The organism is Collinsella sp. LCP19S3_F2 (genome assembly GCF_052121015.1).
Classification (GTDB): domain Bacteria; phylum Actinomycetota; class Coriobacteriia; order Coriobacteriales; family Coriobacteriaceae; genus Collinsella.
On the sequence record NZ_JBQKFA010000010.1, the window covers coordinates 1 to 53,653 of the forward strand.

The 53,653-nt window shown below is 41.4% G+C and carries 77 protein-coding genes and 1 pseudogene (1 of these 78 cut by a window edge); 66 read left to right on the forward strand and 12 right to left on the reverse strand.

From position 1 onward, the window contains the following. From ACTQX9_RS07955 to ACTQX9_RS08025, 15 genes and pseudogenes are all read left to right on the forward strand, one after another. On the forward strand, positions 1–326 hold a 326-nt coding region (locus ACTQX9_RS07955), incomplete at its 5' end, for an Ig-like domain-containing protein (RefSeq protein WP_441541055.1). Positions 327–381: 55 nt separating this feature from the next. Continuing rightward, positions 382–789: a phage head-tail connector protein gene (locus ACTQX9_RS07960; RefSeq protein ID WP_441541057.1), complete on the forward strand. Its 408-nt coding sequence runs from the start codon at positions 382–384 to the stop codon at positions 787–789. Between the two features lies 1 nt (position 790). Next, complete coding sequence (locus tag ACTQX9_RS07965; RefSeq protein WP_441541059.1) at positions 791–1,165, forward strand: hypothetical protein; 375 nt, start codon at positions 791–793, stop codon at positions 1,163–1,165. After that, positions 1,147–1,512: a hypothetical protein gene (locus tag ACTQX9_RS07970; protein WP_441541061.1), complete on the forward strand. Its 366-nt coding sequence runs from the start codon at positions 1,147–1,149 to the stop codon at positions 1,510–1,512. Before ACTQX9_RS07965 ends, ACTQX9_RS07970 begins: the two co-directional genes overlap by 19 nt. Positions 1,513–1,522: 10 nt before the next feature. After that, positions 1,523–1,954: a tail completion protein gp17 gene (gene gp17, locus ACTQX9_RS07975; RefSeq protein WP_441541063.1), complete on the forward strand. Its 432-nt coding sequence runs from the start codon at positions 1,523–1,525 to the stop codon at positions 1,952–1,954. Between the two features lie 16 nt (positions 1,955–1,970). Further along, positions 1,971–2,366 (forward strand): annotated as a pseudogene (locus ACTQX9_RS07980) (phage major tail protein, TP901-1 family); the annotation flags it as partial. A gap of 6 nt (positions 2,367–2,372) precedes the next feature. Continuing rightward, the gene (locus ACTQX9_RS07985; RefSeq protein WP_441541179.1) at positions 2,373–2,663 is read left to right on the forward strand and encodes an Ig-like domain-containing protein; all 291 of its coding nucleotides are present in this window, start codon (positions 2,373–2,375) and stop codon (positions 2,661–2,663) included. A 448-nt stretch (positions 2,664–3,111) separates the two neighbouring features. Then, on the forward strand, positions 3,112–3,495 hold the full coding sequence (locus ACTQX9_RS07990; protein WP_441541065.1) for a hypothetical protein: 384 nt from the start codon (positions 3,112–3,114) through the stop codon (positions 3,493–3,495). 11 nt (positions 3,496–3,506) lie between these two features. Beyond that, the gene (locus tag ACTQX9_RS07995; RefSeq protein ID WP_441085747.1) at positions 3,507–6,407 is read left to right on the forward strand and encodes a phage tail tape measure protein; all 2,901 of its coding nucleotides are present in this window, start codon (positions 3,507–3,509) and stop codon (positions 6,405–6,407) included. Beyond that, entirely contained in the window at positions 6,404–8,515 is a 2,112-nt protein-coding gene (locus tag ACTQX9_RS08000; protein WP_441541067.1) for a distal tail protein Dit, read from the forward strand. The genes ACTQX9_RS07995 and ACTQX9_RS08000 overlap by 4 nt, the downstream gene beginning before the upstream one ends. Positions 8,516–8,533: 18 nt before the next feature. Next, positions 8,534–12,259, forward strand: a complete 3,726-nt coding sequence (locus ACTQX9_RS08005) for a phage tail spike protein (RefSeq protein ID WP_441541069.1) — start codon at positions 8,534–8,536, stop codon at positions 12,257–12,259. An 11-nt stretch (positions 12,260–12,270) separates the two neighbouring features. Then, positions 12,271–12,510, forward strand: a complete 240-nt coding sequence (locus ACTQX9_RS08010; protein ID WP_441541071.1) for a hypothetical protein — start codon at positions 12,271–12,273, stop codon at positions 12,508–12,510. A gap of 1 nt (position 12,511) precedes the next feature. Continuing rightward, positions 12,512–12,664, forward strand: coding sequence for a CD1375 family protein (locus ACTQX9_RS08015; RefSeq protein ID WP_441541073.1), 153 nt, complete (start codon positions 12,512–12,514; stop codon positions 12,662–12,664). 11 nt (positions 12,665–12,675) lie between these two features. Further along, entirely contained in the window at positions 12,676–13,770 is a 1,095-nt protein-coding gene (locus ACTQX9_RS08020; RefSeq protein ID WP_441541075.1) for a BppU family phage baseplate upper protein, read from the forward strand. Between the two features lie 40 nt (positions 13,771–13,810). Beyond that, complete coding sequence (locus ACTQX9_RS08025) at positions 13,811–14,839, forward strand: N-acetylmuramoyl-L-alanine amidase (protein ID WP_441541077.1); 1,029 nt, start codon at positions 13,811–13,813, stop codon at positions 14,837–14,839. A 42-nt stretch (positions 14,840–14,881) separates the two neighbouring features. On the opposite strand, the gene ACTQX9_RS08030 is transcribed toward ACTQX9_RS08025, so the two are convergent. Continuing rightward, positions 14,882–15,382, reverse strand: a complete 501-nt coding sequence (locus ACTQX9_RS08030) for a hypothetical protein (RefSeq protein WP_441541079.1) — start codon at positions 15,380–15,382, stop codon at positions 14,882–14,884. Between the two features lie 54 nt (positions 15,383–15,436). After that, positions 15,437–15,859, reverse strand: coding sequence for a hypothetical protein (locus tag ACTQX9_RS08035; RefSeq protein WP_441541081.1), 423 nt, complete (start codon positions 15,857–15,859; stop codon positions 15,437–15,439). A 390-nt stretch (positions 15,860–16,249) separates the two neighbouring features. On the opposite strand from ACTQX9_RS08035, the gene ACTQX9_RS08040 reads away from it, so the two are divergent. The 46 genes from ACTQX9_RS08040 to ACTQX9_RS08265 all read left to right on the forward strand — a co-directional run bounded on the left by ACTQX9_RS08040 (position 16,250) and on the right by ACTQX9_RS08265 (position 42,028). Further along, on the forward strand, positions 16,250–17,041 hold the full coding sequence (locus tag ACTQX9_RS08040; RefSeq protein WP_441541083.1) for a hypothetical protein: 792 nt from the start codon (positions 16,250–16,252) through the stop codon (positions 17,039–17,041). A 39-nt stretch (positions 17,042–17,080) separates the two neighbouring features. Next, positions 17,081–17,479 (forward strand): hypothetical protein, encoded by a 399-nt coding sequence (locus ACTQX9_RS08045; RefSeq protein ID WP_441541085.1) that lies wholly within the window; start codon positions 17,081–17,083, stop codon positions 17,477–17,479. Further along, positions 17,480–17,752, forward strand: coding sequence for a hypothetical protein (locus ACTQX9_RS08050; RefSeq protein ID WP_441541087.1), 273 nt, complete (start codon positions 17,480–17,482; stop codon positions 17,750–17,752). Continuing rightward, positions 17,739–18,140, forward strand: coding sequence for a hypothetical protein (locus ACTQX9_RS08055; protein ID WP_441541089.1), 402 nt, complete (start codon positions 17,739–17,741; stop codon positions 18,138–18,140). Before ACTQX9_RS08050 ends, ACTQX9_RS08055 begins: the two co-directional genes overlap by 14 nt. A gap of 186 nt (positions 18,141–18,326) precedes the next feature. Next, the gene (locus tag ACTQX9_RS08060; protein WP_441541091.1) at positions 18,327–18,566 is read left to right on the forward strand and encodes a hypothetical protein; all 240 of its coding nucleotides are present in this window, start codon (positions 18,327–18,329) and stop codon (positions 18,564–18,566) included. 206 nt (positions 18,567–18,772) lie between these two features. Continuing rightward, positions 18,773–19,045, forward strand: a complete 273-nt coding sequence (locus ACTQX9_RS08065) for a hypothetical protein (RefSeq protein ID WP_432490388.1) — start codon at positions 18,773–18,775, stop codon at positions 19,043–19,045. 608 nt (positions 19,046–19,653) lie between these two features. Continuing rightward, positions 19,654–19,797: a hypothetical protein gene (locus ACTQX9_RS08070; RefSeq protein WP_441541093.1), complete on the forward strand. Its 144-nt coding sequence runs from the start codon at positions 19,654–19,656 to the stop codon at positions 19,795–19,797. A 1-nt stretch (position 19,798) separates the two neighbouring features. Beyond that, positions 19,799–20,065, forward strand: a complete 267-nt coding sequence (locus tag ACTQX9_RS08075) for a hypothetical protein (RefSeq protein ID WP_441541095.1) — start codon at positions 19,799–19,801, stop codon at positions 20,063–20,065. Beyond that, entirely contained in the window at positions 20,065–20,271 is a 207-nt protein-coding gene (locus tag ACTQX9_RS08080; protein WP_441541097.1) for a hypothetical protein, read from the forward strand. Before ACTQX9_RS08075 ends, ACTQX9_RS08080 begins: the two co-directional genes overlap by 1 nt. A gap of 3 nt (positions 20,272–20,274) precedes the next feature. Beyond that, on the forward strand, positions 20,275–20,445 hold the full coding sequence (locus ACTQX9_RS08085; protein WP_431455408.1) for a hypothetical protein: 171 nt from the start codon (positions 20,275–20,277) through the stop codon (positions 20,443–20,445). Further along, on the forward strand, positions 20,446–20,754 hold the full coding sequence (locus ACTQX9_RS08090; protein WP_432490341.1) for a hypothetical protein: 309 nt from the start codon (positions 20,446–20,448) through the stop codon (positions 20,752–20,754). It abuts the gene before it with no gap. Further along, positions 20,754–21,059: a hypothetical protein gene (locus ACTQX9_RS08095; RefSeq protein ID WP_441541099.1), complete on the forward strand. Its 306-nt coding sequence runs from the start codon at positions 20,754–20,756 to the stop codon at positions 21,057–21,059. Before ACTQX9_RS08090 ends, ACTQX9_RS08095 begins: the two co-directional genes overlap by 1 nt. Next, a complete protein-coding gene (locus ACTQX9_RS08100) occupies positions 21,056–21,310 on the forward strand; it encodes a hypothetical protein (RefSeq protein ID WP_417936847.1) in 255 nt (84 codons plus the stop codon). Before ACTQX9_RS08095 ends, ACTQX9_RS08100 begins: the two co-directional genes overlap by 4 nt. Next, entirely contained in the window at positions 21,311–21,649 is a 339-nt protein-coding gene (locus ACTQX9_RS08105) for a hypothetical protein (RefSeq protein WP_441541101.1), read from the forward strand. A gap of 215 nt (positions 21,650–21,864) precedes the next feature. After that, entirely contained in the window at positions 21,865–22,812 is a 948-nt protein-coding gene (locus ACTQX9_RS08110; protein WP_441541103.1) for a toprim domain-containing protein, read from the forward strand. Positions 22,813–22,814: 2 nt separating this feature from the next. Then, positions 22,815–23,006: a hypothetical protein gene (locus ACTQX9_RS08115; protein ID WP_441541105.1), complete on the forward strand. Its 192-nt coding sequence runs from the start codon at positions 22,815–22,817 to the stop codon at positions 23,004–23,006. Between the two features lie 226 nt (positions 23,007–23,232). Beyond that, positions 23,233–23,445, forward strand: coding sequence for a hypothetical protein (locus tag ACTQX9_RS08120; protein ID WP_441541107.1), 213 nt, complete (start codon positions 23,233–23,235; stop codon positions 23,443–23,445). Between the two features lie 34 nt (positions 23,446–23,479). Further along, a complete protein-coding gene (locus ACTQX9_RS08125) occupies positions 23,480–24,313 on the forward strand; it encodes a hypothetical protein (RefSeq protein WP_441541109.1) in 834 nt (277 codons plus the stop codon). Further along, positions 24,313–24,858 (forward strand): NUMOD4 domain-containing protein, encoded by a 546-nt coding sequence (locus ACTQX9_RS08130; RefSeq protein ID WP_441541111.1) that lies wholly within the window; start codon positions 24,313–24,315, stop codon positions 24,856–24,858. The genes ACTQX9_RS08125 and ACTQX9_RS08130 overlap by 1 nt, the downstream gene beginning before the upstream one ends. Before the next feature lie 2 nt (positions 24,859–24,860). Continuing rightward, positions 24,861–26,228 (forward strand): AAA family ATPase, encoded by a 1,368-nt coding sequence (locus tag ACTQX9_RS08135; protein WP_441541113.1) that lies wholly within the window; start codon positions 24,861–24,863, stop codon positions 26,226–26,228. Positions 26,229–26,282: 54 nt separating this feature from the next. After that, complete coding sequence (locus ACTQX9_RS08140) at positions 26,283–26,486, forward strand: hypothetical protein (RefSeq protein WP_441541115.1); 204 nt, start codon at positions 26,283–26,285, stop codon at positions 26,484–26,486. Continuing rightward, positions 26,486–26,632: a hypothetical protein gene (locus ACTQX9_RS08145; protein ID WP_441541117.1), complete on the forward strand. Its 147-nt coding sequence runs from the start codon at positions 26,486–26,488 to the stop codon at positions 26,630–26,632. Before ACTQX9_RS08140 ends, ACTQX9_RS08145 begins: the two co-directional genes overlap by 1 nt. A gap of 61 nt (positions 26,633–26,693) precedes the next feature. Beyond that, entirely contained in the window at positions 26,694–27,254 is a 561-nt protein-coding gene (locus ACTQX9_RS08150) for a hypothetical protein (RefSeq protein ID WP_441541119.1), read from the forward strand. 179 nt (positions 27,255–27,433) lie between these two features. After that, on the forward strand, positions 27,434–27,949 hold the full coding sequence (locus tag ACTQX9_RS08155; RefSeq protein WP_441541121.1) for a hypothetical protein: 516 nt from the start codon (positions 27,434–27,436) through the stop codon (positions 27,947–27,949). Next, positions 27,942–28,187, forward strand: a complete 246-nt coding sequence (locus ACTQX9_RS08160) for a hypothetical protein (protein WP_441541123.1) — start codon at positions 27,942–27,944, stop codon at positions 28,185–28,187. The genes ACTQX9_RS08155 and ACTQX9_RS08160 overlap by 8 nt, the downstream gene beginning before the upstream one ends. An 89-nt stretch (positions 28,188–28,276) precedes the next feature. Beyond that, on the forward strand, positions 28,277–28,693 hold the full coding sequence (locus ACTQX9_RS08165; RefSeq protein WP_441541125.1) for a hypothetical protein: 417 nt from the start codon (positions 28,277–28,279) through the stop codon (positions 28,691–28,693). Between the two features lie 73 nt (positions 28,694–28,766). Further along, a complete protein-coding gene (locus tag ACTQX9_RS08170) occupies positions 28,767–31,157 on the forward strand; it encodes a DNA polymerase (protein ID WP_441541127.1) in 2,391 nt (796 codons plus the stop codon). Then, positions 31,147–31,683: an NUMOD4 domain-containing protein gene (locus ACTQX9_RS08175; RefSeq protein WP_441541129.1), complete on the forward strand. Its 537-nt coding sequence runs from the start codon at positions 31,147–31,149 to the stop codon at positions 31,681–31,683. The genes ACTQX9_RS08170 and ACTQX9_RS08175 overlap by 11 nt, the downstream gene beginning before the upstream one ends. Positions 31,684–31,695: 12 nt before the next feature. Then, positions 31,696–32,136 carry a hypothetical protein gene (locus tag ACTQX9_RS08180; RefSeq protein ID WP_441541131.1) on the forward strand — a complete coding sequence of 147 codons (441 nt, stop codon included), beginning with the start codon at positions 31,696–31,698 and terminating at the stop codon, positions 32,134–32,136. Then, on the forward strand, positions 32,126–32,371 hold the full coding sequence (locus ACTQX9_RS08185; RefSeq protein WP_441541133.1) for a hypothetical protein: 246 nt from the start codon (positions 32,126–32,128) through the stop codon (positions 32,369–32,371). Before ACTQX9_RS08180 ends, ACTQX9_RS08185 begins: the two co-directional genes overlap by 11 nt. Before the next feature lie 4 nt (positions 32,372–32,375). Continuing rightward, positions 32,376–32,924 (forward strand): HNH endonuclease signature motif containing protein, encoded by a 549-nt coding sequence (locus tag ACTQX9_RS08190; protein ID WP_441541135.1) that lies wholly within the window; start codon positions 32,376–32,378, stop codon positions 32,922–32,924. 19 nt (positions 32,925–32,943) lie between these two features. Continuing rightward, complete coding sequence (locus ACTQX9_RS08195) at positions 32,944–33,972, forward strand: hypothetical protein (protein WP_441541137.1); 1,029 nt, start codon at positions 32,944–32,946, stop codon at positions 33,970–33,972. Beyond that, positions 33,972–34,448, forward strand: coding sequence for an NUMOD4 domain-containing protein (locus ACTQX9_RS08200; RefSeq protein WP_441541139.1), 477 nt, complete (start codon positions 33,972–33,974; stop codon positions 34,446–34,448). Before ACTQX9_RS08195 ends, ACTQX9_RS08200 begins: the two co-directional genes overlap by 1 nt. 10 nt (positions 34,449–34,458) lie before the next feature. Then, positions 34,459–34,707 carry a hypothetical protein gene (locus tag ACTQX9_RS08205; protein WP_441541141.1) on the forward strand — a complete coding sequence of 83 codons (249 nt, stop codon included), beginning with the start codon at positions 34,459–34,461 and terminating at the stop codon, positions 34,705–34,707. After that, the gene (locus ACTQX9_RS08210; RefSeq protein ID WP_441085776.1) at positions 34,707–35,264 is read left to right on the forward strand and encodes a crossover junction endodeoxyribonuclease RuvC; all 558 of its coding nucleotides are present in this window, start codon (positions 34,707–34,709) and stop codon (positions 35,262–35,264) included. Before ACTQX9_RS08205 ends, ACTQX9_RS08210 begins: the two co-directional genes overlap by 1 nt. A gap of 213 nt (positions 35,265–35,477) precedes the next feature. Next, positions 35,478–36,053, forward strand: a complete 576-nt coding sequence (locus tag ACTQX9_RS08215; RefSeq protein ID WP_441541143.1) for a hypothetical protein — start codon at positions 35,478–35,480, stop codon at positions 36,051–36,053. Further along, positions 36,054–36,677 (forward strand): hypothetical protein, encoded by a 624-nt coding sequence (locus ACTQX9_RS08220; protein WP_441541145.1) that lies wholly within the window; start codon positions 36,054–36,056, stop codon positions 36,675–36,677. Positions 36,678–36,934: 257 nt separating this feature from the next. Beyond that, the gene (locus ACTQX9_RS08225; protein ID WP_441541147.1) at positions 36,935–37,189 is read left to right on the forward strand and encodes a hypothetical protein; all 255 of its coding nucleotides are present in this window, start codon (positions 36,935–36,937) and stop codon (positions 37,187–37,189) included. 4 nt (positions 37,190–37,193) lie between these two features. Continuing rightward, entirely contained in the window at positions 37,194–37,598 is a 405-nt protein-coding gene (locus tag ACTQX9_RS08230; RefSeq protein WP_441541149.1) for a hypothetical protein, read from the forward strand. Positions 37,599–37,803: 205 nt separating this feature from the next. Further along, a complete protein-coding gene (locus ACTQX9_RS08235) occupies positions 37,804–38,487 on the forward strand; it encodes a hypothetical protein (protein ID WP_441541151.1) in 684 nt (227 codons plus the stop codon). Positions 38,488–39,599: 1,112 nt separating this feature from the next. After that, entirely contained in the window at positions 39,600–39,845 is a 246-nt protein-coding gene (locus ACTQX9_RS08240) for a hypothetical protein (RefSeq protein WP_441541153.1), read from the forward strand. A gap of 33 nt (positions 39,846–39,878) precedes the next feature. Then, entirely contained in the window at positions 39,879–40,601 is a 723-nt protein-coding gene (locus tag ACTQX9_RS08245) for a hypothetical protein (protein WP_441541155.1), read from the forward strand. Then, positions 40,601–40,894, forward strand: a complete 294-nt coding sequence (locus ACTQX9_RS08250) for a hypothetical protein (protein WP_441541157.1) — start codon at positions 40,601–40,603, stop codon at positions 40,892–40,894. Before ACTQX9_RS08245 ends, ACTQX9_RS08250 begins: the two co-directional genes overlap by 1 nt. After that, positions 40,887–41,297, forward strand: coding sequence for a hypothetical protein (locus ACTQX9_RS08255; protein ID WP_441541159.1), 411 nt, complete (start codon positions 40,887–40,889; stop codon positions 41,295–41,297). Before ACTQX9_RS08250 ends, ACTQX9_RS08255 begins: the two co-directional genes overlap by 8 nt. Positions 41,298–41,312: 15 nt before the next feature. Then, positions 41,313–41,480: a hypothetical protein gene (locus ACTQX9_RS08260; RefSeq protein ID WP_441541161.1), complete on the forward strand. Its 168-nt coding sequence runs from the start codon at positions 41,313–41,315 to the stop codon at positions 41,478–41,480. Between the two features lie 200 nt (positions 41,481–41,680). Further along, positions 41,681–42,028: a hypothetical protein gene (locus tag ACTQX9_RS08265; protein ID WP_441541163.1), complete on the forward strand. Its 348-nt coding sequence runs from the start codon at positions 41,681–41,683 to the stop codon at positions 42,026–42,028. Between the two features lie 1,359 nt (positions 42,029–43,387). Here ACTQX9_RS08265 and ACTQX9_RS08270 read toward each other — a convergent pair. The 10 genes from ACTQX9_RS08270 to ACTQX9_RS08315 all read right to left on the reverse strand — a co-directional run bounded on the left by ACTQX9_RS08270 (position 43,388) and on the right by ACTQX9_RS08315 (position 49,267). Further along, the gene (locus ACTQX9_RS08270) at positions 43,388–44,242 is read right to left on the reverse strand and encodes an HNH endonuclease (RefSeq protein ID WP_441085670.1); all 855 of its coding nucleotides are present in this window, start codon (positions 44,240–44,242) and stop codon (positions 43,388–43,390) included. Between the two features lie 64 nt (positions 44,243–44,306). After that, positions 44,307–45,125, reverse strand: coding sequence for a hypothetical protein (locus ACTQX9_RS08275; RefSeq protein ID WP_441085671.1), 819 nt, complete (start codon positions 45,123–45,125; stop codon positions 44,307–44,309). Beyond that, a complete protein-coding gene (locus ACTQX9_RS08280) occupies positions 45,119–45,457 on the reverse strand; it encodes a hypothetical protein (protein WP_432490328.1) in 339 nt (112 codons plus the stop codon). The genes ACTQX9_RS08275 and ACTQX9_RS08280 overlap by 7 nt, the downstream gene beginning before the upstream one ends. Continuing rightward, positions 45,451–45,786, reverse strand: coding sequence for a hypothetical protein (locus ACTQX9_RS08285; RefSeq protein ID WP_441085672.1), 336 nt, complete (start codon positions 45,784–45,786; stop codon positions 45,451–45,453). The genes ACTQX9_RS08280 and ACTQX9_RS08285 overlap by 7 nt, the downstream gene beginning before the upstream one ends. Positions 45,787–46,175: 389 nt before the next feature. Next, a complete protein-coding gene (locus ACTQX9_RS08290; protein WP_441541166.1) occupies positions 46,176–46,613 on the reverse strand; it encodes a hypothetical protein in 438 nt (145 codons plus the stop codon). Beyond that, positions 46,613–46,837: a glutaredoxin domain-containing protein gene (locus ACTQX9_RS08295; RefSeq protein ID WP_441085676.1), complete on the reverse strand. Its 225-nt coding sequence runs from the start codon at positions 46,835–46,837 to the stop codon at positions 46,613–46,615. The genes ACTQX9_RS08290 and ACTQX9_RS08295 overlap by 1 nt, the downstream gene beginning before the upstream one ends. A gap of 291 nt (positions 46,838–47,128) precedes the next feature. Beyond that, entirely contained in the window at positions 47,129–47,818 is a 690-nt protein-coding gene (locus ACTQX9_RS08300) for a DNA-methyltransferase (RefSeq protein WP_441085677.1), read from the reverse strand. Positions 47,819–47,999: 181 nt separating this feature from the next. Beyond that, positions 48,000–48,209, reverse strand: coding sequence for a hypothetical protein (locus ACTQX9_RS08305; RefSeq protein WP_441085678.1), 210 nt, complete (start codon positions 48,207–48,209; stop codon positions 48,000–48,002). Further along, positions 48,210–48,686 (reverse strand): hypothetical protein, encoded by a 477-nt coding sequence (locus ACTQX9_RS08310; protein ID WP_441541168.1) that lies wholly within the window; start codon positions 48,684–48,686, stop codon positions 48,210–48,212. It abuts the gene before it with no gap. Then, positions 48,683–49,267 carry a hypothetical protein gene (locus tag ACTQX9_RS08315; protein ID WP_441085680.1) on the reverse strand — a complete coding sequence of 195 codons (585 nt, stop codon included), beginning with the start codon at positions 49,265–49,267 and terminating at the stop codon, positions 48,683–48,685. The genes ACTQX9_RS08310 and ACTQX9_RS08315 overlap by 4 nt, the downstream gene beginning before the upstream one ends. A 456-nt stretch (positions 49,268–49,723) precedes the next feature. Here ACTQX9_RS08315 and ACTQX9_RS08320 point away from each other — a divergent pair, with 456 nt between their 5' ends. From ACTQX9_RS08320 to ACTQX9_RS08340, 5 genes are all read left to right on the forward strand, one after another. Further along, on the forward strand, positions 49,724–50,326 hold the full coding sequence (locus ACTQX9_RS08320; RefSeq protein ID WP_441541170.1) for a terminase small subunit: 603 nt from the start codon (positions 49,724–49,726) through the stop codon (positions 50,324–50,326). A 404-nt stretch (positions 50,327–50,730) separates the two neighbouring features. Then, positions 50,731–51,141 carry a hypothetical protein gene (locus ACTQX9_RS08325; RefSeq protein ID WP_441085682.1) on the forward strand — a complete coding sequence of 137 codons (411 nt, stop codon included), beginning with the start codon at positions 50,731–50,733 and terminating at the stop codon, positions 51,139–51,141. Further along, positions 51,128–51,400 carry a hypothetical protein gene (locus ACTQX9_RS08330; RefSeq protein ID WP_432490425.1) on the forward strand — a complete coding sequence of 91 codons (273 nt, stop codon included), beginning with the start codon at positions 51,128–51,130 and terminating at the stop codon, positions 51,398–51,400. Before ACTQX9_RS08325 ends, ACTQX9_RS08330 begins: the two co-directional genes overlap by 14 nt. 56 nt (positions 51,401–51,456) lie before the next feature. Next, positions 51,457–52,743: a PBSX family phage terminase large subunit gene (locus ACTQX9_RS08335; RefSeq protein WP_441085683.1), complete on the forward strand. Its 1,287-nt coding sequence runs from the start codon at positions 51,457–51,459 to the stop codon at positions 52,741–52,743. A gap of 58 nt (positions 52,744–52,801) precedes the next feature. After that, a protein-coding gene (locus ACTQX9_RS08340; protein WP_441541173.1) for a phage portal protein crosses the window boundary here: on the forward strand, positions 52,802–53,653 show its 5' portion. It continues 678 nt past the right edge of the window; the window shows 852 of its 1,530 coding nt (coding positions 1–852); its start codon is at positions 52,802–52,804; the stop codon falls past the right edge of the window.

Genomic DNA, 53,653 nt, shown 5'->3' on the forward strand with positions numbered 1-53,653 from the left:
CTAGAGTAGAGAACGGTACAGAGTCTGATAAGGCTACTTTTAAAGTCACTACAGCAGCTCAGAAAGTAACTGGTATCACACCTTCTCAGCAAACTATGTCAATTAAAGTAGGAGATGCTGACCGAGCAGTGTCATTCGCTGTTGCACCAGCTAATGCTACGAATAAAGAGTTGACTATTGAATCAACTAACCCAGCAGCTGCAACATATGTTGGGGGAAAAGTTCATCCAGTAGCTGAGGGTACAACTGACATTACCGCAACTGCTAAAGACGGTTCTGGAGTAACTGCTAAAATTGCTGTAACAGTATCTCCAGCAGCGGAGTAAGACTAACAAGGGGTTAGGGAAAGAATCCCTAGCCTCTTTTTTATAGGAGGTCATTATGGAAGAGCAAAAAGCTTTATTAGATGCTTTCAACGCCTATCAACAAGCCGACCTTCCTCCAGATGTAGAAGCTATTGATATATCCGAAATCAAGCTTATGCTAGGCTACTTCAACTCGTCTATTCGAGACAACTTGCTGAAAGTCCTTAAGAAACGTGCCAGACAGCATATCTGCCAAGTTATCAACGTCGAGGTAACCAAATTCCCAATGGAGCTTGATTACATAGCCGATGAACTAACTGCCGCAAGGTTGTCCAGTCTGAACTCGGAAGGACTTAAAACAGAGTCTACTGACATCACTCGTTACGACTACAAAGACGACATCTATTTAAACTGGATGTCAACTCTCCACGCATGGGCTGATAACAACGGCACATACAAGGGTAGAAAGTTTAGGATGATGTGATATGAAGATTAATGAAATCATTGACCTCATCCAGTACAATGACTTTACTGATACTGACGACGACTTCGGAACGCTTATCCCAACGCCTACCATAGTTGCTAGAGGGATTCCTGCCGCTGTCGGAAGCATGGCCACAGACCAGAAGCTACTTATGAACCAAGATGTCCAATGGCTTCCAAGGTATCGGGTACAGCATAAGATATACGAGTTGAAAGACTTAGTAATTGATGCGGTAAGATTCCACTCCACTGGCAAGGTGTATAACATCTATGAGAATAATACCACTGGAGTTAACCAAACAGTCTCTTACCTAGTTGAGTACCGAGACTATAGACGTACTAAGGAGGATGGTACTATATGGGAAGGGTACGAATAGACATCATAAAGAAGATTAACTTCGACAAACTTATCGACGACTGGTTGGATGAGACTGAGAGAGCTATGGACACAAATACCCACCAGATGAGACAAGCTGTTAAGTATAACATCCACGCTCATGACAACATTGATACGTCTACTTTGATTAGCAATTTAGAGGCTGAGACAAAAGTCTCTAGAGGAGGGCGTATCTCATATGGAATAGTTAAATCAAACGTCTCTGGAAACCCTAAAGGACACAGAGGCTATGCTCCAATCGTTGAACGTAACTACCCAAACTTTATACCGGCTTTGGAAGAGTATACGGACAGGATGTTGGATAAGCTTATGAAAATTAACATCTAGGAGGATTCTTATGAGTAGACCATTATTCCGTGCAAGAAGTTCCTCCGTAAGTCTTCAACGAGCTATCGTAAAAGCTCTCAGAGCAGAAGGTATAAACGTCTGGGATGGAACTAAAACAATGCCCGAACTACCCTTTGTAAAGATTGGCGAAGAGTTGACATCTGGTAAAGTCACCTCAAAAGATACTTACGGAAAGATGCACAACTTAACGCTTCACTTATGGAGTGACTACTCAAGCTCTATAGAGACTAAAGCTCTGGGAGACTTTTTGGTAGATAGGCTTGTTAACTCTCCATTAGAACTGGAAGATGGCTTTTGCGTAGTCAATGCAAATCTTGACCACGTGCGTTATACCGAAGCTTCTAATGGAACATTTAAAAACAATCGAGGATACTTGTTCTTAGACTTTGAAGTCGCAGACTCTTTAGTAAATCCACGATAAGAAAAGGAGAATACACATGGCAGAAGTATGTAAATCACGCTTCGTACGAGGCACAGCCGTTCTGATTGAAGTTCAAGATGAAGCTGGCGAATGGACTAAAGTAGCAGCCCAACGAGGCGGAACATTAAACCGCTCCGCAGATACTTTGGACACCACTAACAAAGAAGGTTTCGGATGGGCTGACAACGAGCAAGGTCAGAAGTCTTGATCAATCGATTGTGACGGATTGTTCGTAGAGGACAATGCAGGTTTCCAAGCGTTGAATGCAGCTTGGGTAAATGGAGACTGTGTTCGTGTACGAGTTCATTTCCCATCGGGCTTGACATATGTTGGACAAGCTATTCTGACAGACTTCCCGATCGACTTACCATATGACGATGCTGTAACTTACAGCTTGACATTCAATGGTAAAGGTGCTTTGGAAGAGCAGCAAGTAGCTCCAACAGTCTTGCCAACAGGCTTGACAGTAAATGGGGTACCACCCGAAGGTATTACAGTTGGAGGAACAGCTACACTGACTCCGGTATTCACTCCGGAAAATACTTCCGATAAGTCTGTTACGTACACTTCATTAGTACCATCTATCGCAACTGTAGATCAGAGTGGTAAAGTAACTGGTGTAAAAGCTGGTACAGCATCTATCAACGTTCGTTCGACAGTCAACACAGCAATCTCTACAACAGTAGATGTTGTGGTAAAGGAAGCATAGCAGTAACGCCACCAAGCAACCTAATGTCAAGCGACGTTACTGCGACATCTGTTAAATTAGCTTGGCAATAACAATCAAGGGGTTGGGGAATTAATCCCTAGCCCCTTTTATCATGGAGGACTAGACATGCTAATAAAATTTCAAGGCAAGAATATAGACTTGCGAATGACTTATAAATCAATCCACTTTCTTGAGTTAGCCTTCGGGAAAGCTTACATAGACTTCGTAGCAGAGCAAACGCCCTTTAACCAGTCTCTCTACTTATTCTGGGCGATGCTACAAAACATTCCCGAATATGAGGGTAAAGATGTACTGGAAGTATCTGATCTTCTACAGAAGTCTCTGGATGAGTATGAATTTACTTTAACAGAATACTTCGAAAAAGTCAATCAGAGTTATCAATCTAGTATTATAATTAAACAACTCTTTGAGAAAGAGCCTAACCCAGATGAAGAAAAGTCTCCCAGAAACATCGGAGGACGTCGATTCTCCGCTTTTAGACGTAAGATACTTCATGATATTATGTTCAGACTTAGAAATTTCAGTCAACGATTTCTGGACAAGCACTCCTAATGAGTTTAATGGATTGATGAGAGGAGCTTACCAACGTCATGCAAGAGAGGCTGGACTGTTCTTTACCTTGTTCAAACAGCCTGCTAAAGGTAAGCCAATAAGCTACGACGAATATGTTGGTTTTAAACTTTACAGAGACCTAGACTATATTCCAGAATCCGAGATAACTACGGAAGACTTACTGAGAGATATGGACGAGGAAGACCGTAGAGCTTTTGCCAAACAAGAATTAGACAATGTATTTAATATGTTTGATTAGGAGGAACTATAATGGCAGATAAGGAAATGCGAATAAAGGTTTCCGTAGATAATAACCAATACGTCAAAGCCATGCAGTCTATGGGAAAGGTTCAAGATGGAGTTACTAGCAAGCTTTCTCAGTCTGCTAAAGTCTTATCTGGAACTACTGGTACTGTTGAGAAGTCTCAGAAAGGTATTCTAGGGATGGGTAAAGCTTGGGTATCGGCTAACACAGGCTTAGGTACCTTTACTGCTGGACTAACTCCAATGACTGCTGCTATCTCGCTTGGGTCACAGGCTGTTAAGATAGCTGGTAAGTATGCTATTGATGCAGTTAAAAGCTATGCTACCTTTGAAGGAACTCTGAAACAGGTTCAGATAGTTGCTGGAGGTACTCAAGCAGATATGGACATGCTTGGGGACAAGGCTATCGAAATTGGAGGTAAGACTTCCAAAGGTGCTCAAGAAGTTGTAGAGGCCATGGTAGACTTTGCCAAGTTAGGTTTTACAGCTACTGAGACAGCCGATGCGATGGAGGGTATCGTATACGCAGCCGAAGCTTCTGGGTCAGCTGTTGATACAACTGCTCAAATCGTTGCCGCAGCTTTGAATACATGGAACCTAGCAGCTGGCGACTCGGAACACATTGCCGATGTTTTGGCAGAGACTGCTAACAAGACCGCAGCTGATATGACAGACTTAGGATATACCTTCCAATATGCTGGAGCTTCTGCTCAGCTAGGTGGAGCTTCTATGGAGCAGTTAGCAGCGTATACCGGTATCATGGCTGACCAAGGCATCCGAGGTTCAAAAGCTGGTACAGCTCTCCGGACAGCCTTCACTAACTTAACTTCCCCAACTGATAAGGCAGCGGCTGCTTTAGATGAATTAGGAATCAAGTTAGAAGATGCCGAAGGTAAGGCACGGCCGATCCCAGACGTTATCGCAGATTTACAGAACGCAGCTCAGAACATGTCCAAAGCTGAAATCCTAGATCTATCAACAATCTTATTTGGTAAGACTGGTGCAGCTGGTATGTCAATGGTCTTGCAAAAGACTAATCAAGAGACAGACGACCTAGTTCAATCACTGGTTAACTCCACAGGTACAGCAGCTAAACAAGCTGGGGAGATGCGTAAGACTATGGAAGGACAGCTCGATCAGTTAGGAGATAGCTGGGATGCCCTTAAGCTAAAGATTGGTAAAGGCATTACTGGTACTATTGGGCTTAAAGGTGTAGAACTTGCTAACAAGGGTTTGGACTTAGTTAATGATGCCATTGATGGAGTTACTAAACAATTTGACAGAATCAAAGACTATGAGAAATGGTTTGGAACAGTTAAAATGCCGTGGGATGAGTGGGCAGAAGCTTTGCGCCCAACTTCGACAGAGGCTAGTAGATTTACAGAAGCTTTGGTAAATATGAAAGACAACCTCATGGAAGTCCAAACTCAAGACCCTATTTCAGCCATGTTTGGAAGCAAGGCGCAGGAGCAGATTGAATTAGTTAACCAAGTGTTTAAAGACCTAGACGCTCAAGCAGCTTCTTTCAGCTTTATCTCCGCAGATAAGTTAGATGAGCTTACGGTAGCTACTGGTACAGTTGTATCAACCCTACAATCTACTAGTGCACAGGTTGCTGTAGAGACTGCTAAATGGCAGGCTGACCCTAACTACAATCCATCGAAGGCTATAGCAGCAGCCGTTCAAACTGGATTACCTGACTTACAGACAGCTCTCGGAACACAGTTGGCTACCATTCAAGAAAGCAATACGAACAAGTTAAATGCCTTGACAACGTTCATCAACAACAGTGATACGATTGATAATGAGCATAAAGCAGCTGCTCTAGCAGCTCAAGCTACCCACAATGCCAACCAAGAGCAATCTATCTCTGACAACAATGCTAAGATTCTGGAGCTGTATTCTAACCTTGGAAGCATGTCTGTCTCAGAACGTGAATCAGCCTTGGCACAGATTGACAGCTTGACCCGCCAAAATGCTCAACAAGTAGTTGATACTACAACGGCTCAAAAAGCTGCAGTTATCCTAGCTCTCAAAGCCCAAGCATACTCATCAGGAAGAATCACACAAGAACAGAAGGATAAGGCTATTAAAGATGCCGATGCTCAGAGAGACTCTACTGTACAAGCAGCTCAGCAACAGTATGTCCAATCTGTTGCTGCCATCAAAAGCATGTCGAGTGAAGCTATTAGAGCTACAGGGAAGACTAAAGTGAAACTTATCCAAGATGCACGTAACCAGATGACAGAGACAGTCACGAATGCTCAAACGATGAGGGACGACACGGTTGAGGCTATCGAAGGTATCGAGACTAAAGCTAACTCGGTAGATGGTAAAGAGATTACTGTAAAGGCTAAAAAGTCTGGGTTCGACACTGTTATGACAGCTATCCAAAATCTAATTAGTATAATTCCTGCTGGAGGAGTTATCAACCTAGCTGTAAACGCCACTAGGACTATTGTTGAAAAGGTTTCTAAGTGGGGTAAAGCACGTGGAGGTCTAGTCTCTGGAGCAGGCACTCGCAAAGCTTCCGGTGGACTTGTCAGTGGAGCTGGAGGATATGGAATAGGTTCTGGTTCAGCTACCTATAACCCTAACATGACAGCCTTTGGAACAGGCAACCAATTGGGACAAAGAGGCATTTCACAGGGGGTTACACACAATGAAAGAGGTCGAGAAGCCATCATCCCAATCCAGAATGGGACTTACATGAGACCATTCGCAAGAGCTATTGCAGACGAGCTGAAAGCTTCTGGAGCAGCAGGTGGGGGAGATATTCCAGAGATCATCGTACCTGTTTACCTAGACACTACGGAAATCGTCCGAGCAACCTCTAAAAAGATGACTGAGCAACAGCAGTTCGATGCCAAGCTTACGAATCGACCGAAAGGAAAGATGAATCGATGAACTCAACATACGTTCCTGTATATACTCCTCATACGACTTATCCCTTAGCCCCTTCGTTGGGCTGGGGGGGCGGCGATGCTCTAGGATGGATTCCCTATAACGTAGACTCCATGACAGAGATTACCCCAGCTTCTGGAACAACTTATGTACAGTCTCAGCAGATTCCTGAGAATGGTATTCAGATCACTCTTGGATTCGACGTGATGGGAGCTATTGCAAGAGAGTTTCCGGAGTTCTTCCAAGACTGTTACATCGAGGCAGACAAGATTGCCAAAGTCCGTGAAAGGACTCGTGAGTATCTCTTCTCAGTAACTGCCAATCATAATGTGGAAGTATACTTAGAAAGTGAAGATACACAGCTTGCTAGAAAGTCTACTGGAAGCCAAGGAACTTTCACTTGGACAATATCTTCTGAGAAACCTTTGGACGACTATACGTTTGACAATGGATGGGTTTATCTGTCAGTGGTCGTGCCAGCAGCTACTTCACTAGCTGACCTAAACCTGTCGGCAACAGTCACACCTAAGTTTCTCTTTGACCCAGTCTATGACACGAAGCCTCGAACATTCCGTTATAATGGATTGAAACAACCTTACTACCTATTTGTAAGAGACATCAACCGCTCTGTGCTACCAGCTGTTAACAACCTTCTGACAGCCTATGACAGAGGCAAACGTAACTTCAACTATGGTAAAACTTATGGAGACCGTGTTATCTCTATGAACTGCTTTATCAAAGCTAACCAAGAAGATGATATTCCATATCTAATCGAAGACTTGGCAAACTTCTTGGACATTGGAGAAACAACTATCCGATTTGCTGACTCGAAAGACCGTTCTTGGAAAGTCGTATTTGAAGGAGCTTCTGAGATAAACCAAAGCCTTAATGTTGGAGACTTCACATTGAACTTCCGGTGTATCGAAGTAACTTCTTATGGCGAGGAAGTAACTGGTAAAGTAACTATGGACACCGACGAAGGAACCTTCTTTCAAATCTTCAATGAGGGGACAGCAGAGACTCATCCAGTTATGAAAATAACCTTTGAAGAAGATTCTCCAATGGTTAACATTGTAGGTATGGGAGAGTCAGAGAACGTAACTCTTGGTTATGACTCGTCGGAAGGAACTGGAACTGGTACAAATTTCGACCCAATGCCTTGGCAATTCTCAGAGTTCTATGATAACATGAACTCCTTGAAACAGATGGATAATAATACGACTCCTAGTTTCTTATTATATCAAGACTTTATCAGAAACACAACCCTTGAAACTACGGTTGGTACATTGAAACTCAAGAATAATAAGTTCCCTAAAGTAGATCGAAAAACTGTCGGGTACAAATGGTATGGTGGAGGCATTACAAGAGTTAACCCGAAAGCTTTGAATGACTTCGCCTTGGAGATAGCTTTTTCAACTCAAGGAAATCCTCAATACTGGACTGACCATCATATGTATATAATCCTGTACGACGACCAGATGATACCTTTTGCCAACGTAGCTTTCGGCTATGTAGCTAAGCAGAAGAAGATTCGATTCCACATTGCAACTATGGGCTCATCTACTCAAGATGAAGTCCGTATCAGCCCTGGATGGGGAGGTAAAGAGTGGTACAACTTTACTGGTAAGATTACTATCGAACGTAAGGATAACCGTTGGAGACTTCAAGCAGGCCAGTTCAAGTCTAAGAAACGTTCTCCAATGATTGGCTCTGACTTACAGTATGGCACTTCGATGCTGAGGAACGTCCGCTCGACAGGCTTCCGTTCACTTCCTCAAGAGACTTGGAATAGGAAGTTTGCAGCTTATGGAGTCTTGTATGCAAACATTGACAACAGACCTCAGATTAACCGATGGGCAGTCCATCACACTAAGTGCTGGGAAATCTTGCAAAAGCCTGCCAACAGCCCTCAGATAACTCGCTCATTCAAGAAGGACGATGAGCTTATCGTAGACTTTACCAAAGGCCAAGTATGGCTTAATGGAACAATCGCCCCATCTTATGTACAGCCTTCCACAGACTGGTTCTCGTTGAAGCCTGGCAAGAATACTTTGGGAATATCTGGAGTAAAGGGTAAGGTGGAGTATGAGTACACCAATCGCTACAAATAAACTTTAGGAGGAAACTCAATGATTACAGTCTTAAGTCCACAGGGAGTATATCGTGGAAACTACGTAAATAATATTCCAAATGCTACTCCTTATTTTGATGACAAATTTACCGACAACTTAGAAACAATGCAGACTACTCTTGAGTTTGCAGTACCCCTCCAAAGCGAAGATAGTGAATGGTTGGAAGGATTCGGAACAGTCTTGTACCCAGATAAAGATAACGTTCTTAGAGAGCTTACTATCATCAACGTATGGGAGGACTGGTCACAAGAGCAGCCTCTCAAACGAGTGGTGTGTGAAGACTCCTCTGTGGATGCTTTGTTAAAGTCTCACGTGGTACCTTTCACAGCAGGTAACTTACGAGATGCTATTGCAGGAGCTTTACGAACAACTCCTTGGGAGTATATTATCGGGTCTGATACAATCAACATCGGCTACGAGTTAGTTGACGTAAAAGAGTACACAGATGTCCGAAGCACTCTGGAAAAAATCCGAGAGCTGTACGACATCGAGTATCGCTTTAGTGTTAAGTTTGATGGACAACGTATCACAAGAGTGCTCCATGTCTATAAACGCTTTGGAAGTAACACTGGTAAATACTTTGTATATGACCGTGATCTAATCAACATTGAGCGTACAGTAGACTTCGACAATATCCATACAGCCATCCTTCCTTACTGGATGGAACAAGACGTTGTTAGAACGCTTGCAGGATACTCTCCTATTAACAAAATTAATGGATTCCGGAAAGACAATCCAATGGATATTATCATTCATGAAGCAGCTCACAACGACTATGACCAAGGAGACTATGCAAAAGTCCTTATCATGAAGTCGTCTTCAACAGACCCCGAACTAACTTATCTTGAAGCTTGTAATAAGCTGTTGGACTACATTGCTCCCACGTATACGTACACAGTTAACGTACTACTCCTTGAGAATGCTTTGGGCTTTGAAGGGACTGAACAAATCCATCTAGGAGACACTGTATGGCTTAAGGAAAAAGTTGGGGATATGGAGTTAGGTTTGGAAGCTCGGGTAGTCGAGTTGGTAACTTCTCACAACAATCCAGAAGACGACCAAGTAACCTTTACTAACTTCAAAGAGATTTCCACGGCTGACTCGGAAGATGTCTTAGCTCTTCGGGATATGATTAATCAGATTCAAAATCAGCAAGACCAAATCAATCAAGTAGTTGTCCAAGTAACTGAGGACATCACAGTATTGCAACAAGGCCAAGAAGGAATCATTGAACAGCTTGGAGACGTGCCTTCTGTAAGCGTTGGGGATACGCCTAACCCAAATCCTAAAGAAGGAGATATCTGGTTCCTTGATGCAGTTGACCCAGAGACTGGTAAGACGTATTCAACAATTAGAATATGGAATGAAACTACAGGAGAATGGCAAGACCGCTACTCTGCAAAGGATGCCGAAGAAGCGCAAGCTGCTGCTAACGAAGCTGCTCAAGCAGGTAAAGATGCTCAAGCTGCTGCCGATGATGCTAAAGAAGCTGCCCAAGATGCCGCAGCAGCTGGTCAAGCAGCGCTGGACAAAGCTAATCAAGCAGTTACTGATGCAGCCAATGCAAAAGCTCAAGCAGATGCTATTCAAGTAGATGTTGAAGGACTCCAGACAGACGTTACAAATGCACAGGCTGATGCTACCAAAGCTCTGACAGACTCTGCTACAGCGATCTCTAAAGTTGGTCAAGTTGATAGCAAAGTAACGACTGTCACGAATGATGTTAACGGTATGAAAACTACCATCTCAGACATTGAGACAGTTCAAGGAGAGACTACTCAGAAGCTTACAGAAGTTGAAACGAATGTTAATGGACTTACCGTAACCGTAGGACAGGTTAAAACAACTGCCGACTCAGCTCTTTCAAAAGCTACTACTGTTGAAACGACTGTGGATGGTTTGAAAGCAACTGTTGGAGAAGTCAAGAAAACCGCTGACGGAGCTATGTCCAAAGCTACTCAAGTAGAAGCTACAGCAGATGGTTTGAAAGTAACTGTTGGAGAAGTCAAGACAACTGCTGATGGAGCGATGCAAAAAGCTACTCAAGTAGAAGCTACTGTGGATGGACTTAAGACAACTGTATCGGAAGTTAAAACTACTGCCAATAATGCTTTTACTAAAGCTACACAAGTTGAACAGACTGCTAATGGATTGACTAGTACGGTTAGTCAAGTGGAGTCAGATTTAAATGGGTTAGAGATTGGCGGACGGAATTATTACAGACAAGACAATTCTGTTACAGTAACAGATCCGGACGTTAAATTTGAAAGAACAGCAGCAGCGCCTAACGGTTTTAAATTAACAGGAGCACAAGACAGAAACGGTACTGTTAGGATTAATAACGTGATTACGTCAAACGGATACTGGACAGTTTCTTTTGATTTAAGAGGGTCACAAAGCGTAACATCGTATTTCATTCTTGATATTTGTGATTTGAATCCTACTATGTTTGCAGTTACTGCTGATAATAATTGGCGAAGAGTATCCCTGACTGTCAACGTTACTAATTACACTGCGGAAGTTTATAACTTTGTGGAGTTTCAAAATATTGCTTGGGCATATTTCTTCATCAAAGATTTTAAAGTGGAAAAAGGAAATAAAGCAACTGACTGGACACTAGCACCAGAGGACATGGCCACCGCTTCCCAGATTACCCAATTAGCTGACCAAATCAATTTAAAAGTTAATAAGAATGGAGTCATTGCACAGATCAGTGTTTCTTCGGAAGGAGTTCTGATAGACGGTAAATACGTCCACATTACTGGTACAACGACCATCGACAACGCTGTTATCAAGACTGCCAACATAGCTGACCTAGCTGTGTCAAACGCTAAGATAGCCAACCTAGCAGTCAACGGTGCCAAGATTGCTGATGCATCTATTACAACAGCTAAGATAGGAGACCTCCAAGTATCCACTGCCAAGATTGCTAACCTAGCTGTCACAGATGCTAAGATAGGCTCTCTGTCAGCCAGCAAGATTACAACTGGTACATTGGATGCTGGAAAGATTAATGTAATCAACTTGAGTGCCTCTAGCATAACTTCTGGAACACTCTCTGGATTGACAATTCAATCTCCGTATGATCGACCTATAACAGATGGTTCCACAACTTGGCAACGAGGAACTCTTACTCTAAGTAACGGTTTATATACCAATGAGTGGGAAACCTATGTTAAGTCTACAGGAGTCAAAAACATTTCAGGTAAGCTAATTATTGACCACCAAGCCCTTTCCTCTTATCAATTGGATAGTTCTGGACAATTAGAATACAACATGCAGTTGTCTCCTTACGCACTAACACTTCAAACCAAAGATGGCAAAGGCGGTTCGTTTTCTTACAACGACTTATATAGTATGCCTCGAGCAGGAATACCAGCAGCAGCTGGATTTGAGCCTTATAGCAGCGACCCTAGTTCGGGTAACTACCCTTCTGCAACTAGGAAGGGCCGGTTAGTTCAGTTAGCCGGTTCATTTAGAAATACAGTAGTTATCCCAGCAAGCGGAGATATAAGGAAAATGGGTACAGCACCAATATGGGCAAGGCCTATTCAGGATGTCAATACAATTGTTCAGGGTTCTCAAATGAATAGATACTTATTATCTGTCCTAACAGATGGAACCATCGGAGTAGCTAGATATGGTACAAGTTCAAACTATGAACAAATAAATACAGGTCATTGGTTAAATATTGCAACAGTATATGCAGGACGAGATGTATAGGAGGAATATGAATGACTGATAAACAGAAACGCTTTGCCAATCTTTTCAAGGAATCTGGACATGAATTAACTCCAGAACTTAGCAAGCTTTTTGACGAGATTCTAATGGAAGAATTTAATGATAACCCTGAGCTTATGACAGCTTTTATGGACAACCTCCAAGGCATTCCTGAGTCTCCACTAGATCAGCAAGTTGTTATGCTTCAAGAAACTGTTCTACAACTTTCAGAACTACTTATGGGAGGAATGTAAAATGGATAAATACTCTCCACTAGCACGTCTCTACGCCCTAGCTATTGTAAAAGGCTTGGGCGGACGGACTATCAACAGTGTTCCATCTAGCTTACGTGAAGACGTTCAAGCAATCTTGGACAATCATATGGACGAACTAAAAGCGATGTTATAGGAGGAAGCCTTATGCAAAGAATAAATTTAGATACTTCTCGAAAGGCTACCAACCAAGACGTAAAGGTTTATATACGAACTGGGGAAAAGGAGTTTACAACTATCGGAGTCAGTCTTACAACGTATGGTATCCCGAACGACTTGACTGGCTTCACGGTAAACTTTGAAGGAGCCAATGCTGAGGGAAGATTTAGTGGTGGAGGTGCAAAGATTGTCAACGCCGCTAACGGACAGATTGAATACACCTTCACGCCTACCGATGCAGCTGTTGAAGGCTGGTTCGAAACAGCTTACTTCGTCATTAAGAAGGGCGATGAAATCGAGGGCACCACAGAGGCTTTCAGAGTCCATGTAAGCCGTCGGGTAGACATTGACGATACACAGGCAGCAGCTGGGGTAAATACTCTACAAGAGACTATTAATGCCTTGGAAGCTACTTTCAATGAGTGGAAAGCTTCTCGGGAAGCTGATTATGCAGGGCTACAGACACAGGCTGATGCACTAGCCACTCAAATAACTTCTGCAAAGGCTGACTTGGATGCTAAGGTAGCAGCAGCTCAAACAGCCGTCGGAACAGCTAAGGCAGATGCTCTGGCAGCAGTTGACGATGCTGTTGCAAAACTGAATACAGCCATTGAAGATTTTAATGCAGCTGACTTCTATACTAAGGCAGAAGCCGATGCACTGCTGTTGCAAAAGGTTGATCGATCGTCTTACGATGGACTGTACACAACGTCTAAAGCAGCTATCACTCCAATGAGTGGATTTGTGGAATATAATACCAATAGCGCTTCGGCAAACTTCCCACAGGCTATCAGAAGATTTGGGGTGGTAACTACTAAAGGAGCTTTCAAAAACAATTCAGAGGTAGTATTGTCGGGTAATGATGCCATATTTACCATGGGTCAACTCCCAGTAGGGTATCGCCCGGCAGAGGATTTGAACTTTATCGCCCAAGGTTCATGGATGAACAAGTATCTTGTTACTGTTACTAAAGGTGGTCTGATAACTGGTGCAAGGTATGGTACTAACTCTACAGTAAACATTCCAGCAGGCTCTTGGCTAAATATTGGAATGACCTTCGTAGCATTAGAACAGGACACCTAAGTCATTTTGTGGGTATATCCCACAGAGGAGGAATTAACATATGAAATACATTAATAAGAGCGTTTGTCGAGGCGTAGCAGGACGACGTGCCAGAGGATGGAAGCCTTTGGGTATCGTTATCCACAATGATGGTGGCTCAATGACTCCGGAAGCTTATGTAGAATGGCTTGCCAATAAGTCTACTACACAGCTTCAAGCAGGCTTTGCTCACTACTATGGTAACCGTAACACAATGGCTCGTGTAGAAGATACTTACAATGGAGCTTGGCACGTAGCTAACTACAACGGTAACATGGACTATGTCGGATACGAAGTTTGTGAGTCTCTGAAAGTTTCTGACAAAGACTTCATCGCAAACGAAGAAGCAGTATTCCAACAAGCTGCTAAAGACATGAAAGACTGGGGATTAACTCCATCTCGAACAACTGTTAAGCTTCACAGAGCCTTTGTACCGACTGATTGCCCACACCGTTCATGGGCGTTGCATGTAGGTAGAGGAGCAGCTGATACAACAGCTAACCGCAACAAGTTGGTAGACTACTTCGTAGCTCGTATCAAACACTACATGGGCGGAGGAAACAACAACAGCAACTCCGGAAGCAAGCCAAATACTGGTGGAAACAGTGGAGGTAACAAGATTACAAATACTACTAAGTTTAATAATGGAGACAAAGTAAAAGTCTTGGCAAAGGCTACTAAATATCAGACTGGTCAGTCTATCCCAAGCTTTGTCAAAGGTCAGACTTACACCGTTAAAGACTCTAAAGTAGTTAACCAATCAGTCTCCAAATACGCCTTCCTATTGGATGGAGTTAACAGCTGGTTCTTGGCACAAGACTTGCAGAAAGTCTCTGGGGGATCCACTGGATATGCTGCTAAGAAAGTCGGGGACACAGTTACTGTCCAAAGCTTTGCCTCTCGCTATCAAACAGGAGAACCTATTGCCAGCTTTGTAAAGGGTAAGAAGTATAAGATCAAGCAGGTTAAATCCGTCAAACAGTCTAAGTCAAAACGTGCTTACCTGTTAGATGGAATCCAGTCATGGGTTCTTGAACAAGACGTTAAATAGCATAGTAAAAGACCTCTCACAAAACTGTGGGAGGCCTTTTTGTTACTCTTCGGAAGCAGCGGTATTCATCTTTTCAAAAGCTTCGTCAAAGCTATCAAACAGCTCGTCGAAGTTTTCAAGGAACGTGTCAAAGACTTCTGCCTCAGCTCCGGAAAGAGGTTCTTGATAGTTATAGGAGATGTTTGCAATGGCGTTTACCAAGTCTTGGGTAGATAGCTCTCCGAAGGTTATCTCTTCTTTCTGGAGCTCTTTCAAGGCTTCGGTATACTCGTCTTGCACAGCTTTTGGAATGTTCCAAGAAGTTCCACCAGACTCGTTGACATTCTTAATTAGATTGCCCTCATCATCTCGTTCTCCAAACTCTTCGATAAGCTCCATCTGCTCTTCTGCATAAGCTTCCTGCTGCTTGTTAAGCCATTTTATAAAGCGTGTACGCTTACGGCTCTCTTGACGAGTTAGGTTAGGCATGTTGTAAAAGATTCGTGCCAAGATTGTAATATGAGCGTTTGGAATCTTAGCTGTTAAAAGTTCTGGTAAAGTCATTTAATCATCCTCCATAAAGTTATATCAATAGTATATCATACAATCACTAAAATGTCAAGCGAATAGATCTTCCAACTCTTCGGCAGAGAGCTCATTAGGGTCATGGAAGTCTTTTCGACCAACCTCTGAAACAGCCTTCTCAATAAACCTATTCCACTTGAATTGCCGAAGCTGCATATAAGAAGCTGTCGGAAACCTTGCAGAGCCTCCCCAATCTTTAATAGCTAACTCCATCCACTTCTTAAGAACCTCGTTTCCGTAAGCCTCCATATCAGACTTTATGCGAATTCTAGTGAGTTTCACATTAAGAGTTGATGGATTCTGCTTGAAATGAATCATATTAAGGTATTCGAGATAAGTCATGAAAGTAGTTGTATTCCACAGCTCTATTGGAAGAGACTCATAGTCGTCTGTCCTAACTTTGTTACCTTCTGAATCCTTATATAACTTGTCGTCTAATGTTCTTGCCCAAGCCATTTAATATACCTCCATTCATCTAATGGAATAATCTTATCATACATAATGGAGTCTGTCAATAGGTTAGGCGAAGCCTAGCTGAGGGTTTCCCGAAGCTGATGTTTTAGCTTTAAAGAGCTTTGAACAGACTCGTCCTTAAATCCAAGGACTTCTGTCGAAGCCCTGTTCACTTCGTTCACTAACTTCTTAACGTTCCGTTTCACTTCACTAAGGTCAAACCCCTTAAAACCATTATACAAATTTACAATAAATCTGTCAAGCTATAAATGGAGTAAATCTATTAATCTTAAACAATTCTTAATAAACTAACAAAAATAACTCCAATCGCTTGACTTACTTCATATATTATGGTATACTTATAAATGTAATAAAGATTAGGAGGAATAAATTATGTCAAAAGGATTAGATGCTATTCAGCGAGTTGTTGAACAGGAAACAAAAGTAGATCGTGAACCAAGTCGATTGACTTATTTGAAAAAAGGACAGAGCATCCGTGTGCGTATTCCAGAGGACATTGTAGACAACCTGCACGTCTATAAAGTTGTTAGTGTGTTCCAAAAAATCTTACCAACGCTTTCTTACGCAGCAGAGGGACGTTCAGAACGTGACCTTTACAATGAAGCGTTCGAGATCATGCGAGAAGACTTTGCAGCAGCTAAAGCTAACGGAACTGTAGCGGCTGACGACAAAGAAGCTTATCGAAACTCCATGATTCTACAACCTAAACCAACTATCCTATTTGGAGTAATTCCATTAGCGGACTTTGTACAAGGCAAGAAAGAGAACCTTTACGAAGCCGGACAACCGTTGTTGTTGGAGACTAACTTAGGTAAGAATAATGCTAACATTGATGCCTTAACAGCAGCTTTGACAAAGCCTACGAACGCTAAGAAATTTGGTAGTCGTGCTTTTGAAATTACTTGCATCGCTTCTAACCAATACTCTTTTGCAGCTTTGGATGAGGATGAGTTAGAGCCTAACGAGAAGAAAGTATTCGAAGAAACTGCTGGAGTATCTATTCCAGATGAAGTATTCGACGGCTCTCTATTCGAAAGCAATACTGAAAAACAATTGAACGACTTACGTTTAATCGGCTTTGACACTACTCGTTTGAAAGGCTTCGAAAACGGTCAGCAAGAAACTGGCACAATCGACATTTCTGACGAGGATATTCCATTCTAAGAGGGGCGCAAGCCTCTCCTAGTCTTATTAGGAGGAACTATGGATACTATTAAAATGACTACAGAAGAGCAACTAGCATTAGTTGATTTCATGGCTATCTACAATCTACTAGGGCAACTAGCACAGGGAGACTTCGTTAACTATGACGACACTGCGACGGCTATCCGAATCCACGACAACATGCGTGTGATTGAGTCTGTATTGGAACATGCCGAAGACTCGGTAGAGTTCAAAGACGTTCGCAAGCATTTGCTAAACCTTTCAGATGTCTTGGTAACACGCTGGAAACACTTCTTACCAGAAGCTGACCTAGCAGCTATCGAAGAGTCTACCGATAAGTTCCGTGAAAAAGCTATTGAACGTCTTGTAGAGAATGGACTTTCAGAAGAAGAAGCTCAAGTAGCTGTAGGTAAAATTGGTCTGAACGGAGGAAACTAGATGGCAGTTGTTGGAGTGATCTTACTAATCATCTTAGTAGCCTTTCTGGCAGCTTTGGCAGGGGCTCTGTGGGTGCTATGGACAATCGTCCATTTGGCTTCCGTTACTATTGACGAAGCTGACGATGAGCCTTTCCAAAAGGTGCTAGATTTATTTGAGGATGCTATTGAAAAATATTATCGAGCAAAATTTGGCAATGACCTTGACTCAGTAGAGTTAGTCATGGACGTAACCTACAATCATGGAGAGGATGAAGACTATGAGCAAGTTTAGTTATATAGCCGGCTACCTCCATGGAAATAATGTTTACCAGACGTTGTCCGAGTTCTACTTAGATGACGTGCACATAGAATCGACAAAGTATATTGGAGGCCTCCCTACAAAAGAGTTGTTTACCGCAGCTCTTACGGAGGCTGCCAGAGAAGCTGCTTACGATGTTGTGGCAGAGGCTGCTGACAACTTCCACAAAGACATTGTAGTGTATGCACACATAGTATATCAAGGGCTCTGCGTAGAGTTCCATAAAGAGTATAACTTACACGACTTCATTGACTTCGAAGACATGAGCGAAACAGTTGAGAACGACCTTGCTAACTGGGCTGTGATGAAGTTTGGAACAGTTATTGCACAGCTTCCGGAGATGATTATCAATGGATTATAGCAGACTGTACGTGGGCGACAAAGTTTTGTACCAAGGAACTACCTGTGCTAACACAGTGACTAAGGGAAAGACTTACGAAGTAGTCCGCTTGACAACTAAGCCAAAGCATGGTATCATTATAGATGATTCAGGAAACGATAAGCTCATTCAGATGGGCTATCTGTTTGCAAAGATTGGAGGAAGCTAATGAAGTACGATACTAACAAAGAGATCAATGAAACAGCCGATGCTGCTAAACCTATTCTAGAAGAGCTAGAAATTGATCTTAAAGAGGACGAGTACGTTATCGTACAGCCTTATGGAGATGGCAATGCTATTATCATTCGAGTTGTTGAGGAAGAGGATGGTAGAACTATTAAAGTAGAAGTATCTGACTCAGTTGTTGTACTACCTGCTAAAGATGGTGTACTGGATGTATTCGCCTAAGATTGGAGGAATCTGAATGAAGCGATCATTAATCATTTGGGTAGATGACGTTGGCACATTAAAGTTTGAGAATGTCAGAGACTTTTCCGACGACAAAGAAGTAATCAATTTCACTTATGATGGAGTATCTACTAATGAGACTCGGGCAGCAACCTTCCACAAGTCTAAATTAGTTGGATACGCCTTTACAAAGGAGGGAAATAAACATGTTAGAAACTGTTGAAAAACGTATCGCTGAGCTTCTTGCGGATACTGGCAAAGAGGTTACAGACTTGCAAGTAACTGTTGAACATGGAGTTGAGAAGCCTGACTTCAAAGGCGACATGTACGTAGCCCAAGCAAAGCTTGATGGAGAAGCTACTCCATTAGCTAAGTGGACAGTTGGCGACAACTTCAAAGACGACCCCGATATGGTAGAGCCTTTGGCAAGAAACCTAGTTGACCGTATGTTGGAAGACTATGGGGTGGAAGAAGAGTAACTAGCAATTAGCCCACTGGAAGCTCCTGACGAGGTTCTTCAAAAAGAGCAAGCCCAACAGCTCACAGAGGTTGAACGGCTGCTCCAGTCATCTTTTTGGGCTTTGGGATGGACGAGTCTACGAGATGGATCAAGTGCACGAACCATACAGTAGCATGTAAGTAGAAGCTGTTGGTAGGGCGGCTTGCCTCAGTTATTTTGGAAGGCTGAGGAACAAGCTTCTGCAAGGGTTTATGGGAGATACGCTTCGGAGAAATCTTCCAGAATATTGGCTTAGACTTAGAGAGTAGCTTTCCGAAGAGTGAATGAGTCGAAAAAGAACGGACTAGGAAACCCTGCCGAAGTCCTTCGAAACCTGTCACTAGCCGTGAATAGTTTGTTGACTGTCTTGTCACAGTCCGTGTTTCTAGAGGCTGAGGATACTCCCCTATCCAAGGCCTTTGGACTCACAGAAATACCTTTCCCATTTAATTTAACCAACTCCTTACGAAAACAAATCCAAGAAGAGAAGGACAGTCTTGCCAGAGGCTGTCTTTTTGTTTATATAAAAGCTTGACAAGAGGCTGACTACGTGGTATGATAGGTTTATCAAAGTTATGGAGGTTAGCTATGTATAAAGTATACTATATCACTTGGAAAGGCGCCCATGACGTTTTCTGGCTCTGTGCAAACAGCCAAGAAGAAGCTGCTTGGATAGCCTCCACTATACAAGGTGTCGAAGAGATTGTTGAAATTATTAAGGAGGAGAATTAATATGAAACTTTTGGAAAACTTGAAACATGAATGTGTAGAGGCTCAGGCAGTGCTTCCTAATTACTACGAATACGAGCCAATGCTTACTTGGGAATCCGTTGAAGAAGCTAACCGAAAGATTGACTTCACGTTAGGAGAAGCTGTTAGAAACTGGGCTAACACGTTTGCTGACCAATTCCCAGAGCAGTGGGCAGAGCATGATGAATATGCTTATCGCATGCTTTTTGGAGAGTCTTTAATGGCTTTACCAGATGAGGAGGAAGAGTGATGAAAGTCAAAGAGCTTGCAGAAGTTATCTACCCAAATACTTCACTGTACATTGACGGTGTTTCTAATGTAGCTGGGTCTACCTTTATGAAGCTGTACTCCATCGAGTATCTTGTGGAGTATTATGGGGAACGGCTCGTTGAAGAGATTGAAACAGAACACGACTACGATGCCAGCTTCTTATATATTACATTGAAGGAGGAATAATAGATGTTAGAAAATGTTGAAAAAGAGTATGGCGTTTATGTTATTGGAGGAGACCCTCTGGATATCTTAGACCACGTTTTCCCAAGCTATGAAGAAGCTTTAGAGCATGCTAAGACGTTCCATGAATGTGATACTGTAATAGTTGGAGTAGTTCGTGAACAGGAGGAAGAATAGATGTTAGATATGCGTGTAGAAGATTATCGAATTAGCTCAGATGGCAACCAAGTAATCGTGGAAAAGGCTCGTCGAACAGACTCTGGAGAGATTTCCGTGCTAACTGATAAGAAGACTGGCGAAAAATTTGAGTCACGGTCTCTTGTGGGCTATTACCAAAACTTGTCGAAGGCTCTGGTAGGTATCCAAAGAGACTGGGTACTATCTAATAACGGACATTCCATCAAAACTATCCAAGACTATAAGAAGGCTATCGACGACATTACAAAAGCTTTCGAAGAGTCAATCGGCTTAGGGGAGGAATTTTAATGGATGCCAAGTTAAGAGAGTTCCATGCAGCCTATTGTGCAGCTTACGATAAGCTTTCCACAGCTGATGAAAAGCTTTCAGATGCTAGAAGGTACTCAGAGCTTTATGTAAGTAGTGTAGGTAACTTTCCAGAAGCTTCACTAACCCTGTCAGGAGATTACTCTGATGATAGAGTATTAAAAATACCTCGCAACTTACTCTCAGAAACTGTTGCAGAGTATATCTCACTTTTATCAGATGAAGTGAACGAAGCCGAAGGAGAGTTACAGGACTTAATTAATAGTATGAAGGAGGATGATCGATGAGCTATAAAGTAGAAGCTTGGGTATGCTTTAATGGAGGCGCTGATGTAGAGATGAAGGTAACTGTTCCAGAAGATGCTACAGAAGAGCAGATTGACGAAGCTGTCAAACAGGCTGCTATGGCACATCTCGACTGGGGTTGGGAAGACCCTTATGAAGAGCCTTATGAGGACACCTATCCATGTGGCTGTTGCATGTGCTGTGGATGCGACTGTGATTGGGACTATGATGAAGAAGATTGGGAGGACGAGTAAATGCTATTTAAAGCTAAACCAAAAGCTTCTGCACTGGAATCGACAGCCTATTCCTACCATTATGGAGAGTGGAATTTCCCTATAGATGCTGACGGATATATTCATGGATGGTATGTTGATGGGTATATTTTAGGAGCTATCGAAGAGTCTACCGAAGAGTATATTGCGCCAGAATTCTGGTGCCCTATTGAGAAAGACACTTTGGAAATTGATTTAGAGGCTATCTCAAAAATTGCTAGAGGAGAGGTTGAAGGGACTGAGCACATAGACAAGCTGTTAGCCCTTGAGGAACTTATTCCACGTGTGCTTTATTCAGATAGTTATAAGGAGGACAAGTAAATGTGGACATGGTTTTGGAAGAACTCTAATACAGAGACTTACAGTAAATACGGACTCCATGGTTCATTCATTGGAGACCCTCCTCGAGTAGCTGTGGGAGATGTTTATACAAGAGTTGATGGATACGCTCCATTAAATTATATTGTCACAGCTATTGACAAAGAGCGACAATTAGTTAAAATGGAATTAAACGCAAGATAATGGAGGGCTTCTGAATGGCTTTGGACAAGATTCATTTAACTAAAGACATCCTTGTGATGATTGATATACCAGAGTACCTAAGCCGTTATGATGTTTGGGAAAATGCTAAGTGGACTGACGAGCGACTAGTCTGCTCCAGTCCTTTTCGACCGGACTATTCGCCAAGCTTCTTTGTAAACTTTAACAATGAGTTTGCAGGGACTTGGGGAGACTCTGGTAGTGGAGATTCCGGAAACTTTATAAAGCTTGTATCACTACTCGACGAAACAGGCTACGAAGAAGCTTTGGACAAGCTTCGGGACGAGTTTATGTTAGGGGCTTATGACACTCCACAGATAAGCGTTGGGGTAACTGCTACCCAGAGTCGTGATAGCTTCCGGAAAGTCCCTTGGAATAAGTCTTTGTATCTACTTTCCAGAGGTATTTCAGAAGCTACTCAAGAAGCCTATGAGACATCTGAGGGAGACGACTTTATAAGACTTCCATATGTTGATGGAGTAGGAGAGTGGAGAGCTATTAAGTATCGTAAAACATTCTCTAAAGACTTCTTCTATGAAGCTGGTAACAATCATATCAAAGACTTGGTATTCGGCCATCGAGTTATTTACAAAGAGAATCCAACAACTCTTGCAATTTGCGAAGCTGAGATCGATGCTATGACAGCTTATGAAATGGGATATGTCGGAATCAGTCTTGGTTCAGCTAACTTGAGCGACTCTCAGATAAAGCTTATTCATAAGTTCGGAGTAGATAATATTCTGATAGCTACGGACAATGACTCCAAAGGTAACATGGCTGCTGAGGATATTCGCAAGGCCTTTGCAAAGACTCACAACGTTTATCGGGCAAATCTTCCGAATGGAGAAGACTTGAACGGATACTGGCAGAAGAACCACTCCAAAGTAAAATGGATAAAGCTGTCAGAAAGCAACTTACTAAACTTTCGAAAGGTGTGGTTTTAGTTATGGTAAAATATTTTTACTTAGAATGTGTAGACATTCCAGAGGATGCTTTGATTGCATGGCGGCATGAAGATGAAGTATTAATAAGCGTTCGGGAGGCTGACGAGGAAAACATTTCAGTGTTAAATTTAGAAGGAGTGAAGCAGCTGTTAAAGTTCCTTACAGAGCAAGCTTCTATATTGGAGGACGAATAATGTTAAAACGAATATATAGTAGGCTTGACCCAGATGAGTTTATAGAATTAGAAACCATATTAGGAACCTACCTTACTGTTGAATCAATGTATCATCCAAACCACGACTACTCTGGAAGGACAGGAGAGGCACATACTTTGAACAACTTTGTATCACTAGACAAGCATGAGGTCAGAACACTCATTGGAAGTCTGCAAGAAATGCTTAAAGAGATGGAGGAATCAGAATGGATGTAAAAGTAACTGTCTATTTAAAATCTGGTGGAGATACTAGCATGATAATTTATGATACTACATTAGAAGAGCAGGATAAGCAATATTCAAAATTCTTTGAGAAAGGTATTGAAAATAATATTATATGCCACCAAACCAATTCTGAGGTTATGTTCATTCCAGTTTCTAATATTGCAGGTCTAAGCTTAAAAGAGCTGCCTAAATAAACTTTCTGAGAGGCCTTGACAAGGCTTCTTTTTTATGCTATTCTTAATGAGTAGAAAAGCCACTAAAGGAGTTGCTAAATTGAAGAAATCAACCTTACTTAAAAAACTGATATTAGAGACTGGCAAAACTGAGGAACAAGTTAAGCAAACGCTATCTCACATCCATCTCCAGTTATTCGGGCTGTCTGGAGAGAGTGGCAAGTTTGGCTCTGCTAAGATACCTCTGGAATATAATGACTTATTCTTATTCAATAGCCCTGCCAAGGATGCTCAGCCAGCTACTTACGAGCTTTTGGAAAGCTATGTCAAGAGTTTCCGGAGATACTTTTCCAATCCAGAAGAGGAATCTATCAAGAATCTTTACTTGTGGAGTCCAGAGAAAGGTAACGGAAAGACTTCCACAGCTGCGGCACTGCTTAACGAATATATGTTCACAGCATGGAAAGCTTCGGTAAAGCTTAAGGCAACTATTCCACAGCCTCCTGCATACTTCCTAGATGTTAACAGCCTACAGACTTTGTATAACCGTTTCACTAGACAAGGAGTTTCCTATGACGTTACAGAAGAAGCCTCCAGAAAATACTATGCTGAGATGGATGTTGCAAAGGCTGCTCCAATGCTTGTAGCAGACGACATAGGAGTTCGATCAGCTACAGAGGCGTTTCGGGCAGACTTGCATGAAATTATCAATTACAGAATGGTTAAAGGACTTCCGACAATCTACACAAGCAACCTCCCACTAGTTGATATGGAGCAAGTCTTTGATGAACGTCTGTATGATAGGATGCGTGATAAGACTGTTATGATTAGGTTTGAGGGAGACTCTAAACGTGGGGTCAAGAATAAGTCCATTAAGGAGGCTAAATAATGGAAGAATCATGGAAGCCTATCACTAATTTTGAAGGTAAGTATGAAGTAAGTAATTTAGGTAATGTAAGAAGTTTAAAATACAGAAACAGCTCAGCAATTAAACTACTAGTTCTGACTACTAATGCTGATGGAAGAAAATATGTAGACTTGTATCAGAATGGAAACCGAACGAGAAAGCAAGTACACACATTGGTTGCTATTGAATTTGTTCCTAACCCAGACAGCTTAAAGGAGATTAATCATATAGACGAAAATCCCCTTAATAATCGAGCAGATAATCTCGAGTGGTGTACCAGAAAATATAATGTAAACTACGGCTCACGGAATATTAGACATTCAAAAGCAATGAAAAACGGTAAGTTATCAAAAGCAGTTGAAGCTTATTCTTGTGAAGGTAACTTAGTATACACATTCCCAAGTGCCTCTGAGGCAGGTAGAAATGGCTTCCATGCAAGTCATGTCTCTGCTTGTTGTAGAGGGGAATTGAAATCACACAAAGGCTTAGTATGGAAGTATATTAATAAGTCTAAGGGAGGCATTTAACTATGCGGAATGTTATTGGGGAGTTGCTACTTTCAAAGGTTATTAACGAGAATGATGTTGCAGCACTCAACCGCCATGGAATATCCAGAGAGATGTTTCCGGTAGCTTCCGAAAGGGATGCTTACGATTTTATTATACACTATTCAAGAACTAACGAAGGTAACGCCCCTAGCTTTGCCACAGTTATTGACAACGTTCCGGAATTCGACTACATTCCAAATACGGAAGACTCTTTTACTTATCTGTCGAAAGAGCTTAAGAAGAAGAAGTTCCAAGTAGAGCAAGCTAACTTCATTAATAATAAGCTATCAGACTTGTGGAATGAAGCTGATAAAGCTAACGATCCCGAAGGCTTTGCCAACGACATTATTAAAGCTTTCGAGGAGATGAAACACTCCAACAGAATATCTGGAAAAGCTGGCCATCTTTTAGAACACGCTGGGGACTGGTACTTGGAAGAGTTCTACAAGCGTAAGGAAGGCAAGTCTATCCGCTTTTGGAAGAGTCATTTTGAAGGACTTAATGACATCATCGGAGGAGGTTACCAAGAGTCTAATATGATTACTTGGTATGGCCGTTCTGGTAGAGGTAAGTCCACTATCACACTTATGGAAGGCCTTGAGGCAGCTTATCAAGGAGCTAATGTATTATTCTGGGTACTGGAGATGCCTAAATATGAGTTTGCCAGTCGTGCCCTAAGCTTTATCTCAGCTAAGGAAAAGCTTAAGAATTCAGTTATTGACGGAGTTGACTACTTAGCAGGGTTTAGCGTATACGACTTGACAAAAGCTTCTTTCAAAACTGTTGACGAGGAACAGTCGTTCGTAGACTTTGTAATGAAGTTGAACACAGTCTTAGAAGGCTCAATTACAATTCGTGCCATTGATGATGAAGACTTTATAGATCGATCAGTAAGAGCATTGGAAAGAGACATTGTAGAGAGTGAAGCAGATGTTGTAATCGTTGACCCAGCTTACTACATGGACTACGAGAAGAATACCTCAAAAACTAACGGAGGAGATGCCGCAGCTACTTCCAAAGCTCTTCGAAAGCTTGCCGGACGTACAAAAGTTGTTATGCACGTTATTACACAGGCTGAGGAAGACGACTCCGAGAAGCGTGGCGATGAGCGTGAGCTAAACATTCCAAAGCGTAGCCAAGTTAAGAAGACGAAAGCCTTGCTGGAGGATGCAGCTATTGTGTTAGCTTTCGACAGCTGTGATGGAATCTTTGGGCTAGAAGTTTCCAAAGGCCGTTCCGGAGGCGAGGGAGAAGGCATAGAAGGAATATTCTTACCTTCCATTGGGTATATTGAGGAGAACAGTCAGCAAGTCGTAGAAGAGTTGTTTGCAGACGATATTGAATTTTAAAGGAGAATGTTAAATGAAGTATAGAGTAGACTTTTTCAAAGAAGGGGTACAAATATGAAAGCAGTTAAGAATCCACTTTTTGTAACAACCTTTTCCAACAACTGGTCAGTAAGCGTGGCAAGAGTTGATGATGGAGAATATCGCTGGAGCGTATGCTATACAAATCCAGAAGGCTACTCTGTTTATAGTATGTATGAAACAGCTTCGGAAGTCTTTTCAGAGCTGGCTAAAGTACAGAAATATGAGGAGGACGAATAATGGTAGAATTTATGTTAAAGCTCTGGGCTTGGAGCAAGTTTTTTGAATGGGCTTTTGGAGCAGTCGTGGTAGTAGTTTTCGTAGTAGCTTTGTTAGTATACTGGGCAATCCCTTCGTACAAGCTTCGAAAAATAAATAAGAAATAGTATTGACAATTCCTCTAATTGATGTTATGATTAATTCATAAGTTGATTGGAGGAATTTTAAATGACATATGCACAACGTATGAAAACATTCTACAAGGCTCATGAAAACGACTTGGCCTTGATTGGTAATAAAATTGAATCACATAACTTCCAAGTAGTCTATGACAAAGACTCCGGAGAGTTTCTGAAAGTCCCTACGAAAGTCTCTTTCGCAGCTTGCAAAAATAAGGCATGCAAACTGTGTAAGGAGATTACTGAGCTAGGTAAGATAGCTGATGAAGTAGCTCATGCCAGAATCATTAGCAGAGGCTGGGAGAAGGCTTCTTTATACTACATTGCACGACTGGCAGATACTGGGATGAATTTAGAGGACATTGCAGAGGCTTTGGAAACGACTCCAGAAGTTATCCGAGGGCTGATTAAGGACGATATCGAATCTGAGGGATGGTCGATGGAGGATGTTGTACGGCTATTCAGAACGACTTTCCAAGTCTCTACAACAGTTATGTATGAGCTAATTCCATATACTGCGGAAGACGTTCGGAAAGCTATTTTAATAAACGGTAAAAAGCTTACTACACTGACTGGTAAGCCACTACATTTAGAGGAGGAAGAAAGATGAATAAATACCATATATACTACCGTTTAATTGGGTCACAATTCACTGATTACTGTGTAGTAGTAACTAATTCTATACAGTCTGCAATTGACAATGCACTAGAAGATATAGAAATTAATGAGCACGTTTTTTTTATCAGAGATTGATATTTGTCACGTTGAGAAAGTGGAGGAGGAAGAGTAATGAGAGAATATAGTTCAAGAAGATTATGGAGCACTGTAGGAGGAAAGGTAGTTATCCCAGAAGCTATTGCAGACTATTTGGAGAGCTTCCAAAGGGGAGGCATCTGGACTATGAATGATAAAGAGGATGCTGCACGACGTATTTGTAATGTTGGTTGGGGGCATTGGGTAGAAGGATCTACTGGAGAAAAATATGACTTCGGGGAAGATCCTAAGAAGTATCATAATATGTTTGGAGGAGAGACTCGTTTTCATATCCTTCGAGCACTTATGGACGGCTACGTAGTACATGCTCCAAAGGTTGCTGTAAGGTTTGGCACGAAGTTTGCAAAATCATTCGAAGTAGATTCAGAACGTACTTCAATGACTTATCGGTGGATGCCTGATCGGGAAGATGAGTACGGCTATATGAGAAGCTATGTACTAACACTTTCAGACTACCTTGAGCCATGGAATTACAGAGATGCTTTAATGCTACAAGAAGATTTTGGAGGGGAGATTGTTAAGTATGGTTAAGAAACTGTTTGAAGTATATGTGACGTATGGTAAGGGCGATGGTGAAGAGCTTCGGGAGAGCTGGGTAGCAGAAGATACTCCAGAGAACCGAGCAGCGTATTTGGACGACCTTTGTTACAGTGATGAGTTTGCTGACTCTGAGAGTAACTTCATAGACGGAAAAAGCAATATCATGAACTACTACTGTTATGGTGGCGATTGGGATGATCCTACTGGGGGGATGGTTGCAGGTAAGTAGTTATGAGGAAAAGCGAGAAGACCTTGCCAACGAGTATGACAAGGAAGTTTAACGACCCAATAAACAATTCGGACGTGGAGAGTGATTATATGAATAAAGCATTATCTTTAGTAGACATTGTTGAACAGCTGCCTGACACGCCTGTGGGAACACGCTTCGAAACAGACTATGGAAGCGAGCTTTATGTAAGTACTCAAACAGAGCCTCAAGCAGACAGTCAAAAGGTTCTTAAATGGAAGTCCAATGACAGGTTAGTAGGTATTACCGAAGTAACTGTTGGAACTACCTACTACCTGATTCCAGACTACATTGAGATTAGCTGGCAGGAAGCTTTTGAAATGATTAAGGAAGCTGTTGAATCATTCCACCATCGAACAACAGGAGTTTTCATTGAAGGTGACGGTGGATTCCAAGCGATCACTACTATAGATGACTTTGAGGAAGACCTTGACATCGGAGACTTCATCGACCTATTCCGTATGACATTTTATAAATCTAATAAATAATCTTTGGAAGAGCTCTTGACAGGGCTCTTTTTATGTGCTATTATAAGAAGGTAAACGAAAGGGGACAAACTGTATGAAGATCTCAGTGAATGTGACATCAGTTACCGAAGATAATAAAGCTAAGGAAAAGATTAAGAAAGCCTCTAAGGCAAAGGAAATACCAACTATGGAAGAGTCGTGGGAGCTTATCTACAGCCGTAAGAACTCTCCTACAGACTTGGCAAGACTCCAAAAGGTGGAGGAATGGTTTAAGGAAGGAAAGATTGGCCGAGAAGCTGGCAAAGAGTCCAAAGCCTTTACCAAAGCTGAGGCACTACGCCTTTACAAAGCTATCCAAGAGGCTGAACGTAAGGAAAAGATTGAGGAAATGGCTACTAAAGAGTGGGAAAAGTATCCACTGATCTCTCAAGAAGATGCCGAACAGTGGGTTGATAACTGTCTGAATGCTGACGACGACTACTTTGCAATGGACTTTGAAACAGTCGGAGATAACGGTGGTAAATACAAGTATCGAGAGCAGATAGCAGGCTTCTCACTAACCTACCGATTCAATGGAAAGCTTGTCAATGGATACTTACCAATCCTCCATTACAAGGAGACGGCTACTGGAGAGTTTGTCGAAGATCCTCGGAACGTCAGCAAAGGGCTGTCCTACCATCTCATCGAAAAGCTGTTCCACAGCCCTAAGAACTCCATCTGGCATAACGCCACTTTTGACTTAGGCTTGGTAAAGGCTGCCTTAGACATCGAAGCAACTCATATGCCACACGATACAATGGTTATTATGAAGCTATTGAATGAGAACTTAAGCGACGTTCGGACACCTGCATTTCCCAGCGGAGTCGGATATCAGTTGAAGAACCTTGCAGAATACTTCTTGAAGATTCCGTCTGATACCTTCGGGGAGCTGTTCGGAAAAGATGCAAAGTTTGGCTACGTTCCATTGGATGCCGCTAGATGGTATGGTGCAAAGGATACTTACGTAGGCTTCTTGCTCTTTGAATGGCAGATGAACATTCTTAATAAGTCTAGCTTTGCAAAAATTAAGAAGTATTATGAGCGTATTGAACATCCATGTATCAAAGCTACTTTCATCATGGAGTCAGAAGGCTTTGTAATTGATGAGAGAGAAGTAGCCAAACAGCGTGAGGAAGGCTACAAGCACTTGGACGAACTCCAAGAGGCTATTCAGGAGACTTTCGGGGACGTTAACATTGGCTCTCCACAGCAGTTGTCTAAGATGTTGTACTTTGACAATGATTGGAGCAAGTATGTGACACGTGATAAGAAGTCTATCCTCAGTGGTCATGTAGGCTTTGACGACCATTACATTAGCAACAACCGTAAGTTTGCTTTAGTTGAAGGCAAGAAGCTTTTAATCAATCCTCGGGTAGTTAATGGAGAAACTGTCGGAGACTCTCTGCCAGCCGACTCAGATGCTCTGAAAGCCATTGCCAAGCATCACGAAGAAGTCCAGTTGATTCTTGATTGGAAGGATGAGAGCAAGCATTTATCAGCCTTTGTAGATAAGATTAAAGACTTCATAGAGCCCGACGGAAAGCTGCACGGAGACTTCAAACAGGTTGGTACAGTAACTCTACGCTATGCCGCAGCTAACCCAAACCTCCAACAGCAACCTTACAAGGCTCGTAACATGTTCGGTATTGGAGAAGATTCGTTAATCATGTCGGCAGACTTCTCACAGCAGGAGCCAAGGCTCATGACTCATATGTCTAAGTGTAAGGCTCTTATTGAAGTCTATCAACAGGCTCGTGATCTATACTCTGAAATGGCTTCGGCAATCTTTAATAAACCTATCGAAGAGTGTGGAGATGGCTCCATCTGGCGTAAACGTACCAAAGTCGTTGTATTAGCTATCATGTATGGAATGTCGGCATGGTCTTTGGCAGAGTCTTTGGGAGTATCCAAGGATGAAGGACAGAAGATGATTGACGACTTCTTCAAAGCCTATCCGGAGGTTGATCGATGGATAAAAGATAACCAAGAAGAGGTTAAGAAGAACCGCTATGTAGAAACTCTTTGGGGGACTCGCAGACGGTTTGTGCAAGAGGATTTCAGCGTCCTTAAGAAGGCTTGGAATGACTTAACTCCAGAAGATAAGAAGACTCGTTCAATGGTTAACAGAGCACTCCGCCAGACAACTAATTTCAAAGTCCAAGGAGGAGCTGCTTGCCAAACTAAGCAAGTAATCGTTGCAATGGTTCCGAAGTTGCAGGAGCTGTCCGAAAGACGTGGCAAGAAGCGTTGCTTTAATCTGCTTGCCCAAATCCACGATGAGGTCTTATTCAAAGTTCCAAAAGACGTTACTCCCGAGGAAGTAGCAGCCATTGAGGATGTCATGATTAACACTGTTAAATTAATTGTTCCGAGCAAGACTGACATTGCTATCGGAAAAGTCTGGGGCAAGTTGGTAGACAGAGAGGAGTTTTTTAATGGTCGTTAAATGGAGGCCAATTAAAGGATTTGAAGGTATGTATGAGGTAAGTAATACAGGGATTGTTAGGAGTTTGAATCGTAAAGTATTTAATGGAAAAGTTTGGTATCTTAAAAAGGGTAATATAATTAAGTCGTCGTTAAATCATCCTAAAGGATATCTAAAAGTAGGTTTATGGAAAGATGGTAAGCAATATATTCACTATATCCACCATCTTGTATATGAGGCGTTCCTTGGAGAAAGAGATTTAACTAAGGAGCTCAACCATATTGACGAGGATTCACAGAATAATTGTTTAGAGAATCTCGAAGAGGTAACTCCATTAGCTAATAAACATCATGGAACACGCATTGAGAGGTGTGCTAAGGGGCATCTAAAACCTATTGAAGTTACCTTCGAAGATGGTTCAACTATGAATTTCAGTGGCCAGAGACCTTTCATGCAGGAGCACCCTCAATATAAACAGTCGGGGATTTCTAAGGCGCTAAAATATGGCATCAAATATAAAGGTACATCCTTTAGATATATTAAATAGGAGGAAGATTAAATGAACGAAGAGATTAAGCAAGAGATCGCCAAGAACTTTACGAAGGTTAACGACTACATCATGGAAGCAACTAAGCGAGAGCTATCTAAGACGTGTAAAGACGGTCGTTTCTTAGACCACTCCCTTTATGCTCTAGTAGCTAAACACGATGTCGAGCAGGAATTCGAAAAGCTTATCAAAACTTTCGAACTTATCGACGAGGAGCGCAAGCTAATGGGTAAGCACGACTCGATGATGAGGGACTTTCGAGATGCTGGTAAGCCTTCTGGATATGCTTTGAAAGACTTCAAGAAGCTATCGAAAGACCAGTTGGCAAGGGTAGCCAAACTCCAATCCAGTATGATTTATGTAATGGCTGATTGGGGATACTACAACGACGGTAAGGAAGAGAGACTTAACGAGATTCGCAAAGAGTTGGAGGACATCTACAATGAAGCCTAATTTGAAAGACTATCTGATAGCTACTGGACAGTTTTTAGGGGCACTAACCATAGCAATTTGCATCATTTTGCTACTATTACTAACCATCTTCGTTCTAGCAAATTACCAAGTAGTGGCAATAGGTCTTGGCTTTGTTATAGGAATAGCTGCATTAATCTGGTTTTTTGGAGGATGTATTCATACCCTAGCGATCTCCCATGCAAGAGACAGACTTGACAAAGACGATGAAATGTGATATAATGGGACAGGTAGAGGAGGTCGCTTTATTGACTAATGTAGAAACGATTCATGAGGCTCCATTAATATACAATGGAATCCAGTCAGACAAGTATTTCATAAGCACCCGAGGAGTCATTCGAAATATTAAAACGAATAAGTGTTTGACTCCTCAAGATACTGGCTACTTACATGTACGAATCCCTCACGGAGATCAGACGATTAATGTTAGGATTCACAGAGCTGTGGCAGAGACTTTCTTACCCCGACCGGAAGGCTGTGATGTAGTCAATCACAAAGATGGCAACAAGCAGAATAACGACGTTTCCAACTTAGAGTGGGTAAGTCAATCAGAAAACGTTTTGCACAGCCTTGAACAGCGTTCGGGAGAGATTATTCTAGACGACTTCATTGTAACAGTCCCTGTAAGTGGATTCCGAACATATCATATTAAAGCTGTGTCCAAAGAGGCTGCTAAGGAAGTTATCAAAAGCGGTGGCACAACCCCACGCTCACAGCATTTTGAAGAGCTGATTGGGAAAGCAACTATCATAGAATTTGGACAATTTTAATCATGGAGGTTTACATTTAATGGCAAAAGGTTTAGCAGCAGTTAACAAGGCTTCCGGACAGACTTTGGCACAGAAGATGGCAATAGACTTTGCACAGGAGCTTGATCGCTTTTGTGCCACCGGATTTAACACAGACTTACAAATAACTAAGCAACTCTATTCCCAGTATATCAACGTTCTTGACAACAACCCCTTTGAAGACTTTCCGAAAGGCGTTCCATTCTTCCGTTCAAGTGGCACTGGAAAATGTCTTCGTGAGCAGACTCTCCGAGCGATTGATGCCTTAGAGTTTACCAATAATGCAGACAAGCGTTTGGTAAGCCCGTGGCAGAATCGTTGGCAAAACATCGGTACAGCTATCGGAGACATGGTGCAGTTGTATGTCTTAATGATGGAGAAGCATTATGAACGACTTGTTGGAGAGCCTTGCCACTTCCGATTTGAAAGGACTCCAGAAGGTTACCCGATGTTTGAAGAGTTTTCCACGACGTTCCAAGAGTTCAAGAGTGGTAAGATAAACTTCATTACCGGAGGCTCTTTGGACGGCATTATGATTTACACTGACCCAGAGACTGGAAAAGAGTATCGGGTAGGACTTGAGGTTAAGTCTAAGCAAACAACTTATGCAGCGACTGGTCATTGGTCTATGAAGGAAGCTAACTCCAAACACGTATGGCAGGTTACTAACTATGCTATGCTAAAAGACCTTGACCAGTATCTCATCGTCTATGTAAACGCCTCTCACAAAGGCTGGAACATGACTGAGGAAGACTATGCCAAGTACCCAGATTTCCGAGTATTTGGGGTGGAGACTCCAGAAGAGAAGAAGAAAGAGGTTCGGAATCGTTTCTTCACAGCTGTTGAAATGGCTCACGAAGGAGTATTTCCAAAGCTTTCATTGGCTGATTTCCAATTCAACGACTACAAGACAGCTTGCGCTTTAAGCCTTACCTATAGGGAATTAGAGGAACTTAAGTTAGAAGCTTCCACTAAGTTTGAAAAAGAGGCTATCAAAGAGATTGAACGGATTCGAAAGGATATTGTGTAATGGAACAATGGAAAGAGATTCAAGGATTCCCAGACTACTCCATAAGCGATCATGGAAATGTATATAGTAAACTTTCTAAGAAGTTGCTAAAGCCTAATAAATTAGCTAGGGGATATTATCAGGTATGTATTTCGGGCAAGAGAAAGCTGGTTCATCGATTAGTGGCAGAAGCTTTTATTCCTAACCCCGAAAATAATCCCCAAGTAAATCACATTGACGAGGATAAATTTAATAATCATGTCAGTAACCTTGAATGGGTAACCGCCAAGCAGAACTCTAATTATGGGACTCGGGAGCTTAGAAGAATAGCTTCCGTTTCCAAAAAGGTTATCGCTACACCTATTAAAGAAGGAACTCCAATCTTATTTAACAGTATAATTGATGCAAAAGATTGGGGATTTAACCCAAGTCATATAACCTCTTGTGCTAAAGGTAAGCGAAAAAGCCATGGAGGGTACACTTGGGAGTATTTCTAGGAGGAAGATTATGAAGATCACATATTACACAACTTTCACAATTACCTATCTAACCCCTATCTCCAATGAGTCTGGGGACGACATTTTCTATGAAACATATAGCTTCGAAGCCTCAGAAGGTTTTCCGGAGACGAAGGTTGAGGAGATGTTAACTGACCTTCATACAAATGGAGCAGTAATCATTGGAACAACCGAGGGGCTACTGTATTTAAACAACCACAACATCGCTTCTATCATGGTTCATAAGGAGGAAGATTGATGCGTTTCATGGCTTTTGACATCTCATCTGTTTCAACAGGTGTAGCAGTATTAGACCAAGAGGCTAACGGTAACCTTACGTTAGTCTTTACCACAAACATTATTACAAACTCCAAGGATAAGACTGGCAAACGCCTCCGAATATTTGCCGAAGAGATGACAGGACTTCTCAATGAGTTTAAGCCAGACTTTGTAATTAAGGAGACGACAATCTGTCGGATGGCTACTCAATTTATTAATATGAAGTTCTTCGCAGCCTTCGAGCTAGTCTTGGAATTAGAAGGGTACCCACGCTACTATGAGTATGGCCCGACGACTGTTAAGAAGGTTGTCGCAGGCTCTGGGAAGTCCTCTAAAGCAGACGTAGCAGAGGCTATCCAAATCTACACAGACGTTGATGTATCAGATATGACCACAGATGAAACCGATGCTATTGGAATTGCTCTTACTCATATTGGAAAGACTTCTATGCTCATTCCAAAAGCTGAGATCAATGCTGCTAAAGAGTTTGATGAGAAGCAGCAGGAAGCTATGGAGGCTGTCGGAGATGATGTTTAGAGTCCAAGTAACAATAGCTTTTATCTTTAAAGTTGTTATGGAGCTTGTGCAGTATCTATTCTATATCCTAGTAGCACCTGTTGCAACATTCGTGCAGGAGCTGATTGATAGCCTACTAGCATTTCCTTTTAGAGCTATCCGATTTGCTTGGAAAACCTATTGCACAGCTATGAAGACAGGAGAATTTCCATCACAAGCAAGGAGGAAGATTAATTGATTAAAATAGCATTAGCAGGAACTGCCCGGGCTGGCAAAGACACTTTTGCAAACGTCTTGGAGCAAGAATTATCCAAACAGGGTTATGAAGTTATTCGAGTAGCGTTTGCAGACTACTTAAAAGAAATCTATCAGCAATTCTTCGGTCATTTAGTCAACAACGAGAGGCCTCGGGATGCTTACGTAACCCTTGGAAATGCTTTTCGTGAGATTGATATAAACTTTTGGATTCGTCCAGTAGAGGCCATTAGAGATTATTTTGAAAATACAGAAGGCTTCGGAAAGCCAGTAGCAATGATTATCACTGACACACGTTACTTTAACGAAGCTCTCTGGGCTAGTCAAGAAGGCTTCTTAGTAGTCAAGGTAGATGCTGACCCACTGATCCGCCAAGCTCGTGCAGAAGCTTTGGGAGAGACTTTGAAATTAGATAATGAAGGGGATTCTGAGGTTGATCTCATTCAGCCGGACGTGACTATTCTAAATAATGGAGAAGCTGATTTCCAAGCTATGCCAGCAGTTGCCAGAGCAGCTATTGAAGAGTATAAAGCGAGGTTTGGGAAGGTTGATTAGATGCCATTGTATAATGAGATAGGTTTTTACAGAGCTATTACAGAAGCTGAGACAGCAGGGCAGTGTGCCTTGCATCTCAAACGCTTTGTGACAGTTGTCCTAAGACGTAGTAAACTTCCAGCAGAAGTCAGAGGGCTGTTTGTAGAAGAGGCCTACGAGCTGTTTCATAAGCTTTGGGGGGAAGATGTTCCAGATACCTTAGCTCACGCCTTAAGCACCTTCTACATGCAGGACGACACCACTGGGGGTCTTTCTGGAGACAATAAGTATGCTAAGTGTAGCAGCTTTGAGTATAGTTTCTACTCTTATCGAAAAGAGAAGCGGATAGCCACCGAAGACTATTTCCTAGAATCGGAATTTAGTCCTATGATAGAGAACTCCAAAGTCTATGGAGACTACATGGTTGACCAAGACTACTGGATTTGGCTTGAAGAAGTTATTGACAGAAGCAACCTTCGATCTGATGAAGAATACGTCTTCCGGAAGAATGTTTTGGAAGGCATATCCCTCAGAAAGTTGGAAGGATATAACGGACTTTCTAAAAGCACTCTAGGCAGACGACTGAAAGATGCACGTAAGAAGTTTACCAAAGCAGTTAAAAAGTATGGCAAAGAGGCAGGGTAACTCCTGTCTTTTTATTTTGCAAAAACTGTTGACAGATTCCAAAAGTCATGATATGATTAATTCATAAGTTAGTAGAGAGGATGTTGAATATGATGAAGCGGTATGAAGTAATCTATTACCTAGACTTTGAAAGCACTCCACGAAGTTATGTAGTGATAGCCCACAGCCCTGAGGAAGCTGTTGGAAAGACTTGTTGGAGAGAACGTGGGAAAGCTGTCCGAGTAGATATTGTTAATGAGGTTTAAGGAGGAATTGGAATGAATCCAGAAACATACGCAATGGTTAAATTAGCTCCAAAAAGAGTTAAGCCACTTATCACTTCTTTGTACATGGCTAACGCATCTTTGAATGAACGGATTGAGCAGCTTAATGACCGAATTGAATTTGAAGAAAATCGTACTCAGAGAGAAAGTTATAGGGTACGTGTGGCACGATACAATGACCAGATTCAAATTAATTACAATGTCATTGACCAACTGAACAGCTATTTAGAAACTATGGGGATGGAGTGAAGACATGACTAAAGACACCTATGTAGAAAACATTACAAGAACCTTTTGGAAGAACGTGGATGCTCTTCGACAGCTCCATCAGATGTCTTGGGTAGAAGTCTGTGGAGACGGAACCTCTTCAACAGGCTTTCGGAATAATACTCCACCAACCCTTGCAAAGATGGCTAGGATCGCTGAACGGCTCCATACAACTGTTCCAGAGCTTTTAGATGACAGTAGGTTGCCAGAGCCTACCGAAGAACTCTTCATTGTAACCCTCGGGGGATGGACTCTTACGAAGCTAAATAACAATCAGGCAGCCTTTACAAAGAACTGGGCTAACGAATCTTTAATGTTTTTCCGAGACATTCATGTAGCCTGTGATGCTGCTAAAGAATTTCCAGATGCTATAGTAGAGCTATGGAGCTAAGAATTTTTGAAACAGACGAGCTACAGCTTCTCGGAGAGCTTGTGGACTCGCATATTGAAATAGCTCATTCAGCACGTATTCCTTTGGAAGGATCGGCGCTGTCACAGGAGCTGGTCGGAGAGCTTTTAGAAAATAATTCACGAAAGCTGTTGACATTGTACAAGATACGTGGTAAGATTGGTTTATTGAAAGAGGAGGAGATATTATGCAAAGATATGTACGTTTGTTGAATAATGGAGGGTACCCAGATATTGACCAGTATGTCGGAAAAGTTTTCCCAGTTCCTTGGGATAGTTACAACCTAGTTGAGGTAAAACTTCCGGATGAGGTGTCACGATTTTTTAGCATATCTGATGGAGAGGCCGAGTACGTAGAACATCCAGAAGCTTCCCTAGATGTTGCTTTGAGTAATTTTATGAAGCAGTCGGATGAAATGATTAAAGCCCTAGAAGAGACTCAAGCAGCGTTAAAGGCCGCTCAGCAGGGGACAAAGGAGCCTAAAGTAGGAGATTTTGTAAAGATTAAGTCCAAGGATAATTTGGAGGTATCTACCAAGCTATATACAAGTCGTTGTGGTTACGTTGGAAAGATTGTAAAGGTAAGTAACAGACTAGCAGAAAGTCGTAAAGTATTTACTGTAAAATTTCCACAAGCTTCTTTCTCTTTTCTGGAGTTCGACCTCGATCACTATGAGGCAAAATTTTACGAAAGTGAGTTTACAGTTGTGCCAGAAGGTACGGAAGGCTTACAAGGAGTCCAGCCATCTATTGGAGTATTTGGGATAAAGTCGGATCTAAAAACTCTAACAAATATTCCCGAAGAATGTATTAGTATGACAGGAGAATTTTACACAGAATTTTTGGATGGAAATGTAACAATTACAGAATAATTTTTTGACAGTTGCCGAAGGGTAGCTGTCTTTTATTTTTGCCAAGAAATTTGGAGGCAGATTTTTCAAAATATTTTTCTAAGTTAAGGGATATTTTTAAAATTATTTTTCTAGGAATGGAGTAAATTTTTAAAAATTTTTCCTTTAATTTTTCAAATTATTTCAACAAACTATTAAAATAGCACTATAACAGCTTTTTAACGTCGTCAGAGGAGCATTCTAAGCACGTTTCAGATCAAAGATTGGACAATCATCCGTTAAAAATCATCTGACAGCCTTTCAATCAGCCTCCATAATAAAAACTTACCACGTCTTGGCCAAGCTTTTGCCACAGCTGCCAATAAGACTACATCAAGTAGCACAAAACTATTCAAATAACTCATATCCATCCTAAAATAACATTTAACTAATGGATTTCCCCAGAATTTTATAACAGTCCCCCGGGATTTTTAAGAAAAATCACTTAAAACATCATGACAGGCGTACGAGGTTTCCAGCAGCTGTCCACAGGATGCACCCCGGGATTTTTTAACAGTTTTCACTTAAAACGTCATAGCCTATACACAACATTATCAAGGCTTTTCCACAGCTTTTAAGCTTCTTTTAGACGACTTTTGAACAAGATCAGGAAGAAGTCTCGCTGAAAGTTTTCTACTATATAAGGCGACTTTTTGGACAGCTTTCGAAAAATAAAATAAAAAACTTTTAGCAAAGCTATTGCAATTTAAAAAACGTCATGGTATATTGGTATCAAGTTAAGAGAAAGGAAGTTGAAAAACATGACTTATAACATTTATACAAACGACAATTTTTACGCCACTTGTGGAAGCCTAACTGCTGTTTATAGTCTTGTAGCTAGTCTTGAAAAGTATATTTCAAAAGATAAGATAAAAGTGTTGACAGTCGCTTGATATTTTGATAAGCTTATGACGAGATCAGGAAAGGAGGTTTTATAATGGTTGTTTCATGGCTGATTTTAGCGCCTGTATGTGTCGTGGCAAGCGCCCTTGCTTTTGTTGCTTGGTTAGATGATTAAAATAAAATTGTTGACAGCTGTTTAAAGAGCTGTTACACTGTACCTACAAAATAAAAAATTGAAAGAGGTTATAAAAATGAATAAAAATATGATTAAAGAATTTTTGAGCGAGTATGAAGAAAATGGCACACTGTTAAATATAGAAATTAATATCGGCAATAATGATATTACTATTGTGGCAGATAATGAAATGAATGATATGGAAGACGGTTTTCTAACTGTTTTTATAGATACAAACTCAATAGAACTAACAAATGAATTATATGAATATTTGAAAGGTATTAAAAAGGAAAATACAAAATTGCAAATTACTACAAACTAGATAAAAAATAAAAAATTGAAAGAGGTTATAAAAATGAACGAACAAAAACATTATATCACAGTCGGAGAAATTCTTGAAACTATAGAAGAAAGCTTTGGGCTGAGCGATTGGGAAACTGTTAAAAAGGAACTTGAAGCAATGCAAAGCCCAATCAACTTTACAGGAAAAACAGCACCAACTTTAAGCAAAGATCACTTTGGGCGAATCTCTTTACTAAGCTTTTTTGAAGAGATGGAATATGCAGGCGAATGGTTAACCGTTGACGAATTTAAAGACTATTTCAACGAATTAGACAACGATTGGGGAGGCGTTTCATGGTATGAATATGGTGCCGACAATACTTACAATTATTGTGGCTACCTTGAAAGAGATTTAAACTTTATTATCTATGAGAATGATTGCACAGAAGAAACTCTGGTTTTCTTTGCTGTCCATATTGGCATAGACGTGCGAGCAGGTTATACAAAATACTTTTCGATGAAATTCGACAACCTTTACAAATTTCAAGAAAAACTGTCTGAACGCTTCGAGCTTGCTTTCCTAGAATATAAGGACAGTGACGGAGATATTCAAGGAATATCTTTATATGGTTCAGCAACAAGCGAATATATCGAAGGCTATTTCAGATTTGACGATAGAGACTTCGAAGAATGTATTGACGTATACGACAAAGAAACGGCTATCGAAAGCCTAACCGAGTTTATGAAAGATAATGAAATTGACTTTGTCGAAGGCTCTTTGGAGGTTGTCGACTAATGGTTAAAAACGAATATAAAAGCATGTATGAAGCAGAAAAAGAGAAGAAAGAAAATAGCCTCGTAAATAAGTCTTTCAAACGAGGCTTCACAACTATCAACAGCTTAAAACGTTCCCTAGTCCTAGCAAAGACTTCTCAAGAGGCATTACAAGGCTTGCCAAACGATTCAAAAAGCTATCATGAAACTATGCAAATGCTAGAGGATAATCTTTTGAAAGCTTCTGCTCTTATGTTAAGTGTAGAACTAGATTTTAGAAACATACACCACAGTTTTAAGAAAGGAAGTGAGTGACTTGCTACCTATCTTATGGGCAGTTTTTGGTATAGCTGTCTGGACTACTCTTAAAAAAGCTTGCCAAAAACTTTCCGACTACTTAGAAAGACGAAAGGACAAACAATTTCAAAAAAGACTTGAAAAACAGTTTGAGAAAGCTTATAATAAAGTCACAGGCAAAGGCTTGCTGAAAACGTATCGAAGAGGAAAGCTATCCATAAATAACCTAGCGTTACTTTTGGAGGCTGTCAAAGAAGTTGACCCGCTTCTCTATGAAGACGTGGTAAGAAAGCTTTCTGATATGATTAGAAAAGAAGAAATAAGGAAAGGACTGGCAAAGCCTAGTGAGCTGATAGAAACACCGAGCTTTTTTGGAGATGATTCAGATGATGACTTGATAACACTTGATAAAGATTTATAGAAAGGGCTAGTGACTATGAAAAATAAACAAAAAATAATTGCCATCATTAACGATCTGAAAGCTGATAACTTTTTTAACATCGACGATGAAAGTAGAAAAAATATTCAAGTAAGCATTGAACTATTGCAGTCAGAATTAGGTATCACTGAAATCGAGTTGCAAAAAGACTTAGAAAGTAGATAAGAGAGGAGGTCATGAAATGTTAGAATCGTTTATTTTCATAGCTGTTGCATTAATTGGTGGAAGCTTTTGCACAAGTCGATCAATGAAACAATTAGACGAAATTATAAAAGAAGCAGAAATTTTTAAATAAACTATTGAAATTGTAAAAAAGCTATGCTACACTTTTTCACACCTATAGATAAACATGGGAGGCATACAAAATGAAACTAAAAAACTTTACAATTACAATGCTAACAATTATTACAGTTTTGAATATAACTTTTCTCATAGGTACAAAAGCTTATGAGAAAGGCTATCAAGAAGCTTCGGAAGCTAACAAAGTCAACAATGAGCTTCTCGCAGAAGCAGAAGATACTATCGAAAGCAACCGTAACATGATTGCAGACCTTAATAAAAAGCTAGACTCGTACGCAACTATCAAGGCAGACTTTGTTATAGTTGAAAGTGACACGAAAAAGCTATACGTCTACCCTATCGACAACGATAAGAAAACTATTCAGACATTCAAAGTTGACGAGGGAATCGGTTTGGAGGCTGTCAACAAATAATCAAATAGGCTTAGAAAGGCTACTCCGATTGTGGAGTGGCTTTTTTAATTATTAAGAAAAGATTAAGAAGTGATCTGTTATTGTTCGTTAAATTAAATGCTTTCAAAGCCGGCAGATAGGCTTTTATTCCACTTGTTTATACGTGTTGGATGTTATTCTTAAGAGGGCGTGGGACTTAACTTTTTTAAAAGGGTATCTGTTATGAGAGTAACAGATTATAATAAGCTATTATAAAAGCTATTCCATTATCTATTACCAAGCATGCTTTCAACAGCCTTTGCAAAAGCTTCCCAAGGCTTCCCAAAGCTTAGGTAAGTAACTGTCAACAGCTTATCCAGAAGCTATTAGAAAGCCTGTCAACAGCTTATCCTAACGTATAACTAAATAGTCAGAAGAGAAGTTGCACCATTGATTGGAGTAGCTTCTTTTTATATCCTCTTAAATAGCTCACGAGAAGCCCTCTCAGACGTTTAACTATAGCAAGGTAAGCTACTATTATCCTATCATTTGGAGGGCGTATATGAGAATATACAAGGCATATATTCAAAGGCTATTATAACAACTATTATAGGCGTTACTCAAACGGTTATTCTGGAACGTGGTGCACAACTATCCGAGTAGCTGTTCCGGTAACTGTTCGAGAGTCTTTCTGATCGTCTGATAATAGCTTATAATGGAGTATGTTGCATGGTGTTCGATAGGCTGCCAGGCACCTTGCCGCAGCTGTCAGAGTACAGTCAATAAGTCAAACATAAACGTAAAACCTATATAGAGCCGACAACCAACTGCCGACCAGCTGTTACTGTCCTTATGGAGTGGCTTCTGTAGGCTATCGAACAGCTGTTCGCGTATCTATTGACCTAGTTTACATAATGTGTATTATACAAAGTTGACATGACACATTGACTCAACTGTTCGACAGTCTCGACACACGTTGACCGACGACCGACCGACGAGACACACGACAGACTCACGAACAGCTGACACGATAAGCTATCTGACAGGCTTCCCAAGGCGTACCATACACCGTTGACCCCACCAAGGGAGGGGGTCTTGCCACAGCTGACCGAAGGCGCGCGCACTATCAGCCTCTTAGAAATTCTGCAAGTTTCCGTGTGAGGCTGTCCGATTTATTTTTTCTGGATCTTCTATATAGGGCTGTCCGATAGCTTTCCGACAGACTCCGAAAACGGCTGGCCAATTTTATTTTTGCAGTTTTCCTAATAAGACTTCCGACAACTGTTACGATCACACGCACGATAAGCTGTTTGGTTAGTTTATTTATAACTCCATACATAACAAAATAAGCCGCCCTTCGACAAGCTGTCAAAAGGTGGCTCAATCAATTATTATGGAGGCTTAGGCAAAGCTCCAGTAGAGACCTTTGTGAGTCTTTTGGCGGCCGTTACAGCAGCTACTGATATGCCCCGGATGGAACCCCATACGAATAGCCTCTGCGGCACTTTTGAAGGTGTACACTATGTTTCCTTCTGAGTCCTTTGCAACAACTGGCTTGGAAAGTTTTTCTGTAGCTAGTTGTCTAGCCGTTCCATGGAGGACATTATGCTGATAGGTACACCATTCGAGGTTGCTGGCACAGTTGTTAAGTTTATTCTCGTCTATGTGATTTACTATTGGAAAGTTGTTGGGGTTTGGACAAAAAGTCTCTGCAATAAGCCTATGCGTGTAATACGACTTACCATTTACCCTCACTCGACGGTACCCAGTGGCTTGCACATAGCCCAAACGTTCCCTTAACTTGCCCTGCGCATCTAAAGAAGCAACTCTTCCAGATGGATGTGCCATAGCTGTAGGGATGCTGGGGATAGGCTTCCATTCTGACAGGTATTCAATAGCTTTACCAAGGTTCTTCCGAGGCTTTCGGGAGGCTAATGAGTGACGTGCATTATGGCTTGCTGTGCAGATTTCTAAATTCATTACATTGGCGTTTGTTTTAACTTCGTCAATATGATTAACAACCCAGACTTCTGGAATATCTCCAATAAAAGCTTTGGCTACAGCCCTGTGAATACGCAGAGAGCTTTTTCCTCTACCCACAGAAACTGAGGGATAACTTCCTGCAAGAAAACCTTTCAAGACTCTCCCACGTCTCCCCTTAATCTTTCCCTCCATATTGACAAAATATCCCTCAGCCCCTTCAACAGGCTTCCAAATAGTTGGGTCATAAACTCCTTCAAATCTAATCGGCTTCAAATAACTTTCCTCCTATACTTATCAAAGCCGCCTTCCCACAGCTTTGGAAAGCGACTCTATTAGCTTATTTATATTTAGTGTCCAGCAGGTTTATGATAGCTCTTACTAAACTCTTCCGCTGCTTTTTAGCTGGGCTCTCCTGCATCAATGCCCCTACTCTCCATGTTGGAGTGCCATGTTCTTCACGAGCTTCTTCAAAGCGTTTAGCAGTTGATTCCAAATCCTTTCCAGCAAACCTCTTCATAAGCTCAGCTTCCTGCTGATGTAACTCCTTCCAGTAGCTATCGTCAACGACTTCCGACTGAGGCTTTCCCAGAGTCTCATTGCTGAACAGCTCAGTGGAGTCTTTGGCAGACTTCTTGGCAGCTTCGGAAACCTTTTGAATTCCTTCCAATAGCTCCGGAATCTCCTCACGAGACTTCTCAAGTAGTAGACTGTCTAAAGCATCCTTAGCCAATATGTCCGCAGCCTTTTGGACAGCTTCCAGAGCAGATGCCTGCCACTGCTCCTCCATCCGCTCTCTGGTAGCCTCTAGGCAGTCTTCAAAGGTTACCTTCTTAGTAAGTAAATAACGGCTATCACGAGCCTCAGATAAATCGAACTCCACTTCCTCAGCCTCTTGTAAAGTCTCCAAGCGGTCGGCCAATTCATTTAGGGTGGAAGCATGCTTCGTAAAACTTTGAGTAAAGTATGCCTCAACGTCTCCTTTCATGACTAGTATGGAGTCATCTTTAACATACTCAGCCACAGCCCTCAGAAGCCTTGGCAACAGCTTCTCTGAAATCACTAGGCGACTATTGCAGTGGTCTACCCGAAGGTCTGGCTGATATTCTGTTGGAGTGCTTGGGTTATACTTTTTGATGTCAATGGAATAGTCTAGCATAAGATAATTCCTCCAGTATCTTCATAGTCTATCTCAATGTCGTTGATGGAGTCTAGGTAAAGGTCTGCTGAGCCAGATGCCCGATAGATGCTGATAGGAGTGTCCATAGGATAATCCAGTAGCTTGTGGACAAGCTCTCCAATAGTTCCGGCAGGAAGCTTTGTGAATGACTGTTCCAAGACGTCTGCATCTAATCTATCACTCCATGGGTCGAGTAAACCTCCAATGTCGTAGCAATTAGTTTCCGAATCTACTGATAGGACTTTGTAAAGGTCTCCTTCATAATCTAACAGTAAGTCTCCTTTGGAGTATTTCATTGGTCTATTTACCATAGAGTCACTTCCCCTTCCTCAAATTTACTAATTATTTCTACATCTTTTACGTCAACTTTCCATCCATTAGTGTTCCATTGGCAAATACTAACACTGTCAGTAGGATCATGCTTGGACAGCTCATGGATAAGCCATGCCACAGTTCCTATAGGAGCTTTTCGCCATATCCACTCAGCACTTGCGCTAGGGTAATTGAATACTTTACCATTAGCTACTCTAATAGTATATTGCTTAAATTCCTCTGAGGCTTTAATTACCTCGGCGCTCATCCGTGGTTCTTCTGGATCTCTCCCAGCATCTACTAAAACATCTCCTACTTCAAACTTCATTTAATCTCCTCCAATAGTTTTTTACGAGCTTTCCAATGCTTTTCCCCAGCCCTCATGTCTCTTGTCACATAGTAGTGGAACTTTTTCATAAGCTGGTGGTACAGTATTTTAAGCTTTTTCATAAAAATCCCCTCCAATCACATTAAACAAAGTACAATAAAAGCTACGAAAGAAGCTCCTATCAATAGCAGCATTCCAAAGACTAAGCCAAGGAATTGCCAGAATTCTTTAAACTTGCCAAGATAGCATAAAACTGCTATGAATGGAGCCAGAAAGATGATCCAACAGATAAGTAGTAGTAGTAAATTCATCATACAGCCTCCTAAAAACTTTTATAGAGTTATCATAACACAAAAAAAGAGCCCTGTCAAGAGCTCTTCGCAAGTTTGTTAGTTGATTTTAAAGGCATTTTCAAATTCTGCGTCTGCCATCCACTCGCAGCATTTAGATTTTTCCCAGAATACATTAACAGGAAGTGTGTCATTCGGGCTATCTTCTACTTCAAAGATAATTGCCACATCCCCTCTATCAGGGAATACCATAGCATCTCGAACGGCATAGGTACGGCCTGATTCGCAGGTCAATGACTTAGCTGGGTAAGCAACACTTCCAGTCTCTTTCAGTGGTTCTGGATGCTCCAGCGCCTCGATTCTAGCAGCTAATTCAGTCGTACTATTAAGTGCTCGGTCAGCGGTGTACTGAGCGTATAAAGCGTGGGATTTAGCAGCATCTGCCTCCTCTTGTAAATTAGCCTGTACCAAAGCCTCCCCAAGCCGCTCAATACGTCGTTCAATTAGGTATTTAATAAGTTCTCCTACATTAAACATTATACAACCTCCTTCAATAAGTCAGGTCGAAAGCCTGTCCAAGTTACTTTTCCATTAATCACTACAGGAAATTGACTAAAACCACTGTCACGAAGGTGTTGCAACAACTCTTCGTCAGTTTCGTCAACAACAATCTCCTCAAACTTCGTTCCTTGCTTGTTCAAAAACAGTTTCGTCTGGCGGCAAGCGGCGCAGAAAGTACGCTTAGTATAGATTTTTAACAAGTTACCAGTCCTCCATATTGTAAAAATAGTTTCTTAATAGCTTTTCGGAATTCTTTCATTTTGGCACCTCCCTATCTAACAACACATTTCTAGAATAGCCCACAAGATCATCCATAGAATTAGGAATGTCCACAAACCTAGAAATAAAGCCGTTGCTGAAACGCCTACCACGAATAGTAGGAATAACCCTATTAGGAATAGTAGAAAAGCTACTAAGAGGCTTATCCAACAATTAAATTTGTCACTCAAAACTCATCCCACCCTTCCACGTAGGCGTATTCCTCTTCTGATTCAGGCTCCTTCTGATAGTAGTCTCCCTTTGCTAATTTCAAAGTACTCCGGATCTAGTTCAGATCCTATGAATCCTCTCCCTAAATTAGCACAGGCTACTCCTGTAGAGCCGCTCCCCATAAAAGGATCTAGTACAACGTCTCCCTCATTAGTTAAATGTTCCACTATCCACTGCATTACAGCTACTGGCTTCTGTGTAGGGTGACCCTTGCCTACCTTTTCGCTACTTGGAGTTAAGCCTGATTTAATCAGAGGTCGATCATAGGTATCACTGATCCGGTTGAATGTCCACTTTGCCCCCTTCTTAACTGCCCATACGGCTACCTCATAATCTACAATAAACCTCCGATCTCTATTACGAGGCATCGGGTTAGATTTTTCCCAGCGAATCATATCTTTAACCTCAAACCCTAGTGACTCCAAAGTAGCAGCGATCTCTCCTAGGTTTTTCCAAGCATTAAATATTAGGATATTTCCTCCCTTTTTAAGTTTTGGAGTAGCCAGTTCGATCCATGAGCTTAAGTCAAACTCCTTGTCCCACTCGCCAAAGTCAATCCCTCCTCTGCCCATGGACTGGAAGTTGTTATCTCTACTGATGTTGTATGGGGGATCTGTAATAATTGCGTCAATGCTGTTATCCTCCAGTGTATTAATGAACTCCAAGCTGTCTCCAAAGTTTAATGTAATCATTATAAATCACTCCTCATAATATTCATAATAAATCCAGTAGTTGTGCCAAACATTTGTGATCGCCAGTGGAACTCCCTCGTATGAGTACTACGAAGCATGGCAATGCTTAAGTCGATGAGATTCTCCTATAATGCCACTTCGAAGTCCTTTGGTCGCCGTTGAACATCGTGCGCAAAGATTGTCATTTGGAATCCTCCCTCAGCTCTACCAGAGCCGTTGTATCGCCGCCACTCATAACATTCCAATCAGATGAACTAAACGCTCCATAGAACACTCTTAGAATTTCATAGGATTTAGCAAGCTCTGTAAGTTGTTCGTCGATACCTGTATACTTGAGATGACCGTCTTCATCATACTTAGTGAACCCTTTCAGCTCTCTCCACTCAGTCATCTACTCCACCTCCAGTATCTTGGACATCCGTTTGATAGCTTCCTCAGCCTGTTTGCCAGACTCTTGAATCTTATTATCCAATCGTTCCTCCAAAGCATCTCGCACAGCTTCCGGAAGGTATCTGTCCAATGACAAATCCGCCATCTGCTTACGAGCTGTGGTCATGTTTGATAAAGCAGCTAGGTACACATCCAAGTTAATGTCTAGTGAAGTATCTAGGACAGTTTTGTGAGTAAATTGTGGAACGAATGGTAGATCAGTCTCTTCGTCAACTAATTGCAGTTCGTCTGCATAAAACCAGATAACTTCTCCCTGCTCCAATCCAACCATGACATTGGGGTCTTCTACCCTTCTGTTTGGATTCACTGTTCTAACCTCGCCGATAGTTCCTATAGGAACTGTTGGAGATGAAATTACATACCTTCCCGATAAGTCCTGGAAATACCTTACTTTGTCGCCTACTTTAAATTCTGTCATAAATACCCTCCTAATGTTTTACTAAGTTGTTTGTCTAGCCTAGAAATCTTTCTAGCTACTGTTGATTTAGGTACTCCTAAAGACTTCTCAATTTCTCTAACACTAGACTCTCGAATGTACCTTTCAACGAATAGTGACAATCTTTCTTTATCATACCATGGAAGTATCTCAGTTGTCAAGTAAATGGCATCAATCCATCCATCTTCTAAGGAAACTTCCACAGCTAGATGGTCAAGAAGCCCCATCGGAAACTCATGGGCATACTTCTCAGAGGGTGTCTTCATTCTACGGTGCTTACGAAAGCTATAAAAGCTATACTCAAAACTACTGCACTTAGCGTATTTGTTATCTCCTCCAATAGAGCCTACCGTATCGTTTGCCAAAGCTAATAGAGATACCCACTCGGAGAGGGATTCTGGAGGCTCCCCAAATCGCAGTTTATAGGATGATATAATTTGCTCAGCCCATAAAAAGTTTTCTTTATCAGTTCCTTTATTTCTCAATAGGTACTTTATGAGCCGAATACCCTCTTGGACGGCTTTACCTTTATTTGCAGCTCTCTGAAAATTCTCATACAGCATAATAAGCCTCCTAAAATAGTCTGAGAGCTGTTCTACGTCACTTACGCCTAATCATCCCAGAAGATAATAAAAGTCTCCTCAGACGGTTGTCAACGACTCATAGGCGTATTGTAGCTTCCTTAGCTCTATGAATCTATCTTACCACGTCTTTAGAGACTTGTCAATAGCTTTTTGTAATTAATTTAAACTCCATTGCAAAGCCTTCCTTTCCTTTTCCAAGTTTCGGATAAGCTTTCTAAAGGCTTTTGCAAGGCAGCTTCTTGGAGTACCGTCGGTATCAGCGACCGACAGCGCTAAAACCTTTTCTCTAAAAGCATTATACCATTATTTAAAAAGCTTGTCAAGTGATTGACTCCATTATATTAAAATATTCTAATAATTCTTACATGGGACGTCCCAAGCTTCTAAAGGGGCTATCGAATGAGGACTTATTAATCTGTTGGAAGGAGGAGACAGATGGCTCTTAAAATTCAAGGAAAAGAAGTCGGAGAGCGACAGCAGCAGTACATGACTTCCTCACAGACTCCAGACTACTATGATGGAGTAGATTTAACAACCCTTAAGCCAAAGATGAAACGCTTTGCGCAGCATTATGTATCTACGGTAAACATTGCTGAAAGCTGTAGATCAGTTGGTTACAATGAATCTTCTGGACACCGCTTATTAAAACGAGACGATGTAAAAGCCTACATTCAATGGCTTATTACAGAGCAGTCCAACGCTGACATCATGACTGCTACAGAAGTCTTGGAGCATCTTACAAAGATTGCTAAGCGAGATGGCTATGATGAAATCGTAACAGCTAAAGGGGATAAGATTCAAGCAAGGATTTCTACAAAAGACCAGCTGACCGCCTTACAACAACTAGCTAAATTCCATGACTTGCTAACTCCAGACGTACAAGTCAATAATGAATTAAACATCATAGTTGATATATCTGAGCCGGAAGACGACGAAGAAGAAATTAAGCAGGCCGAAGCAGTTGAGGACGATGCTTTGGAAGCAGACTTCGAAGAAACCGACGAAGAACTAGACTATGGTTTTCTGGAAAACTACTAAAGGAAGGGAGAAATCCTTATGGAAAAGCTTCCGACTCCCCTTCGGAAAGTCATTTCAATACTCTATTTGAAATGGCACGGCATAGGACTATCTGTAGTCAGCATTCTGTATGGCGTAAGGCTATACTTAAATATAGACACACTTAATCACGAGGCTTTATACGACCGCATCTCCAGTATTTTTGATCTACGACTTATATCAGCTTTCTTTGTAACAGCTGGATTTATCAAACTTCTTGGTATCATCCTTAACAGAAACAGACTTCGTATAGCAGGAGTAACCTCTTTAGCAGTTCTTTGGTCTGTTATGGGAGTAACCTATCTGTCTACCCCTAATACGATTGCTATTCTGGCTATTGGATGTGCTTGGACAGCCTATGGAGTTCTCATTCGGGAGGACTTTAAATGAACTTCCAGCACTGGGATGTACTAATCACTGGTGTATTAGCCTTTGTAACTGCTTGGGTAGGCAAAAACTTAGACTTCAAAGGGCTAGTCAGAAAGACTGAGATAGAGAATCGTGACGAGATTTACACTAGCTGGAAAGAGATGTACGAGACTAAGGCAGCTGACCACAACGAGCTTAAAGCTGAGTACAACTCTGTTCGACAAACTGTTTTCGACTTAGAGGAAAAGTTTAGCCAGTTAAAATTTGAGATGGCTGACTTGAAGCGATCCATGCAAGAGAAGGAAGACGGCTATTTGCTACAGATTTCTCAGCTAGAGGAACGTGTCGACGAACTTGAGGAAGAAAACGCCTCTCTGAAAGAAGAGTTAGAAACCTTTAAAGGAGGTGGTAAATTTGAACAACACTGAAATCATCATGACCGTTGCAGTCGGCATCGGGGCAATCATGACAGGCTTAATGAATATGATTAAATCTCAAGAGTATATTCCAGCTCGGTACATTCCTTTGGCAGCTATCGTCTTAGGCGTTATCGTTGGAGTAGCCGGAGGTATGGTTGTATTTGATGTCGAACCAGTTATCGGAGCAGTTGCAGGACTTATTGCAGGGCTTTCGTCTGTAGGCTTCTACGAGACTGGCAAGTCTGTTAACAATGCTATCAACAAATAATCAAGAAGCCCTACGGAAAACCTCTGTGGGGCTTTTATCTACTTTAGGAGGACACTATGGCAAACGATAATAAAACAATTCCATTAAAACTTACAGTCCCTCCGAGAATCTTTAACGAGGCTTACCTTCCATACTTATACAATAAGCCTAATGGTAAGTATCGTACAATGGTTTTCTACGGAGGAGCAGGTTCTGGTAAGTCTAAGTTTGTGGTTCAGAATACGATTCTAAAAGGCTTAGCAAGTAAGCGTAAGTTTCTAGTAACACGTAAAGTTGATAATACGATTCGGGACTCCATCTTCCAAGAATACAAGACATGTCTACAGGAGTTTGGCATCTACGACCTATGTGATGTAAAGGCTTCGTACATGACTATTAAACTACCTAATGGAACAGAGTACATATTTAAAGGGATGGAAGACCCAGAGCGTATCAAATCTATTTCCGGTATCTCTGACATAGTTATGGAGGAAGCTACTGAGTTCACTTTGGACGACTACTCACAGCTTCAACTACGGCTGCGTAACAAGTCTGCCGGAAACAACCAAGTATTTATTATGTATAACCCTGCTTCAAAAGATAACTGGGTCTACCACATGTTTCATAACCCAGCTAAGAAACGTCCAGAGAATTGCAAAGTTATTAGTACAACTTACAAAGACAATCGATTCCTTCCTAGATCATACATCAAGCAGTTAGAGGACATGAAGAATACTAACCCAGTATACTACGAAATCTACGCTCTTGGCAAGTTCGCCAGCTTGGGTAAACGTATTTATACAAACTGGACAAGACAGCGGCTAGACTTACGGAAGCTTTTGAGAGACCACTGGAAACCTAAATGGGGGCTTGACTTCGGATTTACCAATGACCCTACCGTACTACTTTCCATTATGATTGATGAATCTTCTAGGTGTCTTTACATCTATGATGAAATGTATCAAACAGGTTTATTAAACAAGGACATCTTCGAAGAGATTAAGAAGCGTAAGATAGTCCACAATGAAATCTTTGCAGATAGCGCTGAGCCAAAGTCTATTGAAGAGCTTCGGAGGCTTGGGGCACGACGTATTAAACCTTCACGAAAAGGGAAGGACAGCATCTTGCATGGTATCCAATATCTGCAAGGCTACACAATCGTTGTTGACCCACGCTGTGTAAGGACTATCTCAGAGCTGGAGAATTATGAGTGGCAACCTAACAAACATCTTAAGGACGAGTACCTTAACAAACCTCGATCCAACGGCTTCGACCACTGTATGGATGCTCTTCGATATGCTGTATCAGACATGATCCCAAGAAACAAAGTAAGGTCTATCAGCAAGGCTGCCTTCGGGCTGTAGGACAGTTCCACAAAAGCGTGGGGCTGTACCTTTGAAGATAATTAAGGAGGACTATCACATGGCTATTCCAAATAACCAATTGTCTGCTGGAGACATTTATACAGTCGCTGATAATCGTAAGCACTATATATCCAGAGACTTTACAACTGATGAATTAATTAATGCTGCTGAACTCCATTATGGGAGAGTAGGTAGCTACCAGCTTTTGTATGATTATTACAAAGGTGTGCACCACGCTATCCTAAACAGAACGTTTGACGATAAGACAAAGCCTAATAATAAAGTCGTGCACAACTTCCCTAAACTGTTAGTAGATACAGCAGCTTCTTACTTAGCTGGGGAACCAATTACTTTAAAAGGCGACGAGACAACTATTGATGCGATGCTTCCAATTCTTAATAAGAATGATTTCCATGACGTTGACAATGAGTTGGTTAAGCTTTCTGGAATCTTTGGCCATGCTTTTGAAATCCATTACCTAGACCGTAACGGAGACTATCGTATCAAAGCAATTTCTCCAATGAATATGGTTATGTGCTACTCGATGGACTTGGACAGTGAACCTCTAGCAGCTATCTATTATAACACTGTGTACCAAAGCGCTACAGGAGCTGTGTACCGGACTTATGAAGTCTATACCAAAGATAAGATTATTAAATTTGAAACAGAGACTCTTGCCGATGGAACTAAAAGTAAGCCAATCCCAGAAACTTTTCCGAATCTTCTTGGAAAGTTTAATGTATTTGAAGTCATCGCTAACGAGGAACGTCTAGGAGACTTTGAAGCTCAGATTCCATTAATTGATGCTTACAACTTAGCTGTATCAGACTCTGTAAATGACATTAACTATTTGAATGATGCCTACTTGTGGTTAGCTGGATTTGACATTGGAGAAGACGAAAACGGTAAC

Excerpts from the sequence above, each read along its gene's own strand:
- ACTQX9_RS07960 (WP_441541057.1), top strand. The coding sequence starts at position 382 with ATGGAAGAGCAAAAAGCTTTATTAGATGCTTTCAACGCCTATCAACAA.
- ACTQX9_RS07965 (WP_441541059.1), top strand. The coding sequence starts at position 791 with ATGAAGATTAATGAAATCATTGACCTCATCCAGTACAATGACTTTACT.
- ACTQX9_RS07970 (WP_441541061.1), top strand. The coding sequence starts at position 1,147 with ATGGGAAGGGTACGAATAGACATCATAAAGAAGATTAACTTCGACAAA.
- gp17 (WP_441541063.1), top strand. The coding sequence starts at position 1,523 with ATGAGTAGACCATTATTCCGTGCAAGAAGTTCCTCCGTAAGTCTTCAA.
- ACTQX9_RS07990 (WP_441541065.1), top strand. The coding sequence starts at position 3,112 with ATGAAGAAAAGTCTCCCAGAAACATCGGAGGACGTCGATTCTCCGCTT.
- ACTQX9_RS07995 (WP_441085747.1), top strand. The coding sequence starts at position 3,507 with ATGGCAGATAAGGAAATGCGAATAAAGGTTTCCGTAGATAATAACCAA.
- ACTQX9_RS08000 (WP_441541067.1), top strand. The coding sequence starts at position 6,404 with ATGAACTCAACATACGTTCCTGTATATACTCCTCATACGACTTATCCC.
- ACTQX9_RS08005 (WP_441541069.1), top strand. The coding sequence starts at position 8,534 with ATGATTACAGTCTTAAGTCCACAGGGAGTATATCGTGGAAACTACGTA.
- ACTQX9_RS08010 (WP_441541071.1), top strand. The coding sequence starts at position 12,271 with ATGACTGATAAACAGAAACGCTTTGCCAATCTTTTCAAGGAATCTGGA.
- ACTQX9_RS08015 (WP_441541073.1), top strand. The coding sequence starts at position 12,512 with ATGGATAAATACTCTCCACTAGCACGTCTCTACGCCCTAGCTATTGTA.
- ACTQX9_RS08020 (WP_441541075.1), top strand. The coding sequence starts at position 12,676 with ATGCAAAGAATAAATTTAGATACTTCTCGAAAGGCTACCAACCAAGAC.
- ACTQX9_RS08025 (WP_441541077.1), top strand. The coding sequence starts at position 13,811 with ATGAAATACATTAATAAGAGCGTTTGTCGAGGCGTAGCAGGACGACGT.
- ACTQX9_RS08030 (WP_441541079.1), bottom strand. The coding sequence starts at position 15,382 with ATGACTTTACCAGAACTTTTAACAGCTAAGATTCCAAACGCTCATATT.
- ACTQX9_RS08035 (WP_441541081.1), bottom strand. The coding sequence starts at position 15,859 with ATGGCTTGGGCAAGAACATTAGACGACAAGTTATATAAGGATTCAGAA.
- ACTQX9_RS08040 (WP_441541083.1), top strand. The coding sequence starts at position 16,250 with ATGTCAAAAGGATTAGATGCTATTCAGCGAGTTGTTGAACAGGAAACA.
- ACTQX9_RS08045 (WP_441541085.1), top strand. The coding sequence starts at position 17,081 with ATGGATACTATTAAAATGACTACAGAAGAGCAACTAGCATTAGTTGAT.
- ACTQX9_RS08050 (WP_441541087.1), top strand. The coding sequence starts at position 17,480 with ATGGCAGTTGTTGGAGTGATCTTACTAATCATCTTAGTAGCCTTTCTG.
- ACTQX9_RS08055 (WP_441541089.1), top strand. The coding sequence starts at position 17,739 with ATGAGCAAGTTTAGTTATATAGCCGGCTACCTCCATGGAAATAATGTT.
- ACTQX9_RS08060 (WP_441541091.1), top strand. The coding sequence starts at position 18,327 with ATGAAGTACGATACTAACAAAGAGATCAATGAAACAGCCGATGCTGCT.
- ACTQX9_RS08065 (WP_432490388.1), top strand. The coding sequence starts at position 18,773 with ATGTTAGAAACTGTTGAAAAACGTATCGCTGAGCTTCTTGCGGATACT.
- ACTQX9_RS08070 (WP_441541093.1), top strand. The coding sequence starts at position 19,654 with ATGTATAAAGTATACTATATCACTTGGAAAGGCGCCCATGACGTTTTC.
- ACTQX9_RS08075 (WP_441541095.1), top strand. The coding sequence starts at position 19,799 with ATGAAACTTTTGGAAAACTTGAAACATGAATGTGTAGAGGCTCAGGCA.
- ACTQX9_RS08080 (WP_441541097.1), top strand. The coding sequence starts at position 20,065 with ATGAAAGTCAAAGAGCTTGCAGAAGTTATCTACCCAAATACTTCACTG.
- ACTQX9_RS08085 (WP_431455408.1), top strand. The coding sequence starts at position 20,275 with ATGTTAGAAAATGTTGAAAAAGAGTATGGCGTTTATGTTATTGGAGGA.
- ACTQX9_RS08090 (WP_432490341.1), top strand. The coding sequence starts at position 20,446 with ATGTTAGATATGCGTGTAGAAGATTATCGAATTAGCTCAGATGGCAAC.
- ACTQX9_RS08095 (WP_441541099.1), top strand. The coding sequence starts at position 20,754 with ATGGATGCCAAGTTAAGAGAGTTCCATGCAGCCTATTGTGCAGCTTAC.
- ACTQX9_RS08100 (WP_417936847.1), top strand. The coding sequence starts at position 21,056 with ATGAGCTATAAAGTAGAAGCTTGGGTATGCTTTAATGGAGGCGCTGAT.
- ACTQX9_RS08105 (WP_441541101.1), top strand. The coding sequence starts at position 21,311 with ATGCTATTTAAAGCTAAACCAAAAGCTTCTGCACTGGAATCGACAGCC.
- ACTQX9_RS08110 (WP_441541103.1), top strand. The coding sequence starts at position 21,865 with ATGGCTTTGGACAAGATTCATTTAACTAAAGACATCCTTGTGATGATT.
- ACTQX9_RS08115 (WP_441541105.1), top strand. The coding sequence starts at position 22,815 with ATGGTAAAATATTTTTACTTAGAATGTGTAGACATTCCAGAGGATGCT.
- ACTQX9_RS08120 (WP_441541107.1), top strand. The coding sequence starts at position 23,233 with ATGGATGTAAAAGTAACTGTCTATTTAAAATCTGGTGGAGATACTAGC.
- ACTQX9_RS08125 (WP_441541109.1), top strand. The coding sequence starts at position 23,480 with ATGCTATTCTTAATGAGTAGAAAAGCCACTAAAGGAGTTGCTAAATTG.
- ACTQX9_RS08130 (WP_441541111.1), top strand. The coding sequence starts at position 24,313 with ATGGAAGAATCATGGAAGCCTATCACTAATTTTGAAGGTAAGTATGAA.
- ACTQX9_RS08135 (WP_441541113.1), top strand. The coding sequence starts at position 24,861 with ATGCGGAATGTTATTGGGGAGTTGCTACTTTCAAAGGTTATTAACGAG.
- ACTQX9_RS08140 (WP_441541115.1), top strand. The coding sequence starts at position 26,283 with ATGAAAGCAGTTAAGAATCCACTTTTTGTAACAACCTTTTCCAACAAC.
- ACTQX9_RS08145 (WP_441541117.1), top strand. The coding sequence starts at position 26,486 with ATGGTAGAATTTATGTTAAAGCTCTGGGCTTGGAGCAAGTTTTTTGAA.
- ACTQX9_RS08150 (WP_441541119.1), top strand. The coding sequence starts at position 26,694 with ATGACATATGCACAACGTATGAAAACATTCTACAAGGCTCATGAAAAC.
- ACTQX9_RS08155 (WP_441541121.1), top strand. The coding sequence starts at position 27,434 with ATGAGAGAATATAGTTCAAGAAGATTATGGAGCACTGTAGGAGGAAAG.
- ACTQX9_RS08160 (WP_441541123.1), top strand. The coding sequence starts at position 27,942 with ATGGTTAAGAAACTGTTTGAAGTATATGTGACGTATGGTAAGGGCGAT.
- ACTQX9_RS08165 (WP_441541125.1), top strand. The coding sequence starts at position 28,277 with ATGAATAAAGCATTATCTTTAGTAGACATTGTTGAACAGCTGCCTGAC.
- ACTQX9_RS08170 (WP_441541127.1), top strand. The coding sequence starts at position 28,767 with ATGAAGATCTCAGTGAATGTGACATCAGTTACCGAAGATAATAAAGCT.
- ACTQX9_RS08175 (WP_441541129.1), top strand. The coding sequence starts at position 31,147 with ATGGTCGTTAAATGGAGGCCAATTAAAGGATTTGAAGGTATGTATGAG.
- ACTQX9_RS08180 (WP_441541131.1), top strand. The coding sequence starts at position 31,696 with ATGAACGAAGAGATTAAGCAAGAGATCGCCAAGAACTTTACGAAGGTT.
- ACTQX9_RS08185 (WP_441541133.1), top strand. The coding sequence starts at position 32,126 with ATGAAGCCTAATTTGAAAGACTATCTGATAGCTACTGGACAGTTTTTA.
- ACTQX9_RS08190 (WP_441541135.1), top strand. The coding sequence starts at position 32,376 with ATGGGACAGGTAGAGGAGGTCGCTTTATTGACTAATGTAGAAACGATT.
- ACTQX9_RS08195 (WP_441541137.1), top strand. The coding sequence starts at position 32,944 with ATGGCAAAAGGTTTAGCAGCAGTTAACAAGGCTTCCGGACAGACTTTG.
- ACTQX9_RS08200 (WP_441541139.1), top strand. The coding sequence starts at position 33,972 with ATGGAACAATGGAAAGAGATTCAAGGATTCCCAGACTACTCCATAAGC.
- ACTQX9_RS08205 (WP_441541141.1), top strand. The coding sequence starts at position 34,459 with ATGAAGATCACATATTACACAACTTTCACAATTACCTATCTAACCCCT.
- ACTQX9_RS08210 (WP_441085776.1), top strand. The coding sequence starts at position 34,707 with ATGCGTTTCATGGCTTTTGACATCTCATCTGTTTCAACAGGTGTAGCA.
- ACTQX9_RS08220 (WP_441541145.1), top strand. The coding sequence starts at position 36,054 with ATGCCATTGTATAATGAGATAGGTTTTTACAGAGCTATTACAGAAGCT.
- ACTQX9_RS08225 (WP_441541147.1), top strand. The coding sequence starts at position 36,935 with ATGAATCCAGAAACATACGCAATGGTTAAATTAGCTCCAAAAAGAGTT.
- ACTQX9_RS08230 (WP_441541149.1), top strand. The coding sequence starts at position 37,194 with ATGACTAAAGACACCTATGTAGAAAACATTACAAGAACCTTTTGGAAG.
- ACTQX9_RS08235 (WP_441541151.1), top strand. The coding sequence starts at position 37,804 with ATGCAAAGATATGTACGTTTGTTGAATAATGGAGGGTACCCAGATATT.
- ACTQX9_RS08240 (WP_441541153.1), top strand. The coding sequence starts at position 39,600 with ATGAATAAAAATATGATTAAAGAATTTTTGAGCGAGTATGAAGAAAAT.
- ACTQX9_RS08245 (WP_441541155.1), top strand. The coding sequence starts at position 39,879 with ATGAACGAACAAAAACATTATATCACAGTCGGAGAAATTCTTGAAACT.
- ACTQX9_RS08250 (WP_441541157.1), top strand. The coding sequence starts at position 40,601 with ATGGTTAAAAACGAATATAAAAGCATGTATGAAGCAGAAAAAGAGAAG.
- ACTQX9_RS08260 (WP_441541161.1), top strand. The coding sequence starts at position 41,313 with ATGAAAAATAAACAAAAAATAATTGCCATCATTAACGATCTGAAAGCT.
- ACTQX9_RS08265 (WP_441541163.1), top strand. The coding sequence starts at position 41,681 with ATGAAACTAAAAAACTTTACAATTACAATGCTAACAATTATTACAGTT.
- ACTQX9_RS08275 (WP_441085671.1), bottom strand. The coding sequence starts at position 45,125 with ATGCTAGACTATTCCATTGACATCAAAAAGTATAACCCAAGCACTCCA.
- ACTQX9_RS08280 (WP_432490328.1), bottom strand. The coding sequence starts at position 45,457 with ATGGTAAATAGACCAATGAAATACTCCAAAGGAGACTTACTGTTAGAT.
- ACTQX9_RS08285 (WP_441085672.1), bottom strand. The coding sequence starts at position 45,786 with ATGAAGTTTGAAGTAGGAGATGTTTTAGTAGATGCTGGGAGAGATCCA.
- ACTQX9_RS08290 (WP_441541166.1), bottom strand. The coding sequence starts at position 46,613 with ATGTTTAATGTAGGAGAACTTATTAAATACCTAATTGAACGACGTATT.
- ACTQX9_RS08300 (WP_441085677.1), bottom strand. The coding sequence starts at position 47,818 with ATGATTACATTAAACTTTGGAGACAGCTTGGAGTTCATTAATACACTG.
- ACTQX9_RS08305 (WP_441085678.1), bottom strand. The coding sequence starts at position 48,209 with ATGACTGAGTGGAGAGAGCTGAAAGGGTTCACTAAGTATGATGAAGAC.
- ACTQX9_RS08310 (WP_441541168.1), bottom strand. The coding sequence starts at position 48,686 with ATGACAGAATTTAAAGTAGGCGACAAAGTAAGGTATTTCCAGGACTTA.
- ACTQX9_RS08315 (WP_441085680.1), bottom strand. The coding sequence starts at position 49,267 with ATGCTGTATGAGAATTTTCAGAGAGCTGCAAATAAAGGTAAAGCCGTC.
- ACTQX9_RS08320 (WP_441541170.1), top strand. The coding sequence starts at position 49,724 with ATGGCTCTTAAAATTCAAGGAAAAGAAGTCGGAGAGCGACAGCAGCAG.
- ACTQX9_RS08325 (WP_441085682.1), top strand. The coding sequence starts at position 50,731 with ATGAACTTCCAGCACTGGGATGTACTAATCACTGGTGTATTAGCCTTT.
- ACTQX9_RS08335 (WP_441085683.1), top strand. The coding sequence starts at position 51,457 with ATGGCAAACGATAATAAAACAATTCCATTAAAACTTACAGTCCCTCCG.